Source organism: Streptomyces sp. NPDC031121 (assembly GCF_055570615.1).
The window spans coordinates 97,930-155,002 of record NZ_JBVIGV010000016.1 but is presented as its reverse complement, the minus strand read 5'-3'; the positions used below and the strand labels follow the sequence as shown (position 1 = coordinate 155,002).

The 57,073-nt window shown below is 73.5% G+C and carries 48 protein-coding genes (2 of these 48 running past the window's edge); 14 read left to right on the top strand and 34 right to left on the bottom strand.

The window, feature by feature from the left end; all coding sequences use genetic code 11:
* The 5 genes from dapB to eccD all read right to left on the bottom strand — a co-directional run.
* Positions 1-554, bottom strand: the 5' portion of a protein-coding gene (gene dapB / locus ACZ462_RS27575) for a 4-hydroxy-tetrahydrodipicolinate reductase (RefSeq protein ID WP_467807354.1). It extends 202 nt beyond the left edge of the window; 554 of the gene's 756 nt are visible here — the first part of the coding sequence; the start codon lies at positions 552-554; its stop codon lies off the left edge, out of view.
* 116 nt (positions 555-670) lie between these two features.
* On the bottom strand, positions 671-2,050 hold the full coding sequence (locus ACZ462_RS27570) for a M16 family metallopeptidase (RefSeq protein ID WP_467807356.1): 1,380 nt from the start codon (positions 2,048-2,050) through the stop codon (positions 671-673).
* Positions 2,047-4,269, bottom strand: a complete 2,223-nt coding sequence (locus ACZ462_RS27565) for a polyribonucleotide nucleotidyltransferase (protein WP_467807430.1) — start codon at positions 4,267-4,269, stop codon at positions 2,047-2,049. The genes ACZ462_RS27570 and ACZ462_RS27565 overlap by 4 nt, the downstream gene beginning before the upstream one ends.
* A gap of 308 nt (positions 4,270-4,577) precedes the next feature.
* The gene (gene rpsO, locus ACZ462_RS27560; protein WP_114054450.1) at positions 4,578-4,865 is read right to left on the bottom strand and encodes a 30S ribosomal protein S15; all 288 of its coding nucleotides are present in this window, start codon (positions 4,863-4,865) and stop codon (positions 4,578-4,580) included.
* A 172-nt stretch (positions 4,866-5,037) separates the two neighbouring features.
* The gene (gene eccD, locus ACZ462_RS27555) at positions 5,038-6,606 is read right to left on the bottom strand and encodes a type VII secretion integral membrane protein EccD (RefSeq protein WP_467807357.1); all 1,569 of its coding nucleotides are present in this window, start codon (positions 6,604-6,606) and stop codon (positions 5,038-5,040) included.
* A gap of 140 nt (positions 6,607-6,746) precedes the next feature.
* On the opposite strand from eccD, the gene eccCa reads away from it, so the two are divergent.
* Both eccCa and ACZ462_RS27545 read left to right on the top strand, forming a co-directional pair.
* Positions 6,747-10,712, top strand: a complete 3,966-nt coding sequence (gene eccCa, locus ACZ462_RS27550; RefSeq protein WP_467807358.1) for a type VII secretion protein EccCa — start codon at positions 6,747-6,749, stop codon at positions 10,710-10,712.
* Between the two features lie 176 nt (positions 10,713-10,888).
* Positions 10,889-11,134: a DUF397 domain-containing protein gene (locus ACZ462_RS27545; protein ID WP_125544560.1), complete on the top strand. Its 246-nt coding sequence runs from the start codon at positions 10,889-10,891 to the stop codon at positions 11,132-11,134.
* Positions 11,135-11,233: 99 nt separating this feature from the next.
* Here the strand turns inward: ACZ462_RS27545 and ACZ462_RS27540 are convergent, their stop codons facing one another.
* The 4 genes from ACZ462_RS27540 to eccB all read right to left on the bottom strand — a co-directional run bounded on the left by ACZ462_RS27540 (position 11,234) and on the right by eccB (position 14,991).
* The gene (locus tag ACZ462_RS27540; protein ID WP_467807359.1) at positions 11,234-11,542 is read right to left on the bottom strand and encodes a WXG100 family type VII secretion target; all 309 of its coding nucleotides are present in this window, start codon (positions 11,540-11,542) and stop codon (positions 11,234-11,236) included.
* A gap of 51 nt (positions 11,543-11,593) precedes the next feature.
* The gene (locus tag ACZ462_RS27535; protein WP_467807360.1) at positions 11,594-11,938 is read right to left on the bottom strand and encodes a WXG100 family type VII secretion target; all 345 of its coding nucleotides are present in this window, start codon (positions 11,936-11,938) and stop codon (positions 11,594-11,596) included.
* Positions 11,939-12,154: 216 nt separating this feature from the next.
* A complete protein-coding gene (gene mycP / locus ACZ462_RS27530) occupies positions 12,155-13,411 on the bottom strand; it encodes a type VII secretion-associated serine protease mycosin (protein WP_467807361.1) in 1,257 nt (418 codons plus the stop codon).
* Positions 13,412-13,422: 11 nt separating this feature from the next.
* Complete coding sequence (eccB, locus tag ACZ462_RS27525; protein WP_467807362.1) at positions 13,423-14,991, bottom strand: type VII secretion protein EccB; 1,569 nt, start codon at positions 14,989-14,991, stop codon at positions 13,423-13,425.
* A 259-nt stretch (positions 14,992-15,250) separates the two neighbouring features.
* Between eccB and eccE the strand changes: the two genes are divergently transcribed.
* The 3 genes from eccE (at position 15,251) to ACZ462_RS27510 (ending at position 19,966) form a co-directional block, all read left to right on the top strand.
* A complete protein-coding gene (gene eccE / locus ACZ462_RS27520) occupies positions 15,251-16,525 on the top strand; it encodes a type VII secretion protein EccE (protein WP_467807363.1) in 1,275 nt (424 codons plus the stop codon).
* Positions 16,522-17,232: a hypothetical protein gene (locus ACZ462_RS27515; protein WP_467807364.1), complete on the top strand. Its 711-nt coding sequence runs from the start codon at positions 16,522-16,524 to the stop codon at positions 17,230-17,232. Before eccE ends, ACZ462_RS27515 begins: the two co-directional genes overlap by 4 nt.
* 211 nt (positions 17,233-17,443) lie before the next feature.
* Entirely contained in the window at positions 17,444-19,966 is a 2,523-nt protein-coding gene (locus ACZ462_RS27510; protein WP_467807366.1) for an SCO5717 family growth-regulating ATPase, read from the top strand.
* An 80-nt stretch (positions 19,967-20,046) separates the two neighbouring features.
* Here ACZ462_RS27510 and ACZ462_RS27505 read toward each other — a convergent pair whose 3' ends face one another.
* From ACZ462_RS27505 to rimP, 8 genes are all read right to left on the bottom strand, one after another.
* A complete protein-coding gene (locus ACZ462_RS27505) occupies positions 20,047-21,012 on the bottom strand; it encodes a bifunctional riboflavin kinase/FAD synthetase (protein WP_467807367.1) in 966 nt (321 codons plus the stop codon).
* 372 nt (positions 21,013-21,384) lie between these two features.
* Complete coding sequence (truB, locus tag ACZ462_RS27500; protein ID WP_467807368.1) at positions 21,385-22,293, bottom strand: tRNA pseudouridine(55) synthase TruB; 909 nt, start codon at positions 22,291-22,293, stop codon at positions 21,385-21,387.
* On the bottom strand, positions 22,293-22,736 hold the full coding sequence (gene rbfA, locus ACZ462_RS27495) for a 30S ribosome-binding factor RbfA (protein WP_467807369.1): 444 nt from the start codon (positions 22,734-22,736) through the stop codon (positions 22,293-22,295). The genes truB and rbfA overlap by 1 nt, the downstream gene beginning before the upstream one ends.
* 26 nt (positions 22,737-22,762) lie before the next feature.
* Positions 22,763-23,056: a DUF503 domain-containing protein gene (locus tag ACZ462_RS27490; protein WP_054223643.1), complete on the bottom strand. Its 294-nt coding sequence runs from the start codon at positions 23,054-23,056 to the stop codon at positions 22,763-22,765.
* Between the two features lie 153 nt (positions 23,057-23,209).
* Complete coding sequence (gene infB / locus ACZ462_RS27485) at positions 23,210-26,272, bottom strand: translation initiation factor IF-2 (RefSeq protein ID WP_467807371.1); 3,063 nt, start codon at positions 26,270-26,272, stop codon at positions 23,210-23,212.
* Positions 26,273-26,420: 148 nt separating this feature from the next.
* A complete protein-coding gene (locus ACZ462_RS27480) occupies positions 26,421-26,708 on the bottom strand; it encodes a YlxR family protein (protein WP_467807373.1) in 288 nt (95 codons plus the stop codon).
* A 118-nt stretch (positions 26,709-26,826) separates the two neighbouring features.
* The gene (nusA, locus tag ACZ462_RS27475) at positions 26,827-27,837 is read right to left on the bottom strand and encodes a transcription termination factor NusA (protein ID WP_467807374.1); all 1,011 of its coding nucleotides are present in this window, start codon (positions 27,835-27,837) and stop codon (positions 26,827-26,829) included.
* A 2-nt stretch (positions 27,838-27,839) separates the two neighbouring features.
* Positions 27,840-28,337, bottom strand: a complete 498-nt coding sequence (gene rimP, locus ACZ462_RS27470; RefSeq protein WP_467807375.1) for a ribosome maturation factor RimP — start codon at positions 28,335-28,337, stop codon at positions 27,840-27,842.
* Between the two features lie 155 nt (positions 28,338-28,492).
* Between rimP and ACZ462_RS27465 the strand changes: the two genes are divergently transcribed.
* Genes ACZ462_RS27465 through ACZ462_RS27450 form a run of 4 tightly spaced genes read left to right on the top strand, consistent with a single transcriptional unit; the run spans position 28,493 to position 31,587 of the window.
* Positions 28,493-29,083 (top strand): hypothetical protein, encoded by a 591-nt coding sequence (locus ACZ462_RS27465; protein WP_467807376.1) that lies wholly within the window; start codon positions 28,493-28,495, stop codon positions 29,081-29,083.
* A complete protein-coding gene (locus ACZ462_RS27460) occupies positions 29,080-29,535 on the top strand; it encodes a DUF4439 domain-containing protein (RefSeq protein WP_467807377.1) in 456 nt (151 codons plus the stop codon). The genes ACZ462_RS27465 and ACZ462_RS27460 overlap by 4 nt, the downstream gene beginning before the upstream one ends.
* A 16-nt stretch (positions 29,536-29,551) precedes the next feature.
* Positions 29,552-30,463 (top strand): aminoglycoside phosphotransferase family protein, encoded by a 912-nt coding sequence (locus tag ACZ462_RS27455; RefSeq protein ID WP_467807378.1) that lies wholly within the window; start codon positions 29,552-29,554, stop codon positions 30,461-30,463.
* 59 nt (positions 30,464-30,522) lie between these two features.
* A complete protein-coding gene (locus tag ACZ462_RS27450; RefSeq protein ID WP_467807379.1) occupies positions 30,523-31,587 on the top strand; it encodes a slipin family protein in 1,065 nt (354 codons plus the stop codon).
* Between the two features lie 202 nt (positions 31,588-31,789).
* Here ACZ462_RS27450 and ACZ462_RS27445 read toward each other — a convergent pair whose 3' ends face one another.
* The 12 genes from ACZ462_RS27445 to ACZ462_RS27390 all read right to left on the bottom strand — a co-directional run bounded on the left by ACZ462_RS27445 (position 31,790) and on the right by ACZ462_RS27390 (position 45,664).
* Positions 31,790-33,499 (bottom strand): proline--tRNA ligase, encoded by a 1,710-nt coding sequence (locus tag ACZ462_RS27445; RefSeq protein ID WP_467807381.1) that lies wholly within the window; start codon positions 33,497-33,499, stop codon positions 31,790-31,792.
* 42 nt (positions 33,500-33,541) lie between these two features.
* Complete coding sequence (locus ACZ462_RS27440; RefSeq protein ID WP_467807382.1) at positions 33,542-34,114, bottom strand: GNAT family N-acetyltransferase; 573 nt, start codon at positions 34,112-34,114, stop codon at positions 33,542-33,544.
* 46 nt (positions 34,115-34,160) lie between these two features.
* Positions 34,161-35,006, bottom strand: coding sequence for a GNAT family N-acetyltransferase (locus ACZ462_RS27435; RefSeq protein ID WP_467807384.1), 846 nt, complete (start codon positions 35,004-35,006; stop codon positions 34,161-34,163).
* 152 nt (positions 35,007-35,158) lie between these two features.
* Positions 35,159-36,316: a flavodoxin-dependent (E)-4-hydroxy-3-methylbut-2-enyl-diphosphate synthase gene (ispG, locus tag ACZ462_RS27430; RefSeq protein WP_114054427.1), complete on the bottom strand. Its 1,158-nt coding sequence runs from the start codon at positions 36,314-36,316 to the stop codon at positions 35,159-35,161.
* A gap of 196 nt (positions 36,317-36,512) precedes the next feature.
* Entirely contained in the window at positions 36,513-37,814 is a 1,302-nt protein-coding gene (locus ACZ462_RS27425) for a M50 family metallopeptidase (RefSeq protein WP_467807385.1), read from the bottom strand.
* The gene (dxr, locus tag ACZ462_RS27420; protein ID WP_467807386.1) at positions 37,811-39,064 is read right to left on the bottom strand and encodes a 1-deoxy-D-xylulose-5-phosphate reductoisomerase; all 1,254 of its coding nucleotides are present in this window, start codon (positions 39,062-39,064) and stop codon (positions 37,811-37,813) included. Before dxr ends, ACZ462_RS27425 begins: the two co-directional genes overlap by 4 nt.
* A 20-nt stretch (positions 39,065-39,084) precedes the next feature.
* The gene (locus tag ACZ462_RS27415) at positions 39,085-40,467 is read right to left on the bottom strand and encodes a hypothetical protein (protein ID WP_467807388.1); all 1,383 of its coding nucleotides are present in this window, start codon (positions 40,465-40,467) and stop codon (positions 39,085-39,087) included.
* A 58-nt stretch (positions 40,468-40,525) separates the two neighbouring features.
* Positions 40,526-42,469: an acyl-CoA dehydrogenase family protein gene (locus tag ACZ462_RS27410; RefSeq protein ID WP_467807389.1), complete on the bottom strand. Its 1,944-nt coding sequence runs from the start codon at positions 42,467-42,469 to the stop codon at positions 40,526-40,528.
* Between the two features lie 677 nt (positions 42,470-43,146).
* Positions 43,147-43,689 (bottom strand): NUDIX hydrolase, encoded by a 543-nt coding sequence (locus ACZ462_RS27405; protein ID WP_467807390.1) that lies wholly within the window; start codon positions 43,687-43,689, stop codon positions 43,147-43,149.
* A 9-nt stretch (positions 43,690-43,698) separates the two neighbouring features.
* Positions 43,699-44,823 (bottom strand): Rossmann-fold NAD(P)-binding domain-containing protein, encoded by a 1,125-nt coding sequence (locus ACZ462_RS27400; protein WP_467807391.1) that lies wholly within the window; start codon positions 44,821-44,823, stop codon positions 43,699-43,701.
* Positions 44,733-45,254, bottom strand: coding sequence for a hypothetical protein (locus ACZ462_RS27395; protein WP_467807392.1), 522 nt, complete (start codon positions 45,252-45,254; stop codon positions 44,733-44,735). Before ACZ462_RS27395 ends, ACZ462_RS27400 begins: the two co-directional genes overlap by 91 nt.
* Positions 45,254-45,664, bottom strand: coding sequence for a hypothetical protein (locus ACZ462_RS27390; RefSeq protein ID WP_467807394.1), 411 nt, complete (start codon positions 45,662-45,664; stop codon positions 45,254-45,256). The genes ACZ462_RS27395 and ACZ462_RS27390 overlap by 1 nt, the downstream gene beginning before the upstream one ends.
* 119 nt (positions 45,665-45,783) lie before the next feature.
* Here ACZ462_RS27390 and ACZ462_RS27385 point away from each other — a divergent pair, with 119 nt between their 5' ends.
* Genes ACZ462_RS27385 through ACZ462_RS27375 form a run of 3 tightly spaced genes read left to right on the top strand, consistent with a single transcriptional unit; the run spans position 45,784 to position 48,276 of the window.
* A complete protein-coding gene (locus tag ACZ462_RS27385) occupies positions 45,784-46,845 on the top strand; it encodes a helix-turn-helix domain-containing protein (protein ID WP_467807395.1) in 1,062 nt (353 codons plus the stop codon).
* An 8-nt stretch (positions 46,846-46,853) separates the two neighbouring features.
* The gene (locus ACZ462_RS27380; RefSeq protein WP_467807396.1) at positions 46,854-47,543 is read left to right on the top strand and encodes a YdcF family protein; all 690 of its coding nucleotides are present in this window, start codon (positions 46,854-46,856) and stop codon (positions 47,541-47,543) included.
* A gap of 19 nt (positions 47,544-47,562) precedes the next feature.
* Positions 47,563-48,276 carry a WbqC family protein gene (locus ACZ462_RS27375; protein WP_467807398.1) on the top strand — a complete coding sequence of 238 codons (714 nt, stop codon included), beginning with the start codon at positions 47,563-47,565 and terminating at the stop codon, positions 48,274-48,276.
* A 167-nt stretch (positions 48,277-48,443) separates the two neighbouring features.
* On the opposite strand, the gene ACZ462_RS27370 is transcribed toward ACZ462_RS27375, so the two are convergent.
* From ACZ462_RS27370 to ACZ462_RS27360, 3 genes are all read right to left on the bottom strand, one after another.
* Complete coding sequence (locus ACZ462_RS27370) at positions 48,444-49,889, bottom strand: aldehyde dehydrogenase family protein (protein ID WP_467807399.1); 1,446 nt, start codon at positions 49,887-49,889, stop codon at positions 48,444-48,446.
* Between the two features lie 138 nt (positions 49,890-50,027).
* Positions 50,028-51,608 carry a PucR family transcriptional regulator gene (locus ACZ462_RS27365; protein WP_467807401.1) on the bottom strand — a complete coding sequence of 527 codons (1,581 nt, stop codon included), beginning with the start codon at positions 51,606-51,608 and terminating at the stop codon, positions 50,028-50,030.
* A 124-nt stretch (positions 51,609-51,732) separates the two neighbouring features.
* Complete coding sequence (locus tag ACZ462_RS27360; RefSeq protein ID WP_467807402.1) at positions 51,733-53,871, bottom strand: ATP-binding protein; 2,139 nt, start codon at positions 53,869-53,871, stop codon at positions 51,733-51,735.
* Positions 53,872-54,118: 247 nt separating this feature from the next.
* Here ACZ462_RS27360 and gabT point away from each other — a divergent pair, with 247 nt between their 5' ends.
* On the top strand, positions 54,119-55,453 hold the full coding sequence (gene gabT, locus ACZ462_RS27355) for a 4-aminobutyrate--2-oxoglutarate transaminase (RefSeq protein ID WP_467807403.1): 1,335 nt from the start codon (positions 54,119-54,121) through the stop codon (positions 55,451-55,453).
* 169 nt (positions 55,454-55,622) lie between these two features.
* A complete protein-coding gene (locus tag ACZ462_RS27350; RefSeq protein ID WP_467807404.1) occupies positions 55,623-56,489 on the top strand; it encodes a phosphatase PAP2 family protein in 867 nt (288 codons plus the stop codon).
* On the opposite strand, the gene ACZ462_RS27345 is transcribed toward ACZ462_RS27350, so the two are convergent.
* Complete coding sequence (locus ACZ462_RS27345; RefSeq protein WP_467807406.1) at positions 56,401-56,877, bottom strand: bifunctional DNA primase/polymerase; 477 nt, start codon at positions 56,875-56,877, stop codon at positions 56,401-56,403. The two genes, ACZ462_RS27350 and ACZ462_RS27345, sit on opposite strands and share 89 nt — an antisense overlap.
* Before the next feature lie 135 nt (positions 56,878-57,012).
* On the bottom strand, positions 57,013-57,073 hold the end of the coding sequence (locus tag ACZ462_RS27340) for an NAD(P)/FAD-dependent oxidoreductase (RefSeq protein WP_467807407.1). Its footprint extends 1,358 nt past the window's final position; only the last 61 of its 1,419 coding nucleotides appear in the window; its start codon lies off the right edge, out of view — the gene reads right to left on this strand; it ends in the stop codon at positions 57,013-57,015.

The window sequence follows — 57,073 nt, the reverse complement described above, 5'->3', positions numbered from 1 at the left end:
CCGTCGACGTCCGCGCCGCGCGCCCCGTCCAGGGCGGTCGCGGTGGCGTCCGGCTGCGGGGCGCAGCCGGCCTCGGCGCGGGCGGCCGCGATGAGCTGGGCCGTCCGGGTCGCCGTGCCGGAGGGGGCGTCGACCTTGTTCGGGTGGTGCAGCTCCACCACCTCGACGGACTCGAAGTAGCGGGCGGCCTGGGCGGCGAACTTCATGGTCAGGACGGCGCCGATGGAGAAGTTCGGGGCGATGAGCACGCCCGTCTCCGGCGAGCCGGCGAGCCAGCCGCGGAGCTGGGCGAGGCGGTCGTCGGTCCAGCCGGTGGTGCCGACGACCGCGTGGATGCCGTGGCGGATGCAGAAGTCGAGGTTGCCCATGACGGAGGCCGGGGTCGTCAGCTCGACGGCGACCTGGGCGCCGGTCTCGGCCAGCGTCTCCAGCTTGTCGCCCCGGCTGAGGGCGGCGACCAGTTCCATGTCCTCGGCGGCCTCGACGGCGCGGACGGCCTCGGACCCGATGCGGCCCTGTGCGCCGAGTACGGCGACCCGCAGCTTGCTGCTCATGCGTGCTTCCTTCGCTTCCCCTGGTCGTGGCGGCCGGGCCGCCCTGGCTGCGGGCGGGGTGCCGGCCGGCCGCCCCGGGCGGGGCTGCCGCGGCCGGCGTCCCCGCCGCGCACGTCTCAGGCCACCGCTTCGTCGAGGCGGGCGGCCTGCTTCTCCTTCAGCGGTCCTATCACCGCGAGCGACGGCCGCTGGGCCAGTACATCCCGTGCGACGGCGCGCACGTCGTCCGGGGTCACGGCGGCGATCCGGGCCAGCATCTCGTCGACCGACATCTGGTCGCCCCAGCACAGCTCGCTCTTGCCGATCCGGTTCATGATCGCGCCGGTGTCCTCCAGGCCGAGGACGGTGGAGCCGGACAGCTGGCCGACGGCCCGCTTGATCTCCTCGTCGGTCAGCCCCTCCGCGACGACCTTGTCCAGCTCGGCGCGGCAGATGCCCAGCACGTCGTGGACCTGGCTGGGCCGGCAGCCGGCGTACACGCCGAACAGGCCGCTGTCGGCGAAGCCGGAGGTGTACGAGTACACGCTGTACGCCAGGCCGCGCTTCTCCCGGACCTCCTGGAAGAGGCGGGAGGACATGCCGCCGCCGAGGGCGGTGTTGAGCACGCCGAGCGCCCAGCGGCGCTCGTCGGTGCGGGCGAGGCCGGGCATGCCGAGGACGACGTGCGCCTGCTCGGTCTTGCGGCTGACCAGGTCGACGCGGCCGGCGGTGCGGATCCGGCGGGCGCCGGTGCGCGGGCCGATCGGCTCGGCGTCGGTGCGCCCGAGGGCGCCGGCCTTCTCGAAGGCGGCGCGGACCTGGCGGACGACCTTGTTGTGGTCGACGTTGCCCGCGGCGGCCACCACCAGGTGGGTGGGGTCGTAGTGCTTCCGGTAGAAGCGGCGGATCCGGTCGGCGCCGAGGGGGTTGATCGTGTCGACGGTGCCGAGGACGGGGCGGCCGAGCGGGGTGTCCCCGTACATGGTGTGCGCGAACAGGTCGTGCACGCAGTCGCCCGGGTCGTCCTCGGTCATCGCGATCTCCTCGAGGATGACGCCGCGCTCGGCGTCGACGTCCTCCTCGCGGATCAGCGAGCCGGTCAGCATGTCGCAGACGACGTCGATCGCCAGCGGCAGGTCGGTGTCGAGCACCCGTGCGTAGTAGCAGGTGTACTCCTTCGCCGTGAAGGCGTTCATCTCGCCGCCGACCGCGTCGATGGCGGAGGAGATGTCGAGGGCGGTCCGCTTGCGGGTGCCCTTGAAGAGGAGGTGCTCCAGGTAGTGGGTGGCGCCGTTCAGGGCGGGCGTCTCGTCGCGCGAGCCGACGTGCGCCCAGATGCCGAAGGTGGCGGAGCGGACGGAGGGCAGCGTCTCGGTGACGATGCGCAGTCCGCCGGGCAGGACGGTGCGCCGGACGGTGCCGGTGCCGCTGTCGCCCTTGAGGAGGGTTTGGGTACGGGCGACGGCCCGCCCCTTCGAGGAGGGGCGGGCCGTCACACGGGAACTACGCGACGTCACTTGTCGGAGTCGTCCTTGTCGGCGTCGTCGGAGGCGTCCTCGCCCTCGATCACGGGGATCAGGGAGAGCTTGCCGCGCTGGTCGATCTCGGCGATCTCGACCTGGACCTTGCTGCCGACCGCGAGCACGTCCTCGACGTTCTCCACGCGCTTGCCGCCGGCGAGCTTGCGGATCTGCGAGATGTGCAGCAGGCCGTCCTTGCCCGGGAGCAGGGAGACGAAGGCACCGAAGGTGGTGGTCTTGACGACCGTGCCCAGGTAGCGCTCGCCGACCTCCGGCATGGTCGGGTTGGCGATGCCGTTGATCGTGGCGCGGGCGGCCTCGGCGGCCGGGCCGTCGGCGGCACCGATGTAGATGGTGCCGTCGTCCTCGATCGTGATCTCGGCGCCGGTGTCCTCCTGGATCTGGTTGATCATCTTGCCCTTGGGGCCGATGACCTCGCCGATCTTGTCCACGGGGATCTTGACGGTGATGATCCGCGGGGCGTTGGGGGACATCTCGTCCGGGGTGTCGATCGCTTCCATCATCACGTCGAGGATGTGGAGGCGGGCGTCGCGGGCCTGCTTGAGGGCCGCGGCCAGGACGGAGGCCGGGATGCCGTCCAGCTTGGTGTCGAGCTGGAGGGCGGTGACGAACTCCTTGGTGCCGGCGACCTTGAAGTCCATGTCGCCGAAGGCGTCCTCCGCACCGAGGATGTCGGTGAGGGCGACGTAGTGGGTCTTGCCGTCGATCTCCTGGGAGATCAGGCCCATGGCGATGCCGGCGACGGGGGCCTTCAGGGGCACACCGGCGTTCAGCAGCGACATGGTGGAGGCGCAGACCGAGCCCATGGACGTCGAGCCGTTGGAGCCGAGGGCCTCGGACACCTGGCGGATCGCGTAGGGGAACTCCTCGCGGGTCGGCAGGACCGGGACGATGGCGCGCTCGGCGAGGGCGCCGTGGCCGATCTCGCGGCGCTTCGGGGAGCCGACGCGGCCGGTCTCGCCGACGGAGTACGGCGGGAAGTTGTAGTTGTGCATGTAGCGCTTGCGGGTCACCGGGGAGAGGGTGTCCAGCTGCTGCTCCATGCGGAGCATGTTGAGGGTGGTGACGCCCAGGATCTGGGTCTCGCCGCGCTCGAACAGAGCCGAGCCGTGCACCCGCGGGATGGCCTCGACCTCGGCGGCCAGGGTGCGGATGTCGGTGATGCCGCGGCCGTCGATGCGGACCTTGTCCTTGATGACGCGCTCGCGGACCAGGGCCTTGGTCAGGCTGCGGTAGGCGGCGGAGATCTCCTTCTCGCGGCCCTCGAAGGCCGGGAGGAGCTTCTCGGCGGCGAGCTCCTTGACGCGGTCCAGCTCGGACTCGCGCTCCTGCTTGCCGGCGATGGTCAGGGCCTGGGCCAGCTCGCCGCGGACGGCCTGCTCAAGGGCGGCGAAGACGTCGTCCTCGTAGTCCAGGAAGACCGGGAACTCGCCCTCGGGCTTGGCGGCCTTGGCAGCGAGGTCGGCCTGGGCCTTGCACAGGGTCTTGATGAACGGCTTGGAGGCCTCCAGGCCGGCCGCGACGACCTCCTCGGTCGGCGCCTCGGCGCCGCCCTTGACGAGGGCGATGGTCTTCTCGGTGGCCTCGGCCTCGACCATCATGATCGCGACGTCGCCGTCCTCCAGGACGCGGCCCGCGACGACCATGTCGAAGACGGCGTCCTCGAGCTCGGTGTGCGTCGGGAACGCGACCCACTGGCCCTTGATCAGCGCGACGCGGACGCCGCCGATGGGGCCGGAGAAGGGCAGGCCCGCCAGCTGGGTCGACGCGGAAGCGGCGTTGATCGCCACGACGTCGTAGAGGTGGTCCGGGTTGAGCGCCATGATCGTGGCGACGACCTGGATCTCGTTGCGCAGGCCCTTCTTGAAGGAGGGGCGCAGCGGGCGGTCGATCAGGCGGCAGGTGAGGATCGCGTCCTCGGAGGGGCGGCCCTCGCGGCGGAAGAAGGATCCGGGGATCTTGCCGGCCGCGTACTGGCGCTCCTCGACGTCCACCGTGAGGGGGAAGAAGTCGAGCTGGTCCTTGGGCTTCTTCGACGCGGTGGTGGCGGACAGCACCATCGTGTCGTCGTCCAGGTAGGCGACGGCGGAGCCGGCGGCCTGGCGGGCCAGGCGGCCCGTCTCGAAGCGGATGGTGCGGGTGCCGAAGGAGCCGTTGTCGATGACGGCCTCGGCGTAGTGGGTCTCGTTCTCCACTAGCGGTATCTCCATTTTCGTCGTCTCCGTCCGTGGCCCGTGTGGCTGCGGACGGTGGTGGAGAAGCGCTCCTTGCGTGCGGGCCGGTCTTCGATCGAAGTACCCGGTTCGGTGCCCGGCGGGCGTTCCGGGTACCACTACCGAGGACCGGCGGCGGGGGAGGGCGCTCCTCCTCTTCAGTTGTGCGCGGGTGCACAGAGCGGCTGCGTCCAGACTACAAAGCGTCCGGTACGGCGCGCACGTACAGCGGCGCGTACAGCAAAGGGAGCGGTCCCCCGAAAGGCGGGAACCGCTCCCCTCACAGCGACTTACTTGGCGCCGGCCGCACCGCGGCGGATGCCGAGGCGGTCGACCAGCGTACGGAAGCGCTGGATGTCCTTCTTGGCCAGGTACTGCAGCAGGCGGCGGCGCTGGCCGACCAGGATCAGCAGACCACGGCGGGAGTGGTGGTCGTGCTTGTGGGACTTCAGGTGCTCGGTGAGGTCCGAGATGCGCTTCGAGAGCATCGCCACCTGGACCTCGGGGGAGCCGGTGTCGCCCTCCTTGGTACCAAACTCAGCGATGATCTGCTTCTTCGTAGCGGCGTCGAGCGGCACGCGTTCTCCTTGGTTCTCGTGGCCACCGAGTGCCCCAGGTCGTAGTCTCTGGGGATCTTCCGTAACTCGGGAGGCGGGGTCCGCTGGGCGCAGTCCGCAGATCCCGGGGGGTCCGGCGGACGCGTACACAAACGGCCGTCACACAGCGTACCAGGTGCCGTCCGGGCCGGTCTCAGCTGGTGAGCGAGCGGGCCCGGGCGTAGACGTCCAGCACGGCCAGGGCCAGCGGGACCAGGCTGAGCAGGACGGCGGCCTCGGTGAGGTCCAGGGTGCGCCCCCAGAAGGGTGACAGACCCTTGCGGGGGATGACCAGCGCAATTCCGGCGAGGAGGGCGGCGCCGGCGGCGACCGCGGCCGACAGCCACATCGTACGGAGGTCCAGGCCGCCGCGGTCGTGGAAGCGGGTCAGCTCCATGACGAGGTCGGCCGGGGGGTTCAGGGCCATCCCGAGGACCAGCAGGGAGACGGCGGCGAGGCCGGCGGCCAGGGCGCACACCACCTGGGAGGTGTAGCGGAAGAGGCGGGCGCGCAGCAGCATGGCGAGCCCGGCGGCCAGGGCGAGGAGGCGGCCCCACGTGTTGTCGGAGAAGCCGAGGACGGCGGCGGCGCCGATGACGACGGCGGAGCAGCCGCCGACGAGGCCGAGGAGCATCTCGTGGCCGCGGCGCGCCTGGGTGGCGATGGCGTCGGCGTCGAGCAGGGCGGCGGGCTCGCCCTGGTCGGTGCCGGCCGGGTCGGCGGGGTCGCTGTCGTAGCGGTCGGGGCTCTCGTAGGCCTCGGTGGCGCTCTGCGGGGCGGCGTAGCCGACGGGCAGCCGGGCGAAGCGGGCGGACAGGCCCGGCAGGAAGGCGACGAGGCCGATGGCGACGGGGGCGCAGACGGCGGCGGTGGCGGTGGCGGAGGCCTCGGCGAGGATCGCGCCGAAGGTGGCGAGGGTGCCGGTGGCGGCGAGGAAGGTCGCCGCGACGAACGGGGCGTCGCCGTTGGGGGTGAGGGCGACCAGGGCGACGGAGGCGACGAGGACGCAGACGCAGCCGAGCAGGAACTGCAGGCGCCCGGGGCCCTGGCCGGCGGCGGGGGCGATGATGCCGGAGCCCGCGATCAGCAGGTGGGGCAGGGCGCCGAGGCCGAGGGCGACGGCGGAGCCGCGGTCGCCGTAGACCCGGGCGCGCACGCCGGCCGCGGCGGTCAGCAGGAGGCCGGCGGCGCCGGCGATGATGCCGGGCAGGCCGTGCATGTCGTGGCGGACCGGGTCCGCGTACCAGAGGACGAAGCCGAGCAGGACGAGCAGGACGGCGGCGCCGGCGAGGCCCGCGCCGCGCAGCATGTCGTCGTGCCAGCGGTGGCGGTCGCGCACCACGGCGGAGGCGACGGCGTCGGAGACGTCGTCGAAGACGGCGGGCGGCAGCGACTCGGCGAACGGGCGCAGGCTCAGCACCTCGCCGTCGAGGACCTGCTGGGCGGCGAGGGTGCGGGCGCCGTCGAGGACGGTGCCGTCGCGCCGGACGAGGTGGAAGCCGGTGGGGGCGCCGACGGGCTGCGTCTGGCCGGTGAGGCGCAGCAGCTCCGGGTAGACGTCGGCGACGGCTATGTCCTCGGGGAGGGCGACGTCGATGCGGCTGTCGGGAGCCACGACGGTGACCCTGCAGAAGCCCGTCGTTGCGGCCGTACTCACCTGTGGGACCCCCTGGTTGGCGGAGCGGGAGCGACCCGCTGCCCTGGCGGATTCGCGGATGCGCATACTGCGCGGGCCACCCTACCGGGAGTGCGTACGACAGTCGGCAAGTAGGATCACCGTCGCGCGGGGGAGAGCCCCTTCGCGCCCGGGACTTGGGGCGCCGGCAGCAGCGTCCCGTCCGTTTTCGAGGGATTGATGCTCCGGTGAGTCAGATCGTCGTCAAACGCCCGCCGCGGTCCCTGCCGCCCGAAGTCCCCTCGGACGAGCTGAGGCTGGAGGCTCCGCCGGAACTCCCCCGGGGCCAGCAGGAGGGCATGCTGATGCAGCTCCTGCCGATGCTCGGCATGGGCTCGTCCGTCGTCTTCTTCTTCATGCCGGGCGCCGCGCCGTTCATGCGCATCATGGGCGTGCTGATGCTGGTCTCCACGGTGGCGATGGTGGTGGCCCAGCTGGTGCGCCACCGGCGCGGTACGCAGGGGCAAATGGCCGATGTGCGCCGCGACTACCTCAAGTACCTGGCGCAGACGCGCCGTCAGGTGCGGCGTACCGGGCGGCTGCAGCGCGACGCGCAGCTCTACCTGCACCCGGCGCCCGAGCAGTTGTGGTCGGTGGTCGCCGAGGGCTCGCGGCTGTGGGAGCGCCGCGTGGGCGACGAGGACTTCGCGCAGGCCCGGCTCGGGGTGGGCGCGCAGCGCCTGGCGACGCCGCTGGTCGCCCCCGACACGGCGCCGGTGGACGAGCTGGAGCCGCTGACGGCGGGCGCGATGCAGCGCTTCCTGAAGGTGCACTCGTCGCTGGACGGGCTGCCGGTGGCGGTCTCGATGCGGGCGTTCTACCACGTGACGGTGTCCGGCGAGCCCGAGTCGGCGCGCAGCACGGCCCGCGCGATGGTGGCGCAGCTGGCGACGCTGCACTCCCCCGACGACATGGTGGTGGCCGTGGTGGCCGCGCCGGGTGCCGTCAAGGCGTGGGACTGGGTGAAGTGGCTGCCGCACACCCAGGTCCCCGGGCAGGTCGACGGGGCCGGCAGCAAGCGGCTGTTCGGCGAGGACATCACCGAGGTCGAGCAGCTGCTGGCACCTCGGCTGGAGGGCCGGCCCCGGTTCAGCCGGGACGTCTCCCCCGTACTGGACCAGCCGCACCTGGTCATCGTCCTGGACGCCGACTCCCGCGGCGGGCTCGTCCCGCCGGACTCCGCGTTCGCCGCGCCCGAGGGCCTTCAGGGCGTCACCATCGTCGAGGTCGTCGCGGGCGAGCTGGACGAGCCGCGCGGCGGGCTGTCGGTCACGGTGCGGCCGGGCAGGCTGCGCCTGGAGTCGGGCGGCGGCATCGCCTACGAGGGCGTACCGGACACCCTGTCGCTGCCGGCCGCGGAGGCGCTGGCGCGGCAGCTGGCCCCGATGCGCACGGGCGGCGGGGACGACGACGAACCGCTGCTGGCGAACCTGGACTTCACCGACCTGCTGAACCTGGGAGACGCGGCCTCGATCGACGTGGCGCGGACGTGGCGGCCGCGGTCGACCGGCGAGCGGTTGCGCGTGCCGATCGGTGTCGGCGAGGACGGCGCGCCCGTCATGCTGGACCTGAAGGAGGCCGCGCAGGAGGGCATGGGCCCGCACGGGCTGTGCGTCGGCGCGACCGGTTCCGGCAAGTCGGAGCTGCTGCGGACGCTGGTGCTGGGCCTGGCGGTCACGCACACCTCGGAGACCCTGAACTTCGTCCTCGCGGACTTCAAGGGCGGCGCCACGTTCACCGGCATGGGCCAGATGCCGCACGTCGCGGCGGTCATCACGAACCTGGCGGACGACCTGACGCTCGTCGACCGCATGGGCGACTCGATCCGCGGCGAGCTGCAGCGCCGCCAGGAGCTGCTGCGCGCGGCGGGCAACTACGCCAACATCCACGACTACGAGAAGGCGCGCGCGGCGGGCGCCCCGCTGGAGCCGCTGGCCTCGCTGGTGCTGGTCATCGACGAGTTCAGCGAGCTGCTGACGGCGAAGCCCGACTTCATCGACATGTTCATCCAGATCGGCCGCATCGGCCGGTCGCTGGGAGTGCACCTGCTGCTGGCCTCGCAGCGCCTGGAGGAGGGCAAGCTGCGCGGGCTCGACACGTACCTGTCGTACCGCATCGGCCTGCGCACCTTCTCGGCGGCGGAGTCGCGCACGGCGATCGGCGTGCCGGACGCCTACCACCTGCCGTCGGTGCCCGGTTCGGGCTACCTGAAGTTCGGCACCGACGAGATGGTGCGGTTCAAGGCGGCGTACGTCTCGGGCACCTACCGCTCGGGCGGGCCCGACCTGTCGGTGGGCCGGTTCCCGGTGGAGCGGCGGCCCGCGCTGTTCACGGCGGCCCCGGTGCCGGTCGTGTACGCGGCGCCGGACCCGGCGTACCTGGCGGAGCAGCCGGAGCGGGAGGACGACGCCCTCGCGGACACGGTGCTGGACGTGATCGTGAGCCGGCTGGAGGGGCAGGGCGTCCCGGCCCACCAGGTGTGGCTGCCGCCGCTGGACCAGGCCCCGCCGCTGGACCAGCTGCTGCCGGCGCTGGCGCCGTCGGCGGAGCGGGGCCTGCACGCGGAGGGGTACACGCGGCCCGGCGGGCTCGTCGTGCCGCTCGGCCTCATCGACAAGCCGTTCGAGCAGCGGCGCGAGGTGCTGTACCGGGACTTCTCGGGTGCGGCGGGCCACATGATGGTCGTCGGCGGCCCGCAGTCGGGCAAGTCGACCCTGATGCGGACCCTCATCTCCTCGTTCGCGCTGACGCACACGCCGCGCGAGGTCCAGTTCTACGGGCTCGACTTCGGCGGCGGCGGCATGTCGGCGGTGGCGGATCTGCCGCACGTCGGCGGGATCGCCTCGCGCCTGGACCCGGAGCGGGTGCGCCGCACGGTGGCCGAGGTCGGCGGGATCCTCAACCGCCGCGAGGAGTTCTTCCGCGCGCAGGGCATCGACTCGATCGGCACCTACCGGCGCAAGCGGGCCGCGGGCGAGCTGCCCGGCGAGCCGTGGGGCGACGTCTTCCTCGTCATCGACGGGTGGGGCGGCTTCCGCGGCGAGTACGAGGGCCTGGAGCAGGTGGTCACGGACATCGCCTCGCGCGGCCTGGGCTACGGCATCCACGTCGTCATCACCGCGGCGCGCTACATGGAGGTGCGGGCCGCGCTGAAGGACCAGATGCTCGGCCGCCTGGAGCTGCGGCTCGGCGACGTCATGGACTCCGAGTTCGACCGGAAGGTCGCCGCGAACGTGCCGACCGGGATGCCGGGCCGCGGACAGGTCCCGGAGAAGCTGCACTTCCTGGGGGCGCTGCCGCGGATCGACGGCTCGCACGACCCGGAGACCCTCTCGGACGCCACGGCGGCCTTCGTCTCCGCCGTGAAGCAGCACTGGGCCGGCCAGGCCGCGCCGGGCGTGCGGCTCCTGCCGCGGCTGCTGCACGCGGACCAGCTTCCGGGCGGCGGGGAGTTCCCCGGGCGCGGGATCGCCATCGGCATCGACGAGACCGCCCTGGAGCCGGTGTTCGTCGACTTCGAGACCGACCCGTTCTTCCTCGTCTTCGGCGAGAGCGAGTCGGGCAAGACGAACCTGCTGCGGCTCATCGCCCAGCAGATCGCCCAGCGGTACACCCCGGACCAGGCGCGGCTCGTCGTCGGCGACTACCGGCGCACCCTGCTGGGGGCCCTGCCGGAGGAGCACCTGCTGGAGTACGCGCCGATGGCGGGCTCCCTCCAGATGCACATGGAGGCACTGGGCGGGGTGTTCTCGCGAAGGCAGCCGCCGGACGACGTCACGCCGCAGCAGCTGCGGGACCGCAGCTGGTGGACCGGGCCCGACGTGTTCATCATCATCGACGACTTCGACCTCGTGGCCACCAGCCAGGGCAACCCGCTGGCCCCGCTCGTGGACTTCCTGCCGTTCGCCCGCGACACGGGCGTGCGCTTCATCATCGCGCGGAACTCGGCGGGCGCCTCCCGCTCGCTGTACGAGCCGTTCATGCAGCGCATCAAGGAGCTGGGCGCGCAGGGCGTCGTCCTGTCGGGCGACCCGTCCGAGGGCGACCTGATCGGGAACGTGCGGCCGCGGCCCATGCCGCCGGGCCGGGCGTACTTCTCCTCCCGCAAGCGCGGCACCTCGCTGGTCCAGCTGGGCCGGATGCCGGGGGCGTAGCGCTGCCGCACACCGGGGCCGGGTTCCGCACCTGCGGGGCCCGGCTCCGCTGCGCTGCGGCCCGGTCCTCGCGGTCCCGGCGGGGGAAGATCGGCCGGAAAGGGTCCCCGGGGCCGCCGCGGGCACCGATAATCGGCAGCGGAAGATGGCCGAGGAGCCGACGGAAAGGCCGCGCAATGGGCACCCAGCAGGAGAAGGACGAGCTGTACGCGCTCGACATCAGCGGCGTGGAGTGGGAGGGCCCGCCCGGGACGAGCCCGGACGAGGAGCGGGTGGAGATCGCCCGGCTCCCCGAGGGCGCGGTGGCCATGCGGTCCTCCCTCGACCGGGACACCGTGCTGCGCTACACCGCCGCCGAGTGGGAGGCCTTCGTCCTCGGCGCCAGGGACGGGGAGTTCGACCTCGACCGGGGACCGCACTGACGGCGGCCCGGCCGGAACGCGCGGAAGGGGCGCGCCCGCTGCGGGCGCGCCCCTTCCGTGTGATCGGGAGCCGGGTGGCTCCGGAGGGAGCCGGATGGCTCAGTAGGCCTCGGTGAACAGGCGCGAGGCCTTCACGTCGGTGGCGCGGTAGTCGCCCTTGCCGCGCTCGATGAGCTGGGCGACGGTCTCGAGCTGGTTCTTCATGTGCTCGGCCTTGCCCTTGTACTTGCCCTGGAGCGTCACGTACCCCTCGTGGGCCACACCGTCCCAGGTGTCGGTGACGACCTTCAGGGCCTGGTCCATCTCCTGCAGGTCCGTGACGATCTTCTTCGAGATGGCCCGGATGCGGTTGGCCATCTCCTGGACGCTCTCATACCGGACCCGGGTGGCGCCGTCGTTGCCGGCCATGTTCTTCTCCTTCGCGCTGTGCTGGGCTGGTGGGTGAGCGGCTCGGTCCGCTCAGATGCCGTTGAGGCCGGAGCCGTTGCCGCCCTGGCCGGCGGACGCCTGGACGGCCTTGAACGCGGCGCGCACGTCGTCGTCCTGCGCGTTGCTGAGGTTCTTGGTCTGGGAGACCGCGTTGTGCAGGACGCCGAGGAGGCGGCGGATCTCGTCGTGGTCCTCGTTGACCATCTTCTGGGCGGAGACGAAGCCGGACGCACCCACACCGGTCCAGCCGGCGCTCACCGTGGCGAGGATGTCGGCCAGTTCACGGGCCTGGGTGGTGACGGCGTTGGCCGTCGTCTCGATCTTGTTCTTCGCCTGGACGATCGGATCGTCTGCAAGTCCGAAATTGTTGCTCATCCGAAGCTCCTCACTTCTCAATTCGCCGGCAGAACCGGCGGACTGCGCGGCGGCGGAGCAGGGCAGCCGGGCGCGGATTCGAGCCGCGCACCCCGGGAATCCCCCTCCGCCTCACGCGATCCCCCGATCACAGTCGTGAAGCCTGGTGCCACTCTAGCCAGTTCATGTCACAGCCCCAACACCGGTGGCCTGCTTCTGTCGATGAACTGTGACCGTTCACTGCAAACGGCGCCGGCGCTTGCGGGCGTCGCGCACGACCGTCGCCGTCGCCCCGGTCACGGCGACCATCACGGCGCCGATCCCCAGAGCGTACGTGCCGAGGCGCTCCTGCCGCTCCTGCGCCGTCTCCGTCAGGTGCAGCACCGCGGCCTGCGGTGCGGCCGCCGGCGGCGGGCCCGGGTCCGGTACGGGCGCCTTCGGGCGGTCGTGGTCCTGGGTGAGGGCGCGGACCGGGTCGACCACTCCCCAACCCACGTAGTCGTCGCGACCCTTGACGGTCCGTTCGGCGGTGCCCTGGATCTGCCAGGCGATCTCCTGCGGCGTCCAGTCCGGGTGCTTGGCCTTCAGGAGCGCGGCCACGCCGGCCACGTACGGCGCGGAGAAGCTCGTGCCGTTGTCGATGCACTGGCCGAAGCCGGGGACGGTGGAGACCATGTCGACGCCCGGTGCGGCGACCCCGACGAAGTCGCCGGGCTGGGAGAACGCGGCGCGCTCGTTGTTGCGGTCCGAGGAGGCGACCGCGAGGACCCCGGGGAAGGCCGCCGGGTACGTCTTGCGCTTCTCGCCGCTCATGCCGTCGTTGCCGGCCGAGGCGACGACGACGACCTTCGCGTCGAGGGCCCGCTGCACGGCCTTGGCCAGCTCGGAGTCGGCGGTCAGGGCGGCGTCGGTGTCCTGGGAGATGTTGACGACGTGGGCGCCCTTGGCGACGGCGTGGTCGATGGCCTGGGCGAGGGAGAGGGCGTTGCCCTTGCCCTGCCCGTCGTTCTGCCGGATCGGGATGACGACCGATTCCGGGGCCAGGCCGACGAAGCCGGTGCCGCTCTGGGGGCGGGCCGCGATCAGGCCGGCCACCTTGGTGCCGTGGCCGACGGTGTCGGCCGTCCCGTCGCCCTTGGGATCGAGGAAGTCCTTGCCGGCGCCGACGTCGACCGCCCCCGCCAGCTGCGGGTTGACCCGGTCCACGCCGGTGTCGATGACGGCGACCCGGACCGGCTTGCCGTCCTTGTCCTTGCCCTTGGTGTGGGCCCACAGCTCGTCGAGCAGCAGCCGCTGCAGCGCCCAGGGGCGGTCGGCGATCTGCTTTTTCATCGGGAAGGTGCACTCCCCCGCCCCGGCCAGGCCGAGCACGGGGGCCGGCGGGGCCGCGGGCGGGGTGCTCGCGGCCGCGGCGGGCCCCGCGGCGCAGCACAGGCCGGCCAGTGCGAGGGCCGGGGCGAGCAGGGCGCTGCGCCGGTACGGGTGGGCGGTCATCGGCGGCCTCCTCACGAACCCTGCGGCTGGCGTGCCGAGTTGGTGTCCAGGCGGGGCCCCTTGGAGAGGAACTCGGACCAGGCGATGGGCACCATCGCGGGCACCACGCCGCCGTAGCCGAGCCGGATCTGCGCCTGGCTGGCCTCGGGGCGGCCCTCCGCGGCGCCGCCCTGCGCCTGCGGGTCCGCCGCGCCGATCTTGGACTTCTCGGCGTCGCTGTCGCCGTTGGCCTGGACGGCGTAGCGCAGCCCGGTGTCGGTGACCAGGAACGTGGAGCCGCCCGCGGTGGTCTGCTTGCCCTGCACCTGCGTGTAGAGCAGGCCGGAGCCGGGTGTGACGTAGGCGCTGGTGCCGCTGGCGGTGATGTCGACGGGGAAGCCGGTGCCCGCCCAGGTGCTCAGCGTCTGCCCGCCCTGGCCGTCGACCGAGCGCAGCACGTTGCACACGGTGTCGCGGGCGGCGCCCTGGCCGGAGCCCGCCTGGTTGATGCGGCCGGTCTTCTTCTGCGGCCAGCGCGTCTCGCCCTTGAAGACCCCCGGGTCGGGGTTCAAGGACTGCAGGTCGACCTCGCGGGCCTTGCCGTGCATGTTCAGGCCGTCGGTCGCGGGCGCCGAGATGAGCAGCCACGCCGTGAAGTCGGAGACGGGGGCCACCTTCCCGGGCAGCACGACGTAGTGCTGCGCACCGGAGCCGGTCTGGGCCCGCAGCACCATGCCGACCTTGTTGTCGGCGGTGCCGAGGCCCGGTACGTCGGCCTTGGTGCCGGCCTGGGCGGGCAGTTGGGGGAAGGCCAGGTCGTCACCGGAGTTCAGCGTGGCCAGCCACTGCTCGGAGACCTGCTGCGGGCTGCCGCCCGTGGTGCCGACCAGGGCGTTCGTCATCTTCGCCGCGTCGGCGGTGCCCTCGGGGAACTTGTACTTGGTGCCCGTCGCGTCGACCAGGTACCGCTCCTTGGACCCGCCGGTGCTCTGCACGTACAGCATCTGCGCGTCCGTCAGCCGGCGCTCGTCGTCCATGATTCCGGCCTCCCGGTCGGCGAGGACGAAGGTCGCCGTCTGGACGCTCTTGCCGTTGCCGCCGGGCGCCTGGCAGACCGCCCACCGCTTGGCCTTGCCCGCGTCCTTCGGCGACGGCAGCCGGTCGGGGGCGTAGGGGATCCCGATGATCGGGCCGCGGGGCGGCTTGCCCGCGTCCAGGACCTTGTCGTCGACCTGGAGGACCTTGAACTTCTGCGGGTCCAGCAGGAGTCGCGCCGACGCCAGGTTCAGCACCGGGTGCAGGCGGGTCTGGTCCTTGCCGTTCACCTTCGTCTTCAGCACCACGTACCGGGTCGTGGACTGCTTGCCGACCAGGACCTTCGTGCCCGCCTCGTCCCAGCCCTTCGGCGCCTGCGGCTTGAACATGCCCCAGGCGCCGAACCCGGCGAGGACGACGGCTCCCGCCACCAGGCCCGGCACGACCGCCCGCAGCGGACGGGGGGCGCCTTCCTCGGAGCCCGTCGCGGACGGCTGGAGGAACGCGGCCACCGTCCGCCGCTTCGCAAAGGTGTACGCGTTGAGTTCATCACGCCGTGATGCCATGACCGTCTGCTTCTCCCCGAACGGCCCGGTCGGCGACTGCGGTCCCCGGGCCTTGATGGTCGGACCGGGGACCTACTATGCCTCTTGACCGAGGACACGCAGGGGCCGGGTAGGGTGAGGCAGCCGCTCAGCGCCTTCCGCACCGGGGGAAACAGGGCCTGTTGGGGTGGATTGAGGAGGTTCCGGAGGCATGCGGCGGGCAGCGCGCGGCTCCGGCACTCACGGGGGTCTCGGCCCGGAAAGGGGAGGTGGGCCACTGATGGCCACCGCGACGCAGCCGCAGACGGGTGCTCCGGCACCCGCACGCAGCGGGGTGACGCCGTATCCGCAGTCGACCCCGGGGCGTTTCGGCCCGTTCCGATTGCAACAACTCGTCCTGCTCCAGGTGGCGGCGGCCGCTCTGCTGGTGGCGTGGGTCGTCGAACCGCTGCTGCTGGTTCCCGCGGGCGTCCTCTCCCTGGTCCTGGCCGTGCTGGCCCTCGTACGCCGCCACCAGCGCTCCCTGCCCGAGTGGATCGGCAGCGCCCTCGCCCTGCGCGCCCGGCGCCGGCGCGCCGCCGCGTTCACGGTGCCCGCGGGCACCGAGCCGGGCCTCGCCCCGCTCGTCGAGGCCGATCCGGCGCTGCGGACCATGACGTTCAGCGACCGCGACCGGCGGCCCGTCGGCATGGTCGGCGACGGCACGTTCCTGACCGCCGTCGTCCAGGTCGACACCGACGCCACCGCCCTGCGGCCCGACCGCGGAGAGCGGCCGCTGCCGCTCGCGCTCGTCCGGGACATCCTCGACGTGGACGGCATCCGGCTGGAGTCGGCGCAGTTCGTGCAGCACACCCAGCCCGCGCCCGCCCCGCACCTGCCGGCGCAGTCGACCGCCGCACGCAACTACGCCCCGCTCCAGGCCCAGACGGGCACCCCGGCGGTACGGCTGACGTGGATCGCGCTCAAGCTCGACCCGGAGCTGTGCCCCGAGGCGGTCGCCGCCCGCGGCGGCGGTCTCGCCGGCGCCCAGCGCTGCGTGGTCCGCGCCGCCGACCAGCTGGCGAGCCGGCTCGCCGGGGCCGGGTTCCGGGCGACCGTCCTCACCGAGCAGGAGCTGACGGCGGCGCTGGCGACCTCCTCCTGCGCCAACCCGCGGGCGATCACGCAGGCGGGCCGCTCGGCGAGCACCGGCCGGCGCACCGAGGAGACGGCCCGCACCTGGCGCTGCGACGACCGGCGCCACACCACGTACTGGATCGGCCGCTGGCCGCAGCTCGGCGGCTCGGCGGCGGCTTCCCTGCCGCAGTTCGTGGCGCTGCTGACCTCCCTCCAGGCGCTGGCGACGAACTTCAGCCTGACGATGGCCTCGGGTGAGCGGCAGAGCGTCACCCTGACCGGCCACGTACGGGTGACGGGCCGCAGCGACGAGGAACTGGTCGCCGCACGCCGGGAACTGGAGCGCACCGCCCGCGGCGTGCGCACCGGCCTGGTCCGGCTCGACCGCGAACAGGTGCCGGGGCTGCTGGCCTCGCTGCCGCTGGGAGGCGCGCGATGAAGAGCACGGTCAGGGGCGGCTTCGGGCTGATCGGCCCGCGCCGCGAACGGCACACCGTGCCGGTGGCGGACCTCGACGCGCTGGCGCTGCCGGTCGGCGACGACGGCGTCGTCATCGGCGTCGACGCCCACGGCAGGCCCGCGGTGCTCGGCATCAACCGGCCCACCCCGTACGAGGTGACGCTGATCGGCGGCCTGTGGACGGCCCAGGTGCTCGCCCTGCGCGCCGCCGCGACCGGGGCCCGCGTCGCGGTGGAGACCGGCCGCGCCCAGGTGTGGGCGGGGCTCGCGCAGGCGGCCGGCGGCGGGCAGCAGTGCGTGACGCTGCACGACGTGGGCCGGGTGCCTCCGCAGGGCGCCTCCGCGGGGAGCCCGGTGCTGGTGATCCGCGACTGCGGGATGCGGCCGCCGCGCGGGCGCGTGGTGGCGGGCCCCTGGCAGTCCGTGGTGACGCTGCTGCCGTACCTGAGCCCGACGGCGCCGCGGCTGCTGCAGAACTCGGCGCTCGTCGGCGTCCAGCGGGTGTCCCCGGACGAGGCGGAGCAGATCGGCCGCCTGATGGGCCTGCCCCGGCAGACGGTGGAGTCGCTGCCGACGCTCGGCGACGGCGTGACGCTGTGGTGCACTCCGCGGGACCGGCAGTTCGTCATGACGCAGGGCACGGAGCAGGAGTCCGCCCTCCTCGGCCCCTGCCGCCGCATCGACTGACCGGCCCCGCGTACGCCGCCCCGGTCCGCCGCCGCCGACGGCCCGGGCCCGCCGGGGGGTGGCGGTCGTTCGGCGGCCGTGCCGCGGGAACCGGCAGGGGTGGCGGGCGTCGCCCGGCGGGGGCGGACACCGGCGTCGGCGCCCGATTAGGCTGGGTGTGGGCGTGGCGCCGAGCGGCGCCGGACCGGTGTTCGACAGACCAGGAGGACGAGTGAGCGGCGATCGGAACGAGAGGCGCGGCGGGGCGTGGGACGTCCCGACGGACGATCAGTCCGACGCGGAGCCCGAGGTGACGGGCGAGTTCACCATCGACTACACGCCGCCCGCCTGGTACACGCAGAGCGCGGCCCCGGCCTCGCCCGTCCCGGCGCTGCCCGAGGGCAGCGGCTTCGAACCGCACCGGCCGTCGGAGCTGGCCTCGCCCCCGACGATGCGCATGGCGCCCCCGGCGCGCACCCGGGACGCGGCCGCGCCGGCTCCGGACCCCGCTGCTCCGGCCGCTGCGGCCGCACCTGACGCGGCGTCGGCAGCCGCGTCCGCGGCGGATGCCGTGCCGCTGGCCGCCGCGCCCGGCCCGGAGCCCGTACCGGCCCTCCCCGAGGTGCCGGCCCCGGCTGACGCACCGGAGCCCTTCGCGGCCGCCGAGGATGCGCAGGCGCCCGCACCGGGCCACCCCGGGACGCCCCCGCCGGCGCACGCCGAAGCCCCGCAGGCCGCACAGCCGTTTGCGGCGAGCGCGGCCGAGGGCGCGCCGACGCCGGTGCCGGCCTTCCCCGAGACGCCCGCACCCGCCGACGCGCCGCAGGCCGCGCAGCTCCCCCCGGCAGGCCCGGCCGACGGCGCGCCACGGGCCTTCACGGCGGGCGGGGCCGGTGGCGCACCCGGGCCCGTACCGGCGCCCGCCGCGGAGGCTTCCGGCTCCAGGACGCCCGCGTTCGGCGTGCCGCAGCCCCAGGCGCCCGAGTCCGCCTCGTCAGGCCGCGGCATCGTGCTGGGCAAGCCGACCGGCGCGGTCCCGCGCCCGGACACGCCCGCCGAGGGAACGGCCCTGCCCTCCGCGGGCTCCGAGCCGGTCCCGGCGGCGGCTCCCGCCGACGCGGTGCCCGCCGGGTACGCGCCGGCCGCCGACGCCCCGGCGGCCGGGCAGCCGTTCCCCGCCGCCCCGGCACCGGCCGACGCTCCTCCCCCGCAGCAGTCGGCCCCTGCCCCGTACGCCGCCCCGGCGGCCCCGCAGGGCTACGCCTTCCCGCCCCCGGCCCCGACGGCAGCGGGGGGCCACCCGTACGCGCCCGCCGCGGGCGGATACGCCTACCCGCCCGCCTCGCAGGCCCCCGAGGCCCCGCAGGGCTACGCCTTCCCGCCCCAGGCCCCCGCCAACGCGAGCGGCTACGCGTACCCGCCGTCGGCGGCGGCACCGCCCCAGGCGGCGGAGGCCCCGCCCCGGCAGGCCCCCGCACAGCCCCAGCAGCCGCAGACCGACCCGCGGAACGGCGCCCCGTGGCCGTCCGGCCCGCAGACCGGCCCGCAGACCGGCCCCCAGCCGCACGACCCGCACCACCAGCCCGGCCCCGCCGCGGGCGGCGCCCCGCTCGGGTACACGGCCGCGGTCGAGCTGTCCTCCGACCGGCTGCTGCGCGGCAAGCAGAAGCCCAAGCCGCAGCGCGCGGGCTTCCGCTTCGGCGGCAAGGCGGCCGAGGCCGAGCGCCTGCGCAGGCTGGAGCTGATCCGCACCCCGGTGATGTCCTGCTACCGGATCGCCGTGATCAGCCTCAAGGGCGGCGTCGGCAAGACCACGACGACCACCGCGCTCGGCGCGACCCTCGCGAGCGAGCGCCAGGACAAGATCCTGGCCATCGACGCGAACCCGGACGCCGGCACCCTCGGCCGCCGCGTCCGCCGCGAGACCGGCGCGACGATCCGGGACCTGGTCCAGGCGATCCCGTACCTGAACTCGTACATGGACATCCGGCGGTTCACCTCTCAGGCCCCCTCCGGCCTGGAGATCATCGCGAACGACGTCGACCCGGCCGTGTCGACCACGTTCAACGACGAGGACTACCGCCGCGTCATCGACACGCTCGGCCGGCAGTACCCGATCATCCTCACCGACTCCGGCACCGGCCTGCTCTACTCGGCGATGCGCGGCGTCCTGGACCTCGCCGACCAGCTGATCATCATCTCGACGCCGTCCGTGGACGGCGCGAGCAGCGCCAGCACCACGCTCGACTGGCTCTCCGCGCACGGGTACGGCGACCTCGTCTCGCGCTCCCTCACGGTCATCTCCGGGGTCCGCGAGACCAGCAAGATGATCAAGACCGAGGACATCGTGCAGCACTTCGAGACCCGCTGCCGCGGCGTCGTCGTCGTGCCGTTCGACGAGCACCTCGCCGCCGGGGCCGAGGTCGACCTCGACCTGATGCGGCCGAAGACCCGCGAGGCGTACTTCCACCTGGCCTCCCTGGTGGCCGAGGACTTCGTCCGCGCCGCCCGGCAGGCGCCCCAGCAGCAGTGGGGAGCCCCTCAGCAGGCCGCGGCCCCCGGGCAGCCGTACGCGCAGCCGCACCCGCAGGCCCACCCCCAGGGCGCTCCGGCCGGCTACCCGCAGCCGTACGCGCAGCCCGCGCAGCCGTACGCCCCCCAGCCGGGCCACCCGGGCCAGCCGTGGCCGCAGCAGCAGCAGCAGCCGGGGCAGCAGCCGGGCCAGCAGCCCCCACGCGACCCGCGCCTCGGCTGAGGACCGGGCAGGCACACCGCGAAGGGCCCGTGCCGTCCTCCCGGAAGGGGGACGGCACGGGCCCTTCGGCGCCTGCGCGATCAGTGCCGCGCGTGCTGCGCGTCGTACTCCTGGGTCAGCGCCCGCGCCCGCTTCACATCATCCGCGATGGCCTCCAGCAGCCCGTCCAGCGACTCGAACTTCGCCATGCCGCGCACGTAGGCGAGGAAGTCCACGGTGACGTGCAGCCCGTACAGATCGAGGCCGATCCGGTCGATCGCGTACGCCTCCACGGTCCGCTCGGTGGCGTCGAACTGGAGGTTCGTCCCCACCGAGATCGCCGCCGGCATCCGCTCGCCGTTCGCGGTCAGCCAGCCCGCGTACACGCCGTCCGCGGGGATCGCGGTGTGCGGCGGGGTCTCGACGTTGGCCGTGGGGTAACCCAGCTCGCGCCCGCGCTGCGCGCCGCGTACGACGACGCCCTCGACGCGGTGCGGGCGGCCCAGCACCTCGGCGGCGCCGTCCATGTCGCCCTCGGCGACCAGCTTGCGGGCCAGCGTGGAGGAGAACGGCACTCCGCCGCCCGCCGTCCCGCGCTCGAAGAGGTCGACGACCTCGACCTCGTAGTCGTACGTGGCGCCCAGCTCGCGCAGGAAGTCGACGTTGCCGGCGGCGCGGTGGCCGAAGCGGAAGTTCGGGCCCTCGATGACGGCGCGCGCGTGCAGCTTGTCGACGAGAACCTTCACGATGAAGTCGGACGGCGAGAGCTGCGAGAACTCCGCCGTGAACGGCAGGATCAGCAGCGCGTCCACGCCCAGCCCGGCCATCAGCTCGGCGCGCCGGTCGTACGGCGCCAGGATCGGCGGATGGCTGCCGGGGCGGACGACCTCGCTCGGGTGCGGGTCGAAGGTGACCACGACGGACGGCACGCCGAGCTCGCGCGCCGTGGCGACGGCCCGCCCGATGATCAGCTGGTGGCCCCGGTGCACGCCGTCGTACGAGCCGATGGTGACGACGCTGCGCCCCCAGTCCTGGGGGATGTCCTCCAAGCCACGCCAGCGCTGCACTGTGACCGCTCCTCGCCCGAACCGTGTAGGCCCTGTCCTGTGTACTGCCGATACCAGGTCTAAGACTGCCATGCCCCCGCCCGGCGTCCCGCATCGGTGTCGGGCCGGGCCGCGCTCTGTGTCACCTCCCGCGGGAGGTGCGCGGGCGTCCGCCCGCCGCCGGCCGGCGGGCTCCCGGCGAAAAGCGCCCCCTTGTGCTCCGTCCAGTCACTCCGCGCGCCTGCTCGGACGGGTGAGCAAAGGGGCCGGGGTGGATAGAGACTGACCGAGGGGGGCCGTGGAGCGGTGAGCAGCAGCCGGTGTGCGCTCGCCGCTCCACGTCAACGCCGCCGCCGCGCAGGGCGCGGGCCGGGCGCAGGCCGGGCGGGGAAGTCAGGCGAAGACCGCCAGCGACTTCGCCTTGCCGCCCTTGCTCTCCACGAGGCCGAGCAGCTGCCCCTGCGGCCCGAAGACCGCGATCGGCCCGCGGTCCGCGTACTCCTCCGGCATCTCGATCCGGACGCCGTTGCCGAGCAGCGAGGCGCGGCGGGCGTCCAGGTCCCAGCGGGGGAACGCCGCGGCGGCCGCGTCGCCGATCGGCATGACGGTCAGCTCCTCCTGGAGCTGGTCCAGCGTCCGCGCCCGGTCCAGCTTGTACGGGCCCACGCGGGTGCGCCGCAGCGCGGTCAGGTGGCCGCCGGTGCCGAGGTCGGCGCCCAGGTCCCGGGCGAGGGCGCGGATGTACGTACCGCTGGAGCAGACGACGGAGACGACCAGGTCGACGACCTTCGTGCCGTCCTCGGCCTCGGCCTCGCGCATGTCGTAGACCTGGAAGGACGAGATGGTGACGGGGCGGGCCGGGATGTCGAAGTCCTCGCCGTCGCGGGCGCGCTTGTAGGAGCGCACGCCCTTGATCTTGATGGCGCTGACCTTCGACGGGACCTGCATGATCTCGCCCGTCAGCTTGGCGACACCCGCGTCGACGGCCTCGCGGGTGACCCCGGAGGCGTCCGCGGAGGAGGTGATCTCGCCTTCGGCGTCGTCGGTCAGGGTGTTCTGGCCGAGGCGGATGGTGCCGAGGTACTCCTTCTCCGTGAGCGCGAGGTGGCCGAGGAGCTTGGTGGCCTTCTCCACACCCAGGACGAGCACACCCGTCGCCATCGGGTCGAGCGTGCCCGCGTGGCCGACGCGGCGGGTCCTGGCGATCCCGCGCATCTTCGCGACCACGTCGTGCGAAGTGAAGCCGGACGGCTTGTCGACGATGACCAGACCGTCCGGCGTCTTCCCTGCGTTGCTGCTCATTACGCGGATGCGTCCTCGTCGTCGCCGGACTTCTTGTACGGGTCGGCGCCGGCGGCGTACTCGGCGCCGGAGGACACCTCCCGGACGTGGGCGTCGGAGGCGCGCGCCTTGTCGAGGAGGTCCTCGATGGTGCGCGCGTTCTCCGGCAGGGCGTCCGCGACGAACGTCAGGGTGGGCGTGAACTTGGTGCCCGCGGCCCTGCCGACCGCCGAGCGCAGGACGCCCTTGGCGCTCTCCAGGCCCGCCGCCGCGCTGGCGCGGTCCTCGTCGTCGCCGTAGACCGTGTAGAAGACCGTCGCCTCCCGCAGGTCGCCGGTGACCCGGGTGTCCGTGATGGTCACGTGCGTCCCGAGGCGGGGGTCCTTGACACCTCGCTGCAGCTTCTCGGCCACCACCTCCCGGATGAGGTCCGCCAGCTTCTTCGCCCGCGCATTGTCGGCCACTGGTCCGTCTCCTTCTTTCCTTGCATTCAGTCTTCATCACCGTGGAGCCGCCTGCGCACCGACAGCAGCTCCACTTCCGGACGCGCCGCGACCAGCCGCTCGCAGCGGTCCAGTACGTCCGAGAGGTACCCCGTGTCGCCGCTCACCAGCGCGACCCCGATGCGGGCCCGGCGGTGCAGGTCCTGGTCGCCCACTTCTGCCGCGCTCACGGAGAACTTCCGCTGGAGCTCGGCGACGATGGGGCGGACGACGGAGCGTTTCTCCTTCAGCGAGTGGACGTCGCCGAGGAGCAGGTCGAAGGACAGAGTCCCCACGTACATGCAGTTCCGGATGTCCCGCCGGTCCGGGTTCGGTGGCCTGCCGGCCGACTGGCGGCAGGGTCACCAGAACCGTACACGCAACGGCCGGGGCCGATCGACGGAAATACTCCGCCGACCGGCCCCGGTCACGACACGGTACGAACCGCCTCGCGCTTACGCGCGGGGCTTCTCGCGCATCTCGTACGTCGCGATGATGTCGTCGATCTTGATGTCGTTGAAGTTTCCGAGGTTGATACCGCCCTCGAAGCCTTCGCGGATCTCGGTGACATCGTCCTTGAAGCGGCGCAGACCGGTGATCGTGAGGTTCTCTGCGACGACCTTGCCGTCGCGGAGCAGGCGCGCCTTGGTGTTGCGCTTGACCTCGCCGGAGCGGATGAGGACACCCGCGATGTTGCCCAGCTTGGACGAGCGGAAGACCTCGCGGACCTCCGCCGTACCGAGCTCGACCTCTTCGTACTCCGGCTTCAGCAGGCCCTTCAGGGCCGCCTCGATCTCCTCGATGGCCTGGTAGATCACCGAGTAGTACCGGACGTCGACGCCCTCGCGCTCCGCCATCTGCGCGGCGCGGCCGGCCGCACGGACGTTGTAGCCGATGACGATGGCGTCGGAGCCCATCGCCAGGTCGATGTCGGACTCGGTGACCGCACCCACACCGCGGTGCAGGACGCGGATGTCGACCTCTTCGCCGACGTCGAGCTGGAGCAGCGAGGACTCCAGGGCCTCGACCGCACCGGACGCGTCGCCCTTGATGATGAGGTTGAGTTCCTGGACCAGACCGGCCTTGAGCACGGAGTCGAGGTCCTCGAGGGACACGCGACGGACGCGCTTGGCGAAGTTGGCGTTGCGCTCGCGCGCCGCGCGCTTCTCGGCGATCTGGCGGGCCGTGCGGTCCTCGTCGACGACGAGGAAGTTGTCGCCGGCGCCGGGGACGTTGGTGAGACCCAGGACCAGGACGGGGGTCGACGGACCCGCTTCCTCGACGTTGTTGCCCTTGTCGTCGAGCATGGCGCGGACACGGCCGTACGCGTCGCCCACGACCATCGTGTCGCCGATGCGCAGGGTTCCGCGCTGGACGAGGACGGTCGAGACGGCACCGCGGCCGCGGTCGAGGTGGGACTCGATCGCGATGCCCTGGGCGTCCTGCTCGGGGTTGGCGCGCAGGTCGAGGGCGGCGTCCGCGGTGAGGACCACGGCCTCCAGCAGCTTGTCGATGTTCAGACCCTGCTTGGCGGAGATGTCGACGAACATCGTGTCGCCGCCGTACTCCTCGGCCACGAGACCGTACTCGGTCAGCTGACCGCGCACCTTGGTCGGGTCCGCGCCCTCGACGTCGATCTTGTTGACCGCGACCACGATCGGCACGTCGGCCGCCTTGGCGTGGTTCAGGGCCTCGATCGTCTGCGGCATGACACCGTCGTTGGCCGCCACCACGAGGATCGCGATGTCGGTCGACTTCGCACCGCGGGCACGCATGGCGGTGAACGCCTCGTGACCCGGGGTGTCGATGAAGGTGATCTTGCGGTCCTCGTCGTTGACCTGGGTCGCGACCTGGTAGGCACCGATGTGCTGGGTGATGCCGCCGGCCTCGCCCGCGACCACGTTGGTCTTGCGGATGGCGTCGAGGAGGCGGGTCTTGCCGTGGTCGACGTGACCCATGACGGTGACGACCGGCGGACGCGCGACCAGGAACTCCTCGCCGCCCTCGTCCTCGCCGAACTCGATGTCGAAGGACTCGAGCAGCTCGCGGTCCTCCTCCTCCGGGCTGACGATCTGAACCGTGTAGTTCATCTCTTCGGCGAGGAGCTGGAGGGTCGCGTCGGACACGGACTGCGTGGCCGTGACCATCTCGCCGAGGTTCATCATGACCGCGACCAGCGACGCCGGGTTGGCGTTGATCTTCTCGGCGAAGTCGGTGAGGGACGCACCGCGCGACAGGCGAACGGTCTCGCCGTTGCCGCGGGGCAGCATCACGCCGCCGACCGACGGGGCCTGCATGGCCTCGTACTCCTGGCGCCGCTGCCGCTTCGACTTGCGGCCGCGACGGGCCGGACCACCGGGACGGCCGAAGGCGCCCTGCGTGCCGCCGCGGGCACCGGGGCCGCCGGGACGGCCGCCGAAGCCGGGACGGCCGCCGCCGCCACCCGGGCCGCCGCCGAAGCCGCCGCCACCCGGACGCGGGCCGCCGAAGCCGCCGCCCGCCGGGCGCGAGCCCGGACCGGCCGGACGGCCGGCGAAGCCGCCGCCGCCGGGGCGGCCGGCGCCGCCCGGACGGGGACCGCCGGCACCGGGACGGCCGGGGCCGCCGCCGGGACGCGGGCCGGGACCGCCGGCCGCGGGACGCTGCGGCATCATGCCCGGGTTCGGGCGGTTGCCGCCCGGCGTCGGGCGCGGGCCCTGCGGGCGGGGCATGCCGCCCGGGGTGGGACGGGCGCCGCCGGGGGCCTGCGGACGCGGGCCGCCGCCGGGACCGGCCTGCGGGCGCGGGGCGCCGGCACCGCCGGCACCGGGGGCGCCGGGGCGCGGCGCGCCGCCCGGACGGGGCGCCTGCGGGCGCGCCATGCCGGTGGAGCCGCCGGAGGTGAAGGGGTTGTTGCCCGGACGGGGACCCGCGGGGCGGGCACCCGGACGGGGGCCGGGCGTCGCGCCGGGGCGCGGAGCCTGGGCACCGGGGGCCGAGCCGGGGCGCGGGGCACCGGGACGGGCTCCGCCCTGGCCGCCGGCCGCGGGACGCTGCTGCGTCGGACGCGGGCCGGGGGTCGCACCCTGGGCCGGACGCGCGGGGGCGGCCGGGGGCGCGGTGAACTCGGTCGCCACGGGCGCCGCCGGAGCGGGCTTCGGGGCGGCCGGGGCCTTCGGGCCGGGACGCGGGCCGGGAGAGGCCGGCGTCACCGGGGCCGGCGCGGCCGGAGCCTCTGCGGCGGCCGGCTTGGGGGCCGGTGCGCCGGGCTTCGGGGCGGCGGGACGTGCAATGGCGCCGGGGGTCGGGACCCCGGGCTTGGCGGGGGCGGCCTTGCGGGGCGCTCCCGGCTTGGCAGCGGACTTGCCGGCGTTGCCGCCGGGCCCCTGCAGTGCGTCGGTCAACTTGCGCACAACCGGCGCCTCGATCGTCGAGGACGCCGAACGGACGAACTCACCGAGTTCCTGGAGCTTGGCCATGACGACCTTGCTCTCCACTCCGAACTCCTTGGCGAGTTCGTATACCCGGACCTTAGCCACTTCGCTCCTTTTAGGTCCGGGTTGCGCCGGACCGTCGCTACTTCATGGGCGTACTCATCGCGTACTCATCGAGTGCTCATCGCAATCTCGACCTACTTCCAACTCGCGAGGTACCTGACCGCACGGGGTGTCCGTGCCGTACTACTTCTTACGGTGTCGCCGCGGCCACGGCGGCCACGGCGTCGCTCAGTCCGGCCGTGTCGAGCGCTCCCGGGGACCTGAGGGCCCGGGGGAACGCCTTGCGGCGGACCGCCTTGTCGACGCAGACCGCGGCGGGGTGCACGTAGGCACCCCGGCCGGGCAGCGTACCGCGAGGATCGGGGACGCACGCGTCCCCGACCGCCACGATGCGCAGCAGTTCGCTCTTGGCCGCTCGCGCCCGGCACCCCACACAGGTGCGTTCGGGGCATGCGCGGGCTTGCGTCCGGCCAGACACGCCTAAGTCTACCTCCCCGTACCGACCTCACCCCTTCGGGCGCAAAATCGAACGGACGTTGTCGCGATCTGCTGTCTTGAACTGTGTACCCGCAGGGCAGCGCCCGCGGGTAGCGGTTTTATTCCCCGTCCCGGGCCCGGCCGGCGTCCGGGGACGCCTCCGTGTCGGGGCGGATGTCGATGCGCCAGCCGGTCAGCCGCGCGGCGAGGCGGGCGTTCTGGCCCTCCTTGCCGATGGCGAGCGACAGCTGGTAGTCGGGGACGGTCACCCGCGCGGAGCGCGAGTCCCAGTCGACGACCTCCACCTTGCTCACCCGAGCGGGTGACAGGGCGTTGGCCACCATCTCCGCCGGGTCGTCCGACCAGTCGACGATGTCGATCTTCTCGCCGTGCAGCTCGGCCATGACGTTGCGCACGCGGGCGCCCATCGGGCCGATGCAGGCGCCCTTCGGGTTGAGGCCCGAGCGCGTCGACCGCACGGCGATCTTGGTGCGGTGGCCGGCCTCGCGGGCGATCGCCGCGATCTCGACGCTGCCGTCCGCGATCTCCGGGACCTCCAGCGCGAAGAGCTTCTTCACCAGGTTGGGGTGGGTCCGCGACAGCGTCACGGACGGGCCGCGCACGCCCTTCGCCACCCGGACGACGTACGCCTTGAGGCGCAGCCCGTGCGGGTACTCCTCGCCGGGGACCTGCTCCTGCACCGGCAGGATGGCCTCCAGCTTGCCGATGTCGACGAGGACGTTCTTGGGGTCCTTGCCCTGCTGGACGACGCCCGTCATGACGTCGCCCTCGCGGCCGGCGAACTCGCCGAACGTCAGGTCGTCCTCGGCGTCGCGCAGACGCTGGAGGATCACCTGCTTGGCGGTCGTCGCGGCGATCCGCCCGAAGTCCGACGGCGTGTCGTCGAACTCCTTGGGCTCCTGCCCCTCCTCCAGGTCCCGCGGGTCCTCCGTCGCCCACACGACGACGTGCCCGTTGGTGCGGTCCAGCTCCACACGCGCCCGGCGGAAGCTGCCCTCGGTGCGGTGGTACGCGATGAGGAGGGCCGACTCGATCGCCTCGACGAGCAGGTCGAAGGAGATCTCCTTCTCCCGGACCAGACCCCGCAGGGCACTCATGTCGATGTCCACGGCTACGCCTCCTCTTCCTTCTTGTCCTTGCGGTTGAACTCGATCTCGACACGCGCCCTGGCGACGTCCGCGAACGCGATGCGGCGCGCGGTCGCCTTGCGGCCCTTCACGCCGGGGACCTCCAGGTCCATGCCCTCGTCGTCGACGCCGAGAATGCGGGCGATCAGTTCCCCGCCCTCGGACAGCTGGAACTTCACGAGGCGGCCGATCGCCCGGACGTAGTGGCGGTGCTCGGTCAGCGGGCGGTCGGCGCCCGGCGAGCTCACCTCCAGGACGTACTCGCCCTCGCCCATCGCGTCGGTCTCGTCCAGCCTGTCGGAGACCTCGCGGCTCAGCTCGGCACACGCGTCCAGTTCCACGCCCTCGTCGGAATCCACGATGATGCGCAGCATCCGGCGCTTGCCGGCCTTCGACAGCTCGATGTCCTCGAGATCAAGGCCCCTGGCGGCGACGAGCGGCTCCAGCAATCCGCGCAGCCTGTCGCTCTGGGTGGTGCTCATCCGGGTGACTCCTCGGCCGCGTGTGCTGTTGTGGGTTACGTCGCGTGTCAGACCAAAGGGTATCCGGTCGCGGAGGGTGTTGCCGTCCGTCCTGTGGACAAGCCCCCGGGTACCGTGATCACACCCTGCCCTTCCCCACCCCCGAGGACGCCGCCGTGCCCTGGACCCCTCCCACCGGACCCTCGCGCAGGAGCCTGCTCTCCGGCGCGGCCGCCGCGGCCGGCGCGGCACTGGCCACCGGGTGCTCCGGCGGCTCCCGCCCGCCGGCCCCGCCGAGCGGCGCCGCACTCGAACGGCGCATGCGCGCATCGGCCGTCCGGGACAGCGAACGGCTGCTGGAACGTTACGACGCCACCGCCGCCGCCCACCCCGCCCTGGCCGGCCGCCTCGCCCCGCTGCGCTCCGCCGTCGCCGCGCACGCGGGGGCGCTGGCGTGGCCGGGCGCCCCGGGCGGGGCCGGCGAGGCCTCGGGGAAGGCGGCGGGGGCCGCCTCCGGACCGGCGTCGGGCACGCCGTCGGGCACGCCGTCCCCGGGCGGGGCCCCGGCCGCCGGCGGGGTGCAGGTCCCGCCGGAGCCGGAGAAGGCGCTGGCTGCCCTCGCGGACGCCGAGCAGGCCCTGTCCGAGGCCCGCACGGCCGCCCTGGCAGGCGCCCCCGGCGAGCTGGCCCGCATGCTGGCCTCGGTCGCCGCCTGCGGCGCCGTCCACGTCCACCTGCTGACCCCCGCCCCGGGAGCCGCCTCGTGAAGCCCTCGTCCTCCCCCGCCGGCCGCGCCCTCGACGCCGCCCAGGCGGCCCTCGCCGCCGAGCACGCCGCCGTCTACGGGTACGGGGTCGTCGGCGCCCGCGCCGGCGGGCGGGCGGGCGAGGCCCGCGAGGCGCACGGCGGCCACCTCGCGCGCCGCGACGCGCTGGCGCGCGCCGTGCGCGACCTGGGCGGCTCCCCCCGGCCCTCCGATCCGGCGTACGCGCTCCCGTACGAGGTGCGCGTCGCCGGCGACGCCGAGCGGCTCGCCGCGGAGATCGAGGACCGGGTGGCCGGCGCGTACGCCGACCTGGTGCGCGCGGCGGACGGCCCGCTGCGCCGCGAGGCGGCCGACGCACTGAGCGCTGCGGCGGTCCGCGCGGCGCGCTGGCGCGGCGGCGGCGTAGCCTTCCCTGGGCTCGCGGAACGCGCACGGCCCGCCGGTGACAGCTGAAGGGGAACACGCAGGCATGGCTTTCGAACCGCCGCAGCGGCTCGTACGGGCGCTCGGCGAGACGCCGGACGGGGACGGCAGCGCGGCCGGCTGGCTGGAGGCGCTGCCCGGGCTGGCCGAGGCGGCACTGGCCCGGCGTGCGGTACGGGCCCAGCGGGTCCAGGCTCCCGGCGGGCGCAGCAGCCTGGTGCTGCTGGTGCAGTACGAGGACGGCACGCCGGCCGTGCTGAAGCTCGCTCCCCCGCAGGCGCGGCCGGACCGCGAGCTGGCCGCGCTCGCCCACTGGGGCGGCTTCGGGGCCGTACGGGTCCTCGACACCCGACACCACTCCGAGGACGGCGCACTGCTGCTGGAGCGGCTGCAGCCGGAGGTGTCCCTGCGCTCGCTGCCCGAGGCGAAGGCGCTGCTGGAGGCGTGCGGGACGCTGCGGCGGCTGTGGGTGGCGCCGCCGGACGGGCACCCCTTCGAGACGGTCGCCGAGCGGACGGCCCGGCAGGCCGGGGCGCTGCGCGCGGCGGCGGGAGCGGGATCCGCGGCCCTGGCGGAGGCGGCGCTCGCGGCCCGGGAGGAGCTGACGGCGGTACCGGCCGGGGAGCAGCTGCTCCTGCACGGCAACTTCCGGCAGGGCAAGGTGCTGGCCGGCGACCGGGCGCCGTGGCTGGCGGTGGGCCCGGAGCCGGTGGTCGGCGAGCGCGCGTACGACCTGGCCCGGCTGGTCCGGGACCGGCTGGAGGACCAGGTCGCCTCGTCGGCGGGGGCCGCGGGCGCCCGGCGCAGGGTGAACAAGCTGGCCGACAGCCTGGAGGTGGACCGGGAGCGGCTGCGGGGCTGGACGCTCTTCCGGGCGGTGGAGTCGGGCACCCGCGCCCTGGCCGCGGGACGGCGGCGCGATGCGGAGCTCCTGCTGGAGTTCGCCGCCTGGCTTTAGGGCATACCGGTACATAAGGGGCGCCCTTGTGGCCACGGGCAACCCTGAGGGAGGCCGTCATGCTCCAGGAACTGCTGACCGCGGCGATCGCTGCGGGCGCCGGGCTCGCGATCGCCACCGCCGCCGCCGCACGCATCGTCAGGCAGTACGAGCGGGGCGTCGTGCTCCGCTTCGGCCGCCTGAGGGAAGGCATCCGACCACCGGGCTTCACCCTGATCGTCCCGGTGGTGGACCGGCTCCACAAGGTCAACATGCAGATCGTGACGATGCCCGTGCCCGCCCAGGAGGGCATCACCAGGGACAACGTCACGGTCCGCGTCGACGCCGTCGTCTACTTCAAGGTCGTCGACCCGGCGAGCGCGATCATCAAGGTCGAGGACTACCGCTTCGCCGTCTCCCAGATGGCGCAGACCTCACTCCGCTCCATCATCGGCAAGTCCGACCTCGACGACCTGCTGTCCAACCGGGAGAAGCTCAACGAGGGCCTGGAACTGATGATCGACAGCCCCGCGGTCGGCTGGGGCGTCCAGATCGACCGTGTCGAGATCAAGGACGTCTCCCTCCCGGAGACGATGAAACGCTCCATGGCCCGCCAGGCCGAGGCCGACCGCGAACGCCGGGCACGCGTCATCAACGCGGACGCGGAACTCCAGGCCTCCCGCAAGCTCGCCGAAGCGGCGGCCGTCATGTCGGACCAGCCGGCCGCCCTCCAACTCCGCCTCCTCCAGACGGTGGTGGCGGTGGCAGCGGAGAAGAACTCCACCCTGGTCCTCCCGTTCCCGGTGGAACTCCTCCGCTTCCTGGAACGCACCACCCCCGACAGCCAGCCCAAGCCCACCCCGGCAGCGGCCGACCGGTCGGCGCAGGCCGCCCCGAGACCCGAGCCGCCTGCGGCGGTGGAGGGCCCCCCATCCCCGGACCGACCGATCGAAGCACCCCCGCACACCCCGCGCGCAGTGGAAGCGGCCCCACCTGCCGCAGCCGAAACCCCGGCCCGGACGACGACACCCCCCACCGGCGAGCACACACCCGATGCCCCGGTCACCCCCAGCGACTCCCCGGAGGAAACGCACCCCGGACCACCCCCGCAGGTAAACGGCTCACCCCCACCCCCCACACGGTGAGCCGCGAGCCACGACCGCCGGCCCGTGCGCAGCGCCGGGGCGACGCCGCGCACTCAACCGCCGACCCGCCGCAGTGCCGCGCAGCGGCACATCGCGGCCCCGCCGGCGGTTGAGGCGCCGCGGGGCGGAGCCACGCGGGAACCACGCCGGCGGTGGGGCCACCGGTTCGGCCCCGCGCAGCGGCCGCCCCGGCCCCCGGGGGTCAGGGCGTCAGGCGGGTCAGGGCCTCGGAGAGGGGGAGTTCCTCGCGGGTGCCGGTGGCGCGGTGCTGGAGTTCGACCACGGACTCCCCCGCCCGGCGCCCCGCCACCAGAATCCACGGCACGCCGATCAGCTCCGCGTCGGTCAGCTTCACGCCGGGCGAGAGCCCGGCCCGGTCGTCCAGGAGGACGCGCCGCCCGGACGCGGCCAGCGCCTCCGCGGCCTGTTCGGCCAGCGCGAGCTGCACGGCCTTGCCCGCCGCGACGACGTGGACGTCGGCCGGGGCGACCTCCGCCGGCCAGGACAGCCCCCGCTCGTCGGCGGTCTGCTCGGCGAGGGCGGCGACGGCGCGCGAGACGCCGATGCCGTAGCTGCCCATGGTGACCCGCACCGGCCTGCCCTCGCGCCCCAGCACGTCGAGCCCGAAGGCGTCGGCGTACTTGCGGCCGAGCTGGAAGATGTGGCCGACCTCGATCGCGCGGTCGAGCCGCAGTCCGGCTCCGCACTGCGGGCAGGGGTCGCCGGGCTCCACGACGGCGACGTCGAGGTGGCGGTCGACCTGGAAGTCGCGGCCGCAGACCACGTTCCGGGCGTGCGTGTCGGGCTTGTTCGCACCGGTCACCCAGGCCGTGCCGGGTGCGACGCGCGGGTCGGCGAGGTAGCGGACCTTCCCGAGGCCCTGCGGGCCGACGTACCCGCGTACCAGGTCGGGGCGGTCGGCGAAGTCGTCGGCGGTGACGAGTTCGACCGCGGCGGGCGCGAGGTGTTCGGCGAGCTTGCCGAGGTCGACCTCCCGGTCGCCGGGTACGCCCACCGCAGTGATCTCGCCGTCCACCTTGACCAGGAGGTTCTTCAGCGTCGCGGACGCCGGCACGCCCAGGTGGGCGGCGAGCGTCTCGATGGTCGGGGTGTCGGGGGTGGGGATCTCCTCCAGCGGCGGGTGCTCCCCCGCCCCGACCGCGCCCTCCCCGGCCGGGGGGAACGTCACCGCCTCGGTGTTCGCCGCGTACCCGCAGGCCGGGCAGTCGGCGAACGTGTCCTCGCCGGCGGCCGCCGGTGCGAGGAACTCCTCGGACGCGGAGCCGCCCATCGCCCCGGACACCGCCGAGACGATCCGGTGGTCGAGCCCCAGCCGGGTGAAGATGCGCTGGTAGGCGGCCCGGTGCAGGGCGTACGACTCGGCCAGGCCCTCGTCGCCGACGTCGAAGGAGTACGAGTCCTTCATCTGGAACTCGCGCCCGCGCAGCACGCCGGAGCGCGGCCGGGCCTCGTCGCGGTACTTCGTCTGGATCTGGTAGAGGATGACCGGCAGGTCCTTGTAGGAGGTGCACTGGTCCTTCACCAGCAGGGTGAAGATCTCCTCGTGGGTGGGCCCGAGGAGGTAGTCGGCGCCCTTGCGGTCCTTGAGCCGGAAGAGCAGGTCGCCGTATTCGGACCAGCGCCCGCTGGTCTCGTACGGCTCCCTCGGCAGCAGCGCGGGCAGCAGCACCTCCTGGCCGCCGATGGCGTCCATCTCCTCGCGGACGATGCGCGAGACGTTCTCCAGGACGCGCTTGCCGAGCGGCAGCCACGTCCACACCCCGGCGGAGCTCCGGCGGACGTACCCGGCGCGGACGAGGAGGCGGTGGCTGAGGGTTTCGGCGTCGGCCGGGTCCTCGCGGAGGGTCCGCGCCATCAGCCGGGACATGCGCTGCACGTGTTGCGTTGCCATGCGGCGAGGCTACCGGGCGGCGGCGGGGCCGCCGAAGGGATTTCAGGGCCGGCGCAGCGGCAGGGGGGCGCCCATGACGGCGTACGGGAGGCTCGCGCTCGGGAAGTGGACCTGGCGGGCGAGGTCGGTGTAGCCGAGGGAGCGGTAGAGCCGGCGGGCCGGGCTCTCGGCGTCGATCGCGGAGAGGATCGAGCGGGGCTCGGCGGCGCTGTCGGTGATCCGGGTGATGAGGGCGCGGCCGACGCCGCGGCCCTGGAAGCCGGGGTGGACGTGCAGCTCGGTGATGACGAAGGAGCCGTCGAGCCAGCCGTCGTGGCCCTCGGAGCGCAGGTAGGGCTCGACGATCGAGGACCACCAGTAGGCGCGGTCGTTCGGCATGCCGTACACGAACCCGGCGAGCGCCCCGTCGTCGGTGAACGCACCGAGGGCGCGGGCGCCGCGGCAGGTCATGTGGCGTTGGACGATGTACCGGCGGATGCCGACCTCCTCCTCGCTGAGGCCGAAGGCCACCGCCTGCACGCGCAGGGCCTCGTCCACGCGGGCGGCGAGGTCGAGGGGGCCGAGGGTCAGGCCGGCGGGCCGGGCGGGGCCGTCGCCTCCGGAAGTAGGCAGCATGCGGCGACCTTACTCGGCGGTCGTGGCGGGCCGGTACGCCCGGGAGCTAGAACAGGACGCTCATGAACGCGCCGACCTCGCGGAAGCCGACGCGGCGGTAGGCGGCGCGCGCCGCGGTGTTGTAGTCGTTGACGTACAGGCTGACCACGGGGGCGACGTCGCGCAGCGCGTAGGCGACGACGGCGGCCATGCCGGTCTCGGAGTGGCCGCGGCCGCGGAACTCGGGGGCGACCCAGACGCCCTGGATCTGGCAGGCGGCGGGGGTGGCGGCGCCGATCTCGGCCTTGAAGACGACCTTGCCGTCCTCGACGCGGGCGAAGGAGCGGCCGGATCCGACGAGTTCGGCGACGCGGGCCTGGTAGAGGAGCCCGCCGTCCCCGGCGAGCGGGGAGATGCCGACCTCCTCGGTGAACATGGCCACGCAGGCGGGCATGATCAGGTCCATCTCGTCCTTGCGGATCCGGCGGACGAGCGGATCGGGGCGGACGTCGGCGGAGGGCTGCTCGGTGACCATGAGCGGCTGGTGGGCGCGGACCTCGCGGGCGGGCCCCCAGCTGGGTTCCAGGAGCCGCCACAGCAGTCCGGTGGCTTCGGCGGGGCCGACGATGGAGGAGCAGCGGCGGCCGGTGCGGCGGGCCCGGTCGGCGAAGGCGCGGACGGCGTCGGGCGGGGCGCAGACGGGGACGAGGTTGGCGCCGGCGTAGCAGAGGGAGCGGAGCTCGCCGTCGGCGTAGTAGCCCCACATCTCGCCGCCGAGGCGCCAGGGGTCGAGGCCGGCGACCTGGACGCGGGAGGTGACGAAGGCGTTCTCGACCGGCTCGCGTCCGAGGACGGCGAGGGCGGCGTCGAGATCGCCGGGCCCAAGGACCCGGGTGGTGGTCTGCGTCAACACTGGGGCCTCACATGCAGGGCTGCTGATCTCCGAACTCTACCCGCCGCGGGTCGGGGCCGCCTGGTCCGGCCGGGTGCCGGAATGCCGCCGGCCCCGTCCGCGAGCTGCGGGGACGGGGCCGGGGGCCGGGGTGGCGCGGGTGTTGCCGGTGGTCAGGCGCCGATGGCGACGGTGGGCTCGCCGGAGGCGACGCCGTCCTTCTCCATCTGCTCGGCGATCTTCATGGCCTCTTCGATGAGGGTCTCCACGATCTTGGATTCGGGGACGGTCTTGATGACCTCGCCCTTGACGAAGATCTGGCCCTTGCCGTTGCCGGAGGCGACGCCGAGGTCGGCCTCGCGGGCCTCGCCGGGGCCGTTGACGACGCAGCCCATGACGGCGACGCGCAGCGGGACCTCCATGCCGGTCAGGCCGGCGGTGACCTCCTCGGCCAGCTTGTAGACGTCGACCTGGGCGCGGCCGCAGGAGGGGCAGGAGACGATCTCCAGGCGGCGCGGCTTGAGGTTGAGGGACTCCAGGATCTGGCGGCCGACCTTGACCTCCTCGACCGGCGGGGCGGAGAGGGAGACGCGGATGGTGTCGCCGATGCCCTCGGAGAGCAGGGCGCCGAAGGCGACGGCCGACTTGATGGTGCCCTGGAAGGCGGGGCCGGCCTCGGTGACGCCGAGGTGCAGCGGGTAGTCGCACTGGGCGGCCAGCTGGCGGTAGGCGTTGACCATGACGACCGGGTCGTTGTGCTTGACCGAGATCTTGATGTCGCGGAAGCCGTGCTCCTCGAAGAGGGACGCCTCCCACAGGGCGGACTCGACGAGCGCCTCGGGGGTGGCCTTGCCGTACTTCTGCAGCAGGCGGCGGTCGAGGGAGCCGGCGTTGACGCCGATGCGGATCGGGGTGCCGGCGTCGCCGGCGGCCTTGGCGATCTCCTTGACCTTGTCGTCGAACTGCTTGATGTTGCCCGGGTTCACGCGGACGGCGGCGCAGCCGGCGTCGATCGCCGCGAAGACGTACTTGGGCTGGAAGTGGATGTCGGCGATCACGGGGATCTGCGACTTCTTCGCGATGACGGCGAGGGCGTCGGCGTCGTCCTGGGTCGGGCAGGCGACGCGGACGATCTCGCAGCCGGACGCGGTCAGCTCGGCGATCTGCTGGAGGGTGGCGCCGATGTCGGAGGTGCGGGTCGTGGTCATGGACTGCACCGAGATGGGCGCGTCCCCGCCGACGGCCACCGTGCCGACCTGGATCTTGCGGCTGACCCTGCGGTCGGCGAGCTTCGTCGGCACGGACGGCATTCCGAGAGAGATGGCAGTCATCTGCTGTGCAACCCCAAGGTGTGGATCGAGGTCCCGAGATCGGCGGGCTCCGGTCTTCGAGATTACGCCAACGAGGGGGCCGCACCCGCATCCGAGGGCCCGGGACACCCGAACGCGGGGAGCCGGGCACGCTTCGTGCCCGGCTCCTCACGGTCGGCGTCCGTACGCGCGTACGCCCGTACGGGGTATGTGCGTGTCAGGTGATGCGGATGGGGTTCACGACGTCGGCGACGAGCACCAGCAGCGTGAAGCAGACGAAGACGCCGGCGACGACGTACGCGGCGGGCATCAGCTTCGCCACGTCGAAGGGGCCGGGGTCGGGGCGGCGGAAGAGGCGGGCGGCGTTCCGCCGGAGGGACTCCCACAGGGCTCCGGCGATGTGCCCGCCGTCGAGCGGGAGCAGCGGGAGCATGTTGAATAGGAAGAGCGAGAGGTTGAAGTAGCCGACGAGGCCGAGGAAGAACACCAGCCGCTGCTCGGCGGGGATGTCGAGGGTGGCGATCTCGCCGCTGATGCGGGCGGCGCCGACGATGCCCATCGGGGAGTCGGCCTCGCGCTCGCCGCCGTCGAAGGCGGCGTTCCACAGGGCCGGGATCTTGCTGGGCAGGGCGAGCAGGCCGTCGACGCTGCGGCCGACCTCCTGGCCCATGTGCTCGACGGACTCGCCGAAGCCGAGGGCCGCGGTCTCGTTCTTCGGGCTGAAGCCGAGCCAGCCGGCGGTCACGTACTGGCCCTTGACGTAGCCGCCGTGGCCGTCGGTCTTGGCGACCTTGTTCTCGATGAGGGTGACGGGCAGCGTCAGGCGCTGCCCGTCCCGCTCCACGGTGACGGTGGCCGGGCCGATGGTGTCGCGGATGCGCTGCTGCAGGACCGACCAGTCTGTGACGGCGCGGCCGTTGAAGGCGACGATCCGGTCCTCCGGGAGCAGGCCGGCGGCCTTCGCCGGGGCGACCGGGTCGCCCTCCTTGCAGACGTCCCGCTTCTCGCTCTGCTGGATGACGCAGGGCGAGACGGAGGCGACCTCGGTGGTGGTGCGGTTGATCCCGAAGGTCATCCAGACGCCGAAGAAGACCGCGAGCGCGAGGACCAGGTTCATGAACGGTCCGGCGAACATGACGATCACGCGCTTCCACGGCCTGCGCGTGTAGAAGAGCCGTGTCTCGTCGCCCGGCTGGAGCTCCTCGTAGGCGGCGGAGCGGGCGTCCTCGATCATCGACCGGACGGGCGAGGTCGAGCGGGAGCTGATCTTGCCGTCCTCGCCCGGGGGGAACATCCCGATCATGCGGATGTAGCCGCCCATCGGGATGGCCTTGATGCCGTACTCCGTCTCGCCCTTGTGCCGGGACCAGATGGTCGGCCCGAAGCCGACCATGTACTGGGGCACCCGGATGCCGAAGAGCTTGGCCGTGGAGAGGTGGCCGAGCTCGTGCCAGGCGATGGAGACGAGCAGCCCGACAACGAAGATGAGTATGCCGAGCACCGTCATGAGTGCTGTCATGCGCGCGCCTCCACGGCGGCTCCGGCCGCCATCTCCCGTGCCCGGGCCCTGGCCCAGGTCTCCGCTTCGAGGACGTCCGCGACGGTGAGGGAAGTTCCCGCGTCCGGCGTCCCGTGCTCATCGACCACGGCAGAGACCGTATCCATGATTGCCGTGAACGGCAGCCGACCGGCCAGGAAGGCGTCCACGCACTCCTCGTTCGCCGCATTGAAGACGGCGGGCGCGGTGGAGCCCAGGGTGCCCACGTGCCGGGCGAGGTCCACGGCGGGGAACGCCTCGGTGTCGAGCGGGAAGAACTCCCAGGTCGAGGCCTTGGTCCAGTCGAAGGCGGGGGCGGCGTCGGGGACGCGCTGCGGCCAGCCGAGGCCGATCGCGATGGGGCCGCGCATGTCCGGCGGGGTGGCCTGGGCGAGGGTGGAGCCGTCGGAGAACTCCACCATCGAGTGGACGTAGGACTGCGGGTGGACGACGACCTCGATGCGGTCGAAGGGGATGTCGTAGAGCAGGTGCGCCTCGATGACCTCCAGCCCCTTGTTGACGAGGGTCGCCGAGTTGACGGTGATGACCGGGCCCATCGCCCAGGTGGGGTGCGCCAGGGCGTCCTCGACGGTGACGGAGGCCAGCTCGGCGCGGGTGCGGCCGCGGAAGGGCCCGCCGGAGGCGGTGACGACGAGCTTGCGGACGTCGGCGCGGGTGCCCGCGGCGAGGGCCTGGAAGAGGGCCGCGTGCTCGGAGTCCACGGGGATGATCTGGCCGGGCTGCGCGAGCTCCTTGACCAGCGGCCCGCCGACGATCAGCGACTCCTTGTTGGCCAGGGCGAGGGTGCGGCCCGCCCGGAGCGCGGCCAGGGTCGGCGCGAGGCCGATGGAGCCGGTGATGCCGTTGAGGACGGTGTGGCACTCGGAGGCGGCGAGTTCGGTGGCCGCGTCCGGCCCGGCGAGGATCTCCGGCAGCGGCTCGGATGCGCCGTACTGCTCGGCCAGCGCCTCCTTCAGGGCCGGTACGGCGTCCTCCCGGGCCACGGCCACGGCCCTGACGCGCAGCCGCCGGGCCTGCTCGGCGAGCAGCCCGGTGCGCCCGCCGGCGGCCGACAGCGCGGTGACCCGGAACCGGTCCGGGTTGCGCAGGGCGAGGTCGATGGCCTGGGTTCCGATGGACCCGGTGGAGCCGAGGATGACGATGTCCCGTCGGCCGTCCGCGGCGTCGAAGAGGAGGTGCGGATCGGCAAGGGGGGCTGGACTGTCGCTCATCCCCCCATTGTCGCGTCACGTCAGGAGCGGTCGGACACGCCCTCCCGGTAGTCGCCGCTGACGACCGCGGCGAGCAGCTCGGGCAGCGTCCCCGCGAAGTCGGGCAGGGCGCGGGCGGTGTCCCACCAGGCGCCGGGGTCGGTGCCGAGCGCGGCGTCGAGGAGCCGTTCGGCCTCGGCGCGGGCGGCGAGGAAGGCGGCGGGGCGGTCGTGCCGGTCGGGGCCGTCCACCTCGCCCAGCCAGTGGTCCTCGTCCAGCGCCCAGGCGGCCGGGGCCTTGTGGCGGACGATGTCGGTGCCGGTGAGCAGGCCGCGGTCCAGGCAGGCGCGGACCCAGCGGATGTCCTCGCGGAGGTCGCCCATGGCGTTGGGGACGGCGAGGCTCGCCAGGGCCAGCTCGCGGTGGACGCCGCCGCCGGCCGGGGGCGGGCCGGGGGCCAGGTCGGCGACGGCCTCCGCGAGCCCGGGTATGTGCTCCGGCGGGCGCGGGCCGGGGGCGCCGGCGGCCGCGGCGGTGCCGGCGGCGGCCGCGTCCGCGAGTTCGGGCAGTGTGCCCGGGAAGGCGGGGGCGTGGCGCTCCAGCTCGGCCCACAGCCGCGGGTCGTCGCCGAGGCGCGGGCGCAGCACGCGGGTCAGGGCGGCCCGCATCCCCGCCTGTTCGGCCAGGTTCCAGCCGAGCCGGCCGGAGGTGCGGGCCCGGCCGAGGAGCAGCGCGCGGTGGGCGGGGGCGACGCCGGCGGCGAGCTCGTCGAAGGTGAGGATGCCGGCGCGGACGGCGCGGACGGCGGGCCGGTGCCAGTCGGCTCCGTACGCGGGTGCGGCGCGGGTGTCGAGGAGGGCGAGGGCGGTGGCGGCGTCGAGGCCGCCGGCCAGCAGCAGGGCCTCGACGGAGCCGGGCGGCAGCGGCTCGCGGGCGTGCTCGCGCAGCAGCAGCGCGGGGGCGGGCGGCCCGCCCAGCCGCAGGACGTCCAGCGGGATCCTGGGTCGGCGGCTGCCGTGCAGGCGCAGCAGGGCGAGGGTCTCGGTGCCGGCGAGCGGCGGCCGCACGGGCCGTCCGAGTTCGGAGCCGAGGGTCGCCACGAGCGCGGCGGCGGGGGCGGGGCGGGCGGCGTAGCGTGCGGGCCCGGGCAGGCCCGGCAGGGGGCGGCCCAGGACGTGCGGGTTGCGGGCGACGGTGCGGCGGTCCTCCTCGCCTCCGCCGCGCAGCAGCAGGGTGACGGCGGAGGCCGGGAGGCGCTCGTCGCGGCAGAGGAAGCGGCGCGCGGGAGCGTCGAGGCGCGCCCACAGGCTCGGGGCGACGGCGTCCGGTGCGTGGCGCAGGAGGAGCGCCACGCACCAGGCGAGCCGCCGGCTCTCCCTGTCGGCGTTTTCGGCGTTTCCGGCGTTCTGGACGTGCACATGCATCCGATTCCCCTTCGCCGGTGGTGTACGCCTGCTGCGGCGTCCGGCGATGATCTCAGGGTCAGCGGAAGGGGCGGTGCACGTTCTCGCGGGCGGAGGGGCCGGGGGCGGCGTCGGCGATCCACGGGCCGTCGCCGGAGGGGTCGTAGGCGCCCTCCTCCAGCCAGGTGTAGGTGCCGGAGAGGACCCCCTCGACGACCTTGCGGTCGAGGTCGTCGGTGTTGCTCCACAGCCGTCCGAACAGCTCCTCGACGCGGATGCGGGACTGCCGGCAGAAGGCGTCGGCGAGCTGGTAGGCCTCGCGGCCGTGGTCGCCGGCGGCCCGCAGGTGCTCGGCGCGGACGCAGGCCGCGCTCATGGCGAACAGCTCGGCCCCGATGTCGACGACGCGGCCGAGGAAGCCCTGCTTGGTCTCCATGCGGCCCTGCCAGCGGGACATGGCGTAGAAGGTGGAGCGGGCGAGTTTGCGGGCGCTGCGCTCGACGTAGCGCAGGTGGGTGGCGAGGTCGGGGTGTCCGGAGGGGTGGAACTCCCGGTAGGTGCCCGGGACCTGTCCGGCGCCGGCGGCGAGCCGGGGCAGCCAGCGGGCGTAGAAGCCGGCCGCGCGGGCGCCCGCCTTGGCCTTGTCGCCGAGGTCCTTGTCGGGGTCGATGAGGTCGCCGGCGACGGAGAGGTGGGCGTCGACGGCCTCGCGGGCGATGAGGAGGTGCATGATCTCGGTGGATCCCTCGAAGATCCGGTTGATGCGCAGGTCCCGCAGCATCTGCTCGGCGGGTACGGCGCGCTCGCCGCGGGCGGCGAGGGAGTCGGCGGTCTCGAAGCCGCGGCCGCCCCGGATCTGGACCAGCTCGTCGGCCATGAGGCAGGCCATCTCCGAGCCGTAGAGCTTGGCGAGGGCGGCTTCGATGCGGATGTCGTTGCGGTCCTCGTCGGCCATCTGGGAGGCGAGGTCGACGACGGCCTCCAGCGCGAAGGTGGTCGCCGCAATGAAGGCGATCTTGGAGCCGACGGCCTCGTGGCGACCGACGGGGCGGCCCCACTGCTCGCGTACGCCGGACCACTCGCGTGCGATCTTCAGGCACCACTTGCCGGCGCCGACGCACATGGCGGGCAGGGACAGCCGCCCGGTGTTGAGGGTGGTCAGCGCGATCTTCAGGCCGGAGCCCTCGGCGCCGATGCGGTTGGCGGCGGGCACGCGGACCCGGTGGAAGCGGGTGACGCCGTTCTCCAGGCCGCGCAGGCCCATGAAGGCGTTGCGGTGCTCGACGGTGATGCCGGGCGAGTCGGCCTCCACGACGAAGGCGGTGATGCCGCCGCGGTGGTTCTCCGACTTCGGGACGCGCGCCATGACGACGAGCAGGTCGGCGACGACGCCGTTGGTGGTCCACAGCTTCACGCCGTCGAGGACGTAGGCGTCGTCGCCGTCGGGGACGGCGGTGGTCGCCAGGCGCGCCGGGTCGGAGCCGACGTCGGGCTCCGTGAGGAGGAAGGCGCTGATGGCGGTGGTCGCGCAGCGCGGCAGGAACGCTTCCTTCTGCTCCTGGGTGCCGAACATCTTGAGCGGCTGTGGCACGCCGATGGACTGGTGCGCGGAGAGCAGGGCGCCGATGGCCGGGCTGGCGGTGCCGACGAGGGCGAGGGCCTTGTTGTAGTACACCTGGGTCAGGCCGAGGCCCCCGTACTTGGGGTCGATCTTCATGCCGAGGGCGCCGAGCTCCTTGAGCCCGCGCACGGTCTCGTCGGGGATCTTCGCCTCGCGCTCGATGCGGGCGCCGTCGATGCGGGTCTCGCAGAAGGTGCGCAGCCGGGCGAGGAAGGCCTCGCCGCGCCTGACGTCCTCGTCGGCGGGCTGCGGGTGCGGATGGATCAGGTCGAGCCGGAACCTGCCGAGGAAGAGCTCCTTGGCGAAGCTCGGTTTGCGCCAGTCCTGTTCCCTGGCCGCCTCCGCGACCTGCCTGGCCTCGCGCTCGGTCACCTTGGGCTGTGCGGGCTGTGTTGCGGACATGCGGGGGCTCACCTCGCCGCCGAAGTGGGGACGCTACCGGTGGGTGCTGCCTGTGAGTCGTACCCCCGGAAGCCCCCCGGGAAAAGCCGGAACCCCCCACCCGGGCGATTCCCCCCGCCAAACGGCCGCCCGCACCGCCCCGACGGCGGCGCGGGACGGCCGGGAAAAGGGGGACGGCCGGAGCCCCCGCACAGTAGCCCTGTTGGGTGCCGCTGACCTGCGGCTTCTCTCTCACCTGCGCAAATGCCCAGCGTTTCGGCCCGCACCTTCACCCATCAGGCCGCATCCACCCGATCCGTGTTCCCGCGGGAACACACTCCGGGAACACGCGAGACTCGCAGGCGCCCTTTCGGTGACTATGACGACCGCCTGGTAACCGCCCCTTGCAGGACGGCACCGGACCCCGATGCGCTGGAGACCGGTACACGCCAAGGCCTCGCTCCGCTCCCGGACTTCCACGGCTCGGTGGTCAGGCTGTGGCCCCCGTCGGGCGAAGTCCTGGACTGGCCGTCCCCGTACTACTTCGACAGCGAGTCCATAAAAGGCCTCGCGGCCCGGATCAACGACAACCGTGAAGTCGTTCAGATGAGGTCACCTTCACCGAGGCTGTCCGCGAACCCAGGCCGTCTGGTCCCACCCCTACCGCGTAGGTCGGGACCAGGCCGCTCAGGCATGCTTCAGCGCAGGGCTTCGAGAACGCGCGTGCGCAGAGTCTCGTTCTCGATTTCGTATGCGTAGCGCCAGGCCGCCGCCGTGACCTCCTCTTCCTGGAGCTCGACCGCGTCGGAGTGCGTGCGGAAGAGGAAGCGGAAGTCGAAGTGGCGGTGGCTCGGCTCGTCCTTGGCCGGGTTGGCGGGGATGTGGTGGGCGTCGATGTGGAGGGGGCTGCGGCCGGCCGGGATCACCACCGAGGCCGAGATGCCGGTCTCCTCGGTGAGCTCGCGCTGTGCGGCCTCAAGGAGGCTGCTGTCCTGCGGCTCCAAGTGGCCGCCGGGGAGCAGCCAGCGGTTCAGCGCGCGGTGCTTGATCAGAAGCACGCGGCCGGCGGGGTCGGCAAGAATCGCTCCAGCAGTGAGGTGGCCGTCGAAGGTCTTGCGACTGGTGACGTCGCGGCCTGCGTCGAGGAGTTCACCGACGGGCGCGAGGCGCCACTTCTCGTCGGGATGGGCGTGGAGGTACTCGTCGAGCGTCTCGCGGATGTGGTCAGGCTTGATGGGCAAGGCGTCTCCTCAGTGGTGGAAGTGGTCGAGCCAGGTCGCGGCGATGGCGGCGCGGTCGGTGGGGCTGATCTCGTGCATGCCGGGCTCCAGGCCGCCGCGGGCGAGGGCGGCGGAAGCGGCGAGTATCTCGGCCTGGACGAGGAAGATGAACGGGCCCACGCTGGCGCCGTGCAGGAAGTTGACGGCGTTGCCGCCGTTGAGCAGGTCGAAGTGGTGCTCGGCGGTCAGATAGCGGGTGACGTGCTCGCCGACGTGGACGCGCTGGTAGATGGGCGCCAGCCCGGCGAGCTCGAGCTCGTCCTCACTGCTGGTCACCGTGGCGACGTAGGCGCCGGAACGCAGCCGCGGGAAGTCCTGGCCTCGGAGTGCCAGGGAGCCGGTGGCACACAGGACGAGTCCGGCCTCGGCGAGGCCGGCATCGCGGTCGGCTGTCACCGCGAAGCCTTGTGAGAGGGCCTGGGTGCGCTTGACGGGGTCGATGTCATGGACGGTGACCTGTACGCCCTTGCCGTGGAGCAGGCGGGCGATGCTGGAGCCGAGCTTGCCGAAGCCGATCACGAGGGCAGACCGGCCGATCATGATGTCGCCACGGGAGCGCATGAGCGCCTCGGTCGAGAAGACGATCGACTGTCCGACGAGGTAGTCCTCGGGGTCCTTCAGCGGCGAGCGGGCCACGGAGACGACGGGACAGGGCAGCTTGTCGAGTTCGGCGTACCGGCGGTGGCCGTTCTCCGTGTCCTCGACGACGCCGATGATCTGGCCGGAGAAGCGGTCACAAAGCGCGCCGAGCGTGTGCGCGAAGTAGCCGCCGACATCGAGCAGCACGACCGGCCGGCCTGCGGCGCGCGCCTCCAGGAAGCCGAGCGCCCGGTCGGGGTCGGCGAACAGCTCGCGTGACAGTTCGGCGCAGCCGTACCCGTCGTCCTCGATCTGGCGCAGGGCGTGCGGGTCGACCGACTTCGGCTTGGGCAGGACGGTCCGCAGGTCGGTGACCGTGCCCACGCCGCGCACGAAGGCGGGCCTCTCGGGCAGCACGTGCGTGATCAGGACCGAGGCAGGGCGCTCAGCAGGCGTGAAGCGGCTGGCGATGCGCTCGAAGTAGTTGTCGAGACGGGCACGTTCCAGGGTGTCCATGGCGGTGTCTCCTCCAGTACGGCGGTGAGGTGGCGTACGGGATCGGCTTGCAGTGGCTCCAGGGCACCGCGGAGAGCAGCGGGGCCGGTGAGCGTCTCGTCGTCGGGCAGCTCGCACCATCCGCCGGTGTGGCCGTCCGAGCAGGTCGGGTCCGGTGCAACGAGCCAGGAACCGGTGCCGAGCAGGTGCACGGGCAGGTCCTGCCACAGGTCGCCGCTCCCGGTGGGTACGGCGAAGTACAGGCGCTGACTCAGGCGGTCGTACAGCACCGGGCCGAGTTCCTCCCCGGCGGCCCGGAGCCGGGCGAGTGCGAGGAGGCCGGTCTCTGCCGGTACCCGCACCACGTCCCAGTCCTGGCCGAGAGGAAGGAGGCGGAGATCGGGGAGCTTGTCGACGTGGGCCGCGCTCCTCAGAGCGTCGCGGAATGACATCAGACCCCTCCCCGTTGCCGGACGACCGACCGGGCCCCGGCTGGGCGCTCCCTCCCCAGTCGGGGGCTGCTTCCGCGGACGGCGATCAGGGAGGCCCCGGCCTCCTCAATGCGGCGCTCGCGCTCGGCGGCGAGCCCCGTGGGCCCCAGGTGGCTGCGCGAAGGCACGACCACGCCATACGTGTCGGCCAGGGCGAGGACGTCGAGGAGGCCGACGAGGGCCGGGGCAAGCGGGTTCGTGGTCGCCTCGCGCTCGGTGAAGACGCCATGCAGCGTCAACTCGTGCTGGAGGCAGTATTCGGCGAGGGAGTCGACCAGGGCCGTGTGGCGGGCCGCCGAGCCAGTCGTATGGCGCAGGTAGCCGTAGACGCGGACCTCACCGACCTCGCGGTGTTCCGTGATGGGTTCCATGCACTGAGCGTCCCGGTGACTGAACGGCCTCGAAATGACCGTCTGTTGTACTTCCGTTGCACTTCCCGCCCCTCGCGCGCGCTCGGCGTGCTTCGATACGCGGCGGAGGGAGGCAGCCCGTGGTCAGCGTGCAGCAATGGACCGGCCGAGAGGCCAAAGCACTGCGCTCGGCACTCCGGATGAGCACCCGCGCCTTCGCCGAGCACCTGGGCGTGGCGCTGCGCACCGTGGCCAAGTGGGAGAAGCACGGTGCGGACACCCACCCGCGCCCCGACACACAGGCCATCCTCGACACTGCCCTCGCCCGGGCCGACGAGGCTGCGCACGCACGCTTCGAGGAGGCATTGCACGGCCGGCGGACCGCCCCGTCCGTGGATCACGAGGCATGGACGGAGGACATCGACCGTGCCATCGTCTGCCTCAGTCACCAGCGCTTCACCTTCGCCTCGGACCTGCTGAGCAGGTGGCTTAGCCGCCACGAGCCACGCGGCCTCGACGACAAGGGCGCCTACCTCTACGGCCGCTCCCTCGTCCTCCTCGGGGACTTACAGCGCGACCAGGGCGCCATCCTCGGTCCGCTCTCCGCGCGCCACTCCTACCTGCGCGCGCACCGCTTGTTCCACGACCTGGCCATCCCGCGACGCACGGCACAGATCGAACTCTCCCTCGCCGTGGTCACGGAGATGGCCGGGCAGCTCGAAGCCTCGGCACGCCAGTACGAGCAGTTGGCCACTGACGACCGTCTCAGCCACCGCGACCGGGCCCGCGCCCGCCTCTGGGTGGGCACAGCCCTCAGCAAGCACGGCGAGAACGAGTACGCCACCAAGGTCATGCGTTCCGCGATCAGGGACTTCGAGGAGCTGGGCGAGCCCGAGGACTGGTCGGTCGCCCACCAGAAGCTCGCCTTGGCGCATCGCGGGGCCGCTGAGCTCGGTGAGGCGCTGCACTACATCGACATCGCCCGCTCGACCGGATCCGTCGACTCCCCCATGCAGCGCGTCCGGCTGGACACCGCGTACTCGCACATCCTTCTGTCCGACCCAGCCACCCGCGATGATGGGTTGACCGTCCTCGACGACGCGGCGCGCATGGCCTCCCAGCACGGCCTGAGCCACCAGCTCCGCAGCATCGGGGGAATCCGGCGGTCGTACGAAGACCCGCGGACCCTCGTGTCGAGGTGAAGGCAACGATGATCGAGGGAGTCCCCGTGCCGGACCATGCAGAGCGCACCATCACCGACGAGCAGTGGAACGACGCCGTGCTGATCTGGCGCTATCACCAGATGGGCCACGAGGTACGCCCCTGCTCGGCGGCCATCGGCCTGGGCAGCCATGATCTCGGTGTCGCCACCGCCACCGCCGACCTCTATGGGGCCGGCCTGTTCCCCGTCGTCGTCTTCAGCGGCGGAAACAGCCCGACCACAGCGGTCCGCTTCCCCCGCGGCGAGGCAGTCCACTACCGCGAGCACGCCCTCGACTTGGGCGTGCCCGACGAGGCGATCTTGCTGGAGACCGAGGCCGGGAACACCGGCCAGAACATCACGCTGTCCCGAGAGGTGTTGCGCGAGGCTGGCGTGGAGGTGGAGTCGCTGCTCCTGATCTCCAAGCCGTACATGGAGCGCCGCTCGTACGCCACGTGCCGCAAGCTCTGGCCGGAGGTCGAGGTCGTCTGTGCCTCCGAGCCGCTGGAGTTCGACGACTACATCAAGTCCATCGGCGACGAGAAGCTCGTCGTAGACATGCTCGTGGGCGACTTGCAACGGGTCATCGAGTACCCGGCGCTCGGCTTCGCCGTCGAGCAGGACGTACCGGGGGATGTCCATGACGCGTACGAGCGCCTCCTGCGCGCCGGTTTCGACAGCAGGCTCATCAGTTCCTGACGCCGCTCCTCCGTGGGCAGTGTGCTCGATCCACCAGCCGAACTTCTTCCCACGGCTGTCCACGCTGGCGAAGCTGTTTGCATCGGATGTGTGGATCGTCCTGGACGACGTCCAGTTCGCCCGCCGGGACTACCAGCACCGGGCCCGGCTGGCCGCCATGGCAGACCCTGGCGACAGACGGTGGCTGTCCCTGGCCACCCACCTGCCGCAGGGGCGCAACACGCTGATCCGCGATGCGCGGCTTGCCGATCCCGAACGCTGCCGACGGCGGGTCCAGCAGCTCACCCACCAGGCGTACGGGCGGAGCTCGAACTGGCCCGCCGTAAGGGCGGTCGTGGACCGGGCGCTGGAGGAATTCAACTCCACGAAGCGGACGGCTGCTGTGGCGGAGGCATCGACGTTGGCGCTTCTGGCGGCCTTGGGGTGGTCCGGGACGGCCGTCCGCAGCAGTGCACTGACCGCTCGCACCGGCCGATCCACGCGCCTCGCGGACCTCACCGCGGCAGCGCACTGCAGGACGTACCTGTGCGGCCGCGGCGGCATGCGCTACGTCGAGCACCGTGCCTTCTCGGACGTCGACGTGGCCGTCGTGCCTTTCCTGCCACCGGAGAGGTCGGGGCCGCCGTGGGAGCATGCGCAATCCATCAGCGCCCTGTGGGCCTTGGCAGCGGTGGGCGCTCGTGGAGTGCGCCAAGAGTTGCAGGACGCTGCTTCCCGCGCGCGTGAGGCGTAGCAACCGGTCGCGGAAGCACGCTCACCTTGGCCAAGACCGCTGAGCCGGTGTCCCCACGCGTTCGGGAGATTCAGCCAAGATGCGACTGTTTTCGCAGGTCAGATGGGCTAAAGGGGGACGGCCGGAGCCCCCGCACAGTGGGCTCCGGCCGTCGGTTCTCGGGGGCGTCAGAGGGCCAGGTTCGTCAGGACCAGGACGCGCTCGTAGGTGTAGTCGTCCATCGCGTAGCGGACGCCCTCGCGGCCGACGCCGGACTGCTTGACGCCGCCGTACGGCATCTGGTCGGCACGGTAGGACGGGGCGTCGCCGATGACCACGCCGCCGACCTCCAGCTCGCGGTGGGCGCGGAAGGCGGTCTGGACGTCGTGGGTGAAGACGCCGGTCTGGAGGCCGAACTTCGAGTCGTTGACCTTGGCGAAGGCCTCGTCGGTGTTTTCGACGCGGTGCAGGGTCAGGACCGGGCCGAAGACCTCCTCGCAGGCGAGGGTCACGCCGTCGGGCAGGTCGGCGAGGACCGTCGGCTCGTACGAGGCGCCCTCGCGCTTGCCGCCGGTGAGCAGCTTGGCGCCGGCGGCGACGGCCTCGTCGACCCAGGACTCGACGCGCTTGGCGGCGTCCTCGGAGACGAGCGGGCCGACGTCGGTGGCGTCGTCGGACGGGTCGCCGGTGACCTGCGCCTGCACCTGGGCGACGACCTTCTCGACGAGGCGGTCGTAGACGGAGGCGTCGGCGATCACGCGCTGCACGGAGATGCAGGACTGGCCGGCCTGGTAGTTCGAGAAGGTCGCGATGCGGGTCGCGGCCCAGTCGAGGTCGGCGTCGGAGGACCAGTCGGCGAGGACGACGGCCGCGGCGTTGCCGCCGAGCTCCAGGGTGCAGTGCTTGTGCGGCACGGACTGCTGGATGGCGTAGCCGACCTTGTCGGAGCCGGTGAAGGAGATGACGGGCAGGCGGTCGTCCTGGACCAGGGCCGGCATCTTGTCGTTGGCGACGGGCAGCACGGACCAGGAGCCGGCCGGCAGGTCGGTCTCGGCCAGCAGCTCGCCGAGGATCAGGCCGGACAGCGGGGTGGCGGGGGCCGGCTTGAGGATGATCGGCGCGCCGACGGCGATGGCCGGGGCGACCTTGTGGGCGCACAGGTTCAGCGGGAAGTTGAACGGGGCGATGCCGAGGACCGGGCCCTTGACGAAGCGGCGGGTCAGGGCCAGGCGGCCGGTGCCGCCGGCGTCGGTGTCGAGGCGCTGGGCCTCGCCGCCGTTGAAGCGGCGGGCTTCCTCGGCCGCGAAGCGGAAGACGGATACCGCACGGCCGACCTCGCCGCGGGCCCACTTGACGGGCTTGCCGTTCTCGGCGGAGATCAGCTGGGCGATCTCCTCTGTGCGCTCGGCGAGGCGCTTGGAGACGTGGTCCAGGGCGGCCGCCCGGACGTGGGCGGGGGTCGCGGAGAACTCCGCCGTCACGGCGTACGCCGCGGCCACGGCCTCTTCGACCTGCGCGTCGGTGGGGACGCTGACGGTGCCGACGAGGCGGCCGTCCCACGGGTTGTGGACGTCGAAGCTGTCCTCGCCGGTGGCCTGGCGGCCGGCGAGCCAGAAGGCGTGGGTGGAAGTCATGCGAATCCCGGCCCTTCGGATGTGTGCGGATCCTTGTCCACACCACCGTAGGTGTCGGGGCCCGATCCGCGGCTTGTCCGCCGTGGAGTACCCGGCTGCCGCGGCACGCCGCTTTGTCGGTTTTCAGGCGGGGCCGGGCTACGCGGGGGCGGAGCCGGCCTTGAGGGCGAGCCACAGCTCCATGCGGACGTCCGGGTCGTCGAGGGAGCGGCCGAGGATCTCCTCGACGCGCCGCATCCGGTAGCGCAGGGTGTGCCGGTGCACGCCGAGGTCGGCGGCGGCGGCGTCCCACTGCCCGTGCCGGGAGAGCCACGCCTGCAGGGAGGCCACGAGATCGCCGCGGCCCTTCTCGTCGTGTTCGCGCAGGGCCCGCAGGGTGCCGTCGGCGAAGGCCCGTACGGCCTCGTCGGCGAGCAGCGGCAGCACCGACCCGGCCGCGAGGTCCTCGTGCTCCACCAGAAGGCGGCCGCGCCGCCGGGCCACGGCCAGCGCCTGGTCGGCCTGCTTGAGGGCCGCCGCGACGGCCGCGGCGCCGGCGGGCGCGGACATCCCGACCACCGGCTCGTCGGGCTCGGGCCCGGCGGCGTCCCGGCCTCGCCGGGCCTCCAGCGCCTCGGCGTGCCCGGTGCAGGCCTGTACGGCGGCGCCGCCGTCGGCGGCGAGGACGGTGAGGCGGCCGGGCTCGGGCACCAGCAGCAGGGACTCGCCGGCGCGGGCGGCCGCGGACTCCACGGTGTCGGCGAGGAGGGCGAGCCCCTCGGGCCGGGCGGTGCCGGGCAGGGCGGGCTCGGCGACGACGATCCGGAACGGCGCGTCCAGCAGCGTGCCGTACAGGTCGCCGGCCACGGTACGGGCGTGGTCCGCCTCCCCCGCCAGCAGCATCCGCAGGACGGCCGCCCCCAGCCGGGACTCGGCGTCGTGCAGGGACCGGGACCGCTCGGTGGTCAGGGTCAGCAGGGCGACCGCCGAGTGGACGGCGTACCGCTCGGCCGTGCCCAGCGGGGCGCCGGTGCCGACGGCCAGGGCGCCGCGGGCCCGGCGGCCCGTGCCGAGCGACTGCAGCTCGACGCGGTCCTCCGCGCCGCCCACGACGGCGCTGGCGGGGGCGGGGCGCTCGCGCAGCCGCTCCACGTCGGGGGTGAGCCGGGCGGCGCGCCGGGCGGCCCACTCGGGTGCGGCGGCGACGACGGCGCCCGAGGTGTCGTACAGGGCTGCCCAGCCGTGCACGTGCGCGGCGAGCCGGGCCAGCAGCTCGGCGGGCCCGTCAGCGGTGAGCGCGGCCCGGGTCAGCTCGCGCTGCGCCTCGAAGCCGGCGGTGACGGCCCGGTACTGGTCGGCGGCGAGGGCGGCGGAGACGGCCTTGCTGATGGCGAGGAACGGGGTCCTGCGGGGCACCTCCAGCAGCGGCAGGTCCTCGGCGCGGGCGGCGTCGACGAGCGCCTGCGGGATCTCCTCGTGGTTCACGCCGACGGCGAAGCCGATGCCGACGACGCCGGCCGCGGCGAGGCGGCGCACGTAGCGGCGCATCTCCTGCGGGTCCGCCGCGTCGAGCTTCATCGCGGTGGTCAGCAGCAGCTCCCCGCCCTCCATGTAGGGGACGGGGTCGGCGAGCTCGCTGACGTGCGCCCAGCGCACGGGCGTGTCCAGGCGCCCCTCCCCGGCCCGGACGCCGAGCTTGAGCGCCGAGTGCTGGACGAGGGAGGCGAGGGTGAGCGGCATCGGGATCCAGGCAGTGGGGGTGGCGGAGGGGGGCGCCGGGGCGGGCGGGGCCGCAGGGGGCGCGCGGGATTTCGCCGCGCCGTATGAACGGCCCTTCTGATTCTGCCACCCCGTACGGGTCCGCTCAGCCCGTGCCCTCCAGCCGGACCAGCAGCGGGGCCGCCCGCTCCCCGCGGACCGTCGTCAGCGAGAGCACGGCGTGGCCGGGCGGGACGGAGTGCGCGAGGTCGGAGGCGGACCAGCGCTCCCGCTCGACCTGCCGGACGGTGACGGCGTCGGTCGTCACGGCCTTGCCGGTGACGAGCTTGCGGAAGGCGTGCACGGCGCGGGTCAGCGGCTGGTCGGCGAAGACGGTGCGGTGGGTGACGTCCCGCGCCTCCACCCATTCGGTGCCCCACGCCTCGGCGAAGCGCCTGCCGTCCCAGGTGGTGACGCCGGAGAACGCCATCCGGCAGCCGACGGCCCCGAGCAGCGGGGTCCGCAGCGCCTCGGGGACGTCGTCGAGCGTGCGCAGCGCCAGCAGGACGCCGGCGTTGGCGGTGCGCAGCCGCTGGAGGCTGCGCACGCTCTGCGGGGTCAGGGTGTGGGAGGCGTCGTCGACGGCGAGGAACGCGAACAGCGACCGGTCGGTGCGGGCTTCCGCGCAGGCGGTGAACTGGGCGAGGACCAGCCGGGCGAGGATGCGGGAGGCGTCGGCGTGCCCGCGCTCGGGGAGGTCGATGCGGACGCGCAGCGGGTGCTCCAGGCTGCGCAGCGAGAAGGGCCGGCTGCGGCCGCTCGTGTCGAAGAACCCGTCGAAGGCGGGCCGGTCCAGCAGCGCCGCGCGGTCGGCGAGGGCGGGGCCGGGGTCGCCGGGGGTGCCCTGCTGGCGGTCGCGGGCGTCGAGCTCGCGGATCATGGCGTGCGCTCCGGCGGCTTCGAGGGCGGAGCGCAGGGCGTCGAGGCGGGCGGGCACCCGGTCCAGCAGTTCGCGCAGCTCGGGCACGGCCGGGAAGCGGCCGTACGCGGTCCGGAAGGGGCCGAGCAGCTGGGCGAGGGCGGTGGCGGCGCGGCGGACCTCCAGGCCGGGGATGTCCCCGGTGAAGGCCTCGGCGAGGAGCCCGGCGGCCTCGTCGGGGTCGGTGGTGCCCCCGTAGAGGTCGAGGTCGTGGACCGAGGCGGGGTCGCCGACCCGGACGACCACGTCGAAGCCGTCGTCCGGGCCCAGCCGGGTCCCGGCGGCGGCGACGGCGACCACGGCCGCCTGGCCGGCGAGGGCCTGGAGGGCGAGGGACTCCACGACGGGCCGGACGAGCAGGGCGGTCTTCCCGGCGCCGGAGGGGCCGACGGCGAGCAGCGAGGTGCCGAGGACGGCGGGGTCGAGGGCGAGGCGCGTGCCGCGGCGCGCGTACGGGTTGCGGGTCCCGGGGTCGGCGGTGCCGAGCAGGACCTGCCGGGCGAGGAGGTCGTGGCGGGCGGCGCGGACGGGCAGGTCGCGGGCCCCGGACGGGTGCAGGCAGGCGGCGGCGCCCTTGCCGCGGACGGCTCCGGCGAAGGCGGTGGCGCGCGCGGGGTCGGCGCGTACGGAGTCCCAGGCGCGCCGGATCCGGGTGTGGTCGACGTCGTTCATCCGGCCGGAGGCCGCTTCGGCGGCGAGGAGGTCGGCGAGGTCGCCGAGGCCGGCCCGGCGCAGTTCGGGCCAGGCGGCGGGGTCGTCGGGGCCGCCGGGTCCGGGCCGGTCGGGGAGCCGGGTCCGGTCGGTGCGGGCGGCGCCGCCGCTGAGGACGCGGCGGGCCAGTTCGGGCCAGCGGCCGAGCCGTCCGAAACCGACGGTCAGCATCAGGGCGACCGCGGTGTACCAGGTGTAGGCGGCGACGACGGCCGGCACCGTGCCGGCCCAGGAGTCGGGCGTGAACATGTAGAGCGGCCAGAGCCAGAAGCCGCCCAGGTAGCCGTTCCAGAGGAGGGACCACAGCAGCAGTCCGGCGAGGAGGGAGATGAGGGCGCCGGACACCAGCTGGCGGGTCGGGGTCGGCTCCGGCTCCTCGGCGGGGCGGGGCACATGCCCGTACGCCCACACGCCGGGCCCGTCGAAGACGCGGGGGGTGCGCAGCCAGTCGGCGAGGGCGGGGCCGCCGCCGGGGGCGTGCGCGGGGCGGGGCGGGGCGGCGGGCGGCACGGGGGGCGGTCCTGCGGGCTTGGGCACCTGCCCGCCAGGGGCGCGGCCGGCGGTGTGCGGCGCCCGTCCCTCGCCGGTGCCGTGCGGCGTGCCGTCGGTGTCCATGAAACCCCTGCCCCCTGCCCGTTTCCTGTGCTGCGTCGCTCAATGTAGTTGCCCGGCGGCGGCCGCGGGCCGGTACCGGCCGGTGTCGCGGCGGGGTTACGGCGCGCCGCGCCGCCTCCCTCCTATGGCCGCTGCGGACAAGGACACGGGCGGACCACTCCCGAACGGAGCATGCTTTACCCCCTTCCCCGGGCCTAGCCTGCGGACAAAGACACAAGTGCGTCCGAAAACACCCCCAGGAGCCCCCATGACTGCTGTTCCGCAGGAGCGCAAGCTCGTCACCGCGATCCCCGGCCCGAAGTCGCAGGAGCTTCAGGCCCGCCGCCTGGACGCGGTGGCCGGCGGCGTGGGTTCGGTGCTTCCCGTCTTCACCAAGCGCCTGGACGGCGGCATCCTCGAGGACGTCGACGGCAACCGCCTGATCGACTTCGGCTCCGGCATCGCGGTGACCTCGGTCGGCGGCTCCGCCGAGGCCGTCGTGCGCCGTGCCGCCGCGCAGCTCGCGGACTTCACCCACACCTGTTTCATGGTCACCCCGTACGAGGGCTACGTGGAGGTCTGCGAGGCGCTGGCCGAGCTGACCCCGGGCGACCACGCGAAGAAGTCCGCGCTGTTCAACTCCGGCGCCGAGGCCGTCGAGAACGCCGTCAAGATCGCGCGTGCGTACACCAAGCGCCAGGCCGTCGTCGTCTTCGACCACGGCTACCACGGCCGCACCAACCTCACCATGGCGCTGACCGCGAAGAACATGCCGTACAAGCACGGCTTCGGTCCGTTCGCCCCCGAGGTCTACCGCGTGCCGGTCGCCTACGGCTACCGCTGGCCCACCGGCGCCGAGAACTGCGGCCCCGAGGCCGCCGCCCAGGCGATCGACCAGATCACCAAGCAGATCGGCGCCGAGAACGTCGCCGCGATCATCATCGAGCCGGTCCTCGGCGAGGGCGGCTTCATCGAGCCCGCCAAGGGCTTCCTGCCCGCGATCGTGGAGTTCGCCAACGCCAACGGCATCGTCTTCGTCGCGGACGAGATCCAGTCCGGCTTCTGCCGCACCGGCCAGTGGTTCGCGTGCGAGGACGAGGGCATCGTCCCGGACCTGATCACCACCGCCAAGGGCATCGCGGGCGGCCTGCCGCTCGCCGCGGTGACCGGCCGCGCCGAGATCATGGACGCCGCGCACCCGGGCGGCCTCGGCGGCACGTACGGCGGCAACCCGGTGGCCTGCGCCGGTGCGCTCGGCTCCATCGAGACCATGAAGGAGCTCGACCTCAACGCCAAGGCGAAGGAGATCGAGTCCCTCATGAAGGCGCGGCTGTCCGCGATGCAGGAGAAGTACGAGATCATCGGCGACATCCGCGGCCGCGGCGCCATGATCGCCATCGAGCTGGTCAAGGACCCCGCGTCCAAGGCGCCGAACCCGGAGGCCGCCGCGGCGCTCGCCAAGGCCTGCCACGCCGAGGGCGTCATCGTCCTCACCTGCGGCACCTACGGCAACGTGCTCCGCTTCCTGCCGCCGCTGGTCATCGGCGAGGATCTGCTGAACGAGGGCCTGGACGTCATCGAGGCCGCGTTCGCGACCGTCTGAGCGACCCTCTGGGCGGCCGCCCGAGCGGCCGCCTGAGCGAACTTCCGAACACGCGCTCGCAAGGATACCGCCGGTAACCGGCGGGCGCTGTGAAGAAGATGTGGGGGGCCGATGGCAGGACCGCGATCCTGCTGTCGGTCCCCTTTCCGCTGCCGTACGGTTTCTGCAGATGAGTGAGACACCCCGCTCCCGGGATTCCGGGAGCGACACCGGTACCGGGCTTCCCCAGCGCCGCACCGGGCCTGCGTTCGCGCACACTCCTCACCGATCGGACGGCCGACCGCCCCACACCCCCCGGGGCGCCCGGCAAACCGGTCCGGCCGGCCGTCCCGGAACCATCCCCCCTGTTCCGGGACGGCCGGCCACCACCTCCTTCCCGCTCCGCTCCTTCCTCCTCCTCTCCGGGGCACTTGTCGGGCTCGCCGTGGCGACCTGGCAGGTGCTGGCCTCCGGCCCGCTGCTCGGTCCGGACGGGCGGATCAGCGCCGCGGTGGTGCGCACCGTCCCCGACGCCGTCACCGAGCGGCTCTCCGACCTGGGCAACGTGCCCGTGGCCGTGCCCGTCCTCGTGCTGGCGGCGGCGTACGCGCTGCGCCGCGGCAACCGGTCCGGCGCCCTGGCGGCCGCCCTCGCCATGGCCCTGGTGCCGGCCCTCGTCGTCCCGCTGAAGGTGTGGACCGCCCGCCCCGGACCGCTGGAGCCGTGGGCCGCCGGCTACTTCCCCTCCGGCCACACGGCCACCTCCGCGGTCGCCTACGGGGGTGCGGCCCTGCTGCTGCGCCCGTACGCCCGCCGGCCGTGGCCGGTGCTGGCAGCTCTGGCGCTCACGGCAGCCACGGCAGCGGGCCTCGTCCTGCGCGGGTTCCACTGGCCGCTGGACGTGCTGGCGTCCCTCCTGCTGTGCGTGCCGCTGCTGTTCGCCGTCGAGCGGGCCGTCGCACGGGGGCTCAGGCGGGGCGGCCCGCCGCCCCCTCCCCGGCCGCGCGGGCGGCCGCGGCCTCGTGCATGGCGAGCTCCAGAACCGCCGGATCGTTGAGCCTCCCGCGGCCGTCCGGCACCACCAGCCAGTGCCCGGCGGCACCCGGCGCCCGGCCGGGGTGGGGGACGACGACCCAGCTGCCCCGCCCGGCGCCGCGCACGCCGGTGGCGAGCCAGTGCGAGGCCGTCCCGGCGGGCACGAAGAAGCCCAGCCTGGTGCAGCCCGGGCCGGCGAGCACCGGGCCGGGCGTCTCGCGCAGCCGCCCCAGGACGGCGAGGGCGGCCCGGCCGAGCCCGCCGGGCAGGACCAGCACGTCCCAGTGCCGGCCCGCGGGCAGCAGGGCGACCCCGTCGGGGCTGCGCTCCCACTCCCACCGGCAGGCCTGCGGATCCCCGGCCGCCGAGACGAGCCATTCCACCGCGGCTTTGACATCCGAGCCCCGCATCGCACGGCCTCCGTTCCCTGTGGGTGAGGGTTCCTCACCCGGAGAGAGCGCGGCCGGCGCCTGGGATGACGCGGGTTCCACCGCCCCGGTGGAGTGAACCGGCCACTCCACGGGGGCAGGCGGCGGAGCCCGCCGTCAGCTGTCGAAGCCGAGGCCGAAGCGGTCGAGGGTCTTCAGCCACAGGTTGCGGCGGCCG

Bases quoted from the DNA above. Each gene is read 5' to 3' on its own strand.
- ACZ462_RS27425 (WP_467807385.1), bottom strand. From the start codon at position 37,814: ATGACAGCACTCATGACGGTGCTCGGCATACTCATCTTCGTTGTCGGG.
- ACZ462_RS27445 (WP_467807381.1), bottom strand. From the start codon at position 33,499: ATGGCAACGCAACACGTGCAGCGCATGTCCCGGCTGATGGCGCGGACC.
- ACZ462_RS27440 (WP_467807382.1), bottom strand. From the start codon at position 34,114: ATGCTGCCTACTTCCGGAGGCGACGGCCCCGCCCGGCCCGCCGGCCTG.
- eccE (WP_467807363.1), top strand. From the start codon at position 15,251: ATGGCCACCGCGACGCAGCCGCAGACGGGTGCTCCGGCACCCGCACGC.
- ACZ462_RS27410 (WP_467807389.1), bottom strand. From the start codon at position 42,469: ATGTCCGCAACACAGCCCGCACAGCCCAAGGTGACCGAGCGCGAGGCC.
- ACZ462_RS27345 (WP_467807406.1), bottom strand. From the start codon at position 56,877: ATGCGGGGCTCGGATGTCAAAGCCGCGGTGGAATGGCTCGTCTCGGCG.
- ACZ462_RS27350 (WP_467807404.1), top strand. From the start codon at position 55,623: ATGAGTGAGACACCCCGCTCCCGGGATTCCGGGAGCGACACCGGTACC.
- ACZ462_RS27540 (WP_467807359.1), bottom strand. From the start codon at position 11,542: ATGGCCGGCAACGACGGCGCCACCCGGGTCCGGTATGAGAGCGTCCAG.
- ACZ462_RS27360 (WP_467807402.1), bottom strand. From the start codon at position 53,871: ATGGACACCGACGGCACGCCGCACGGCACCGGCGAGGGACGGGCGCCG.
- ACZ462_RS27545 (WP_125544560.1), top strand. From the start codon at position 10,889: ATGGGCACCCAGCAGGAGAAGGACGAGCTGTACGCGCTCGACATCAGC.
- truB (WP_467807368.1), bottom strand. From the start codon at position 22,293: ATGAGCAGCAACGCAGGGAAGACGCCGGACGGTCTGGTCATCGTCGAC.
- ACZ462_RS27535 (WP_467807360.1), bottom strand. From the start codon at position 11,938: ATGAGCAACAATTTCGGACTTGCAGACGATCCGATCGTCCAGGCGAAG.
- ACZ462_RS27390 (WP_467807394.1), bottom strand. From the start codon at position 45,664: ATGGAACCCATCACGGAACACCGCGAGGTCGGTGAGGTCCGCGTCTAC.
- ACZ462_RS27455 (WP_467807378.1), top strand. From the start codon at position 29,552: ATGGCTTTCGAACCGCCGCAGCGGCTCGTACGGGCGCTCGGCGAGACG.
- ACZ462_RS27380 (WP_467807396.1), top strand. From the start codon at position 46,854: ATGATCGAGGGAGTCCCCGTGCCGGACCATGCAGAGCGCACCATCACC.
- ACZ462_RS27395 (WP_467807392.1), bottom strand. From the start codon at position 45,254: ATGTCATTCCGCGACGCTCTGAGGAGCGCGGCCCACGTCGACAAGCTC.
- ACZ462_RS27490 (WP_054223643.1), bottom strand. From the start codon at position 23,056: ATGTACGTGGGGACTCTGTCCTTCGACCTGCTCCTCGGCGACGTCCAC.
- ispG (WP_114054427.1), bottom strand. From the start codon at position 36,316: ATGACTGCCATCTCTCTCGGAATGCCGTCCGTGCCGACGAAGCTCGCC.
- ACZ462_RS27450 (WP_467807379.1), top strand. From the start codon at position 30,523: ATGCTCCAGGAACTGCTGACCGCGGCGATCGCTGCGGGCGCCGGGCTC.
- ACZ462_RS27415 (WP_467807388.1), bottom strand. From the start codon at position 40,467: ATGCATGTGCACGTCCAGAACGCCGGAAACGCCGAAAACGCCGACAGG.
- ACZ462_RS27370 (WP_467807399.1), bottom strand. From the start codon at position 49,889: ATGACTTCCACCCACGCCTTCTGGCTCGCCGGCCGCCAGGCCACCGGC.
- eccB (WP_467807362.1), bottom strand. From the start codon at position 14,991: ATGGCATCACGGCGTGATGAACTCAACGCGTACACCTTTGCGAAGCGG.
- rimP (WP_467807375.1), bottom strand. From the start codon at position 28,337: ATGAGCACCACCCAGAGCGACAGGCTGCGCGGATTGCTGGAGCCGCTC.
- ACZ462_RS27400 (WP_467807391.1), bottom strand. From the start codon at position 44,823: ATGGACACCCTGGAACGTGCCCGTCTCGACAACTACTTCGAGCGCATC.
- ACZ462_RS27515 (WP_467807364.1), top strand. From the start codon at position 16,522: ATGAAGAGCACGGTCAGGGGCGGCTTCGGGCTGATCGGCCCGCGCCGC.
- eccD (WP_467807357.1), bottom strand. From the start codon at position 6,606: ATGCGCATCCGCGAATCCGCCAGGGCAGCGGGTCGCTCCCGCTCCGCC.
- dxr (WP_467807386.1), bottom strand. From the start codon at position 39,064: ATGAGCGACAGTCCAGCCCCCCTTGCCGATCCGCACCTCCTCTTCGAC.
- ACZ462_RS27365 (WP_467807401.1), bottom strand. From the start codon at position 51,608: ATGCCGCTCACCCTCGCCTCCCTCGTCCAGCACTCGGCGCTCAAGCTC.
- gabT (WP_467807403.1), top strand. From the start codon at position 54,119: ATGACTGCTGTTCCGCAGGAGCGCAAGCTCGTCACCGCGATCCCCGGC.
- mycP (WP_467807361.1), bottom strand. From the start codon at position 13,411: ATGACCGCCCACCCGTACCGGCGCAGCGCCCTGCTCGCCCCGGCCCTC.